At 33.1% G+C, this 57671-nt stretch carries 60 protein-coding genes (1 of these 60 running past the window's edge); 23 read left to right on the top strand and 37 right to left on the bottom strand.

Annotated features, from left to right (window positions below):
• The coding region (locus tag BHU68_RS08080; RefSeq protein WP_141700074.1) for a hypothetical protein at positions 1-820 on the bottom strand (820 nt) is incomplete at its 3' end.
• Positions 821-913: 93 nt separating this feature from the next.
• Here BHU68_RS08080 and BHU68_RS08085 point away from each other — a divergent pair.
• Positions 914-1942 (top strand): formylglycine-generating enzyme family protein, encoded by a 1029-nt coding sequence (locus tag BHU68_RS08085; RefSeq protein ID WP_069470351.1) that lies wholly within the window; start codon positions 914-916, stop codon positions 1940-1942.
• Positions 1943-1972: 30 nt separating this feature from the next.
• A complete protein-coding gene (locus BHU68_RS08090) occupies positions 1973-2944 on the top strand; it encodes a hypothetical protein (protein WP_069470350.1) in 972 nt (323 codons plus the stop codon).
• A gap of 233 nt (positions 2945-3177) precedes the next feature.
• Here the strand turns inward: BHU68_RS08090 and BHU68_RS08095 are convergent, their stop codons facing one another.
• From BHU68_RS08095 to BHU68_RS08120, 6 genes are all read right to left on the bottom strand, one after another.
• Positions 3178-3735, bottom strand: coding sequence for a hypothetical protein (locus BHU68_RS08095; protein ID WP_069470349.1), 558 nt, complete (start codon positions 3733-3735; stop codon positions 3178-3180).
• A 73-nt stretch (positions 3736-3808) separates the two neighbouring features.
• Complete coding sequence (locus tag BHU68_RS08100; RefSeq protein ID WP_069470348.1) at positions 3809-5209, bottom strand: hypothetical protein; 1401 nt, start codon at positions 5207-5209, stop codon at positions 3809-3811.
• Between the two features lie 20 nt (positions 5210-5229).
• Positions 5230-7056 carry a DUF1566 domain-containing protein gene (locus BHU68_RS08105; protein ID WP_069470347.1) on the bottom strand — a complete coding sequence of 609 codons (1827 nt, stop codon included), beginning with the start codon at positions 7054-7056 and terminating at the stop codon, positions 5230-5232.
• A 20-nt stretch (positions 7057-7076) separates the two neighbouring features.
• Positions 7077-9212: a hypothetical protein gene (locus tag BHU68_RS08110; RefSeq protein ID WP_069470346.1), complete on the bottom strand. Its 2136-nt coding sequence runs from the start codon at positions 9210-9212 to the stop codon at positions 7077-7079.
• Positions 9213-9275: 63 nt separating this feature from the next.
• Entirely contained in the window at positions 9276-10250 is a 975-nt protein-coding gene (locus BHU68_RS08115; RefSeq protein WP_069470345.1) for a formylglycine-generating enzyme family protein, read from the bottom strand.
• A gap of 112 nt (positions 10251-10362) precedes the next feature.
• Entirely contained in the window at positions 10363-11196 is an 834-nt protein-coding gene (locus tag BHU68_RS08120; RefSeq protein WP_069470344.1) for a formylglycine-generating enzyme family protein, read from the bottom strand.
• 298 nt (positions 11197-11494) lie between these two features.
• Between BHU68_RS08120 and BHU68_RS08125 the strand changes: the two genes are divergently transcribed.
• Positions 11495-11713, top strand: coding sequence for a hypothetical protein (locus BHU68_RS08125; RefSeq protein ID WP_069470343.1), 219 nt, complete (start codon positions 11495-11497; stop codon positions 11711-11713).
• On the top strand, positions 11710-11976 hold the full coding sequence (locus BHU68_RS18335) for a ParE family toxin-like protein (RefSeq protein WP_083234206.1): 267 nt from the start codon (positions 11710-11712) through the stop codon (positions 11974-11976). The genes BHU68_RS08125 and BHU68_RS18335 overlap by 4 nt, the downstream gene beginning before the upstream one ends.
• Here BHU68_RS18335 and BHU68_RS08130 read toward each other — a convergent pair.
• The 5 genes from BHU68_RS08130 to lpxK all read right to left on the bottom strand — a co-directional run bounded on the left by BHU68_RS08130 (position 11918) and on the right by lpxK (position 16489).
• Positions 11918-12928, bottom strand: coding sequence for a hypothetical protein (locus tag BHU68_RS08130; protein ID WP_069470342.1), 1011 nt, complete (start codon positions 12926-12928; stop codon positions 11918-11920). The genes BHU68_RS18335 and BHU68_RS08130 overlap by 59 nt on opposite strands.
• Positions 12925-14292, bottom strand: a complete 1368-nt coding sequence (locus BHU68_RS08135; protein ID WP_069470341.1) for a hypothetical protein — start codon at positions 14290-14292, stop codon at positions 12925-12927. Before BHU68_RS08135 ends, BHU68_RS08130 begins: the two co-directional genes overlap by 4 nt.
• A gap of 106 nt (positions 14293-14398) precedes the next feature.
• The gene (locus BHU68_RS08140; RefSeq protein ID WP_069470340.1) at positions 14399-15016 is read right to left on the bottom strand and encodes a hypothetical protein; all 618 of its coding nucleotides are present in this window, start codon (positions 15014-15016) and stop codon (positions 14399-14401) included.
• The gene (locus tag BHU68_RS08145; RefSeq protein WP_069470339.1) at positions 14994-15530 is read right to left on the bottom strand and encodes a hypothetical protein; all 537 of its coding nucleotides are present in this window, start codon (positions 15528-15530) and stop codon (positions 14994-14996) included. Before BHU68_RS08145 ends, BHU68_RS08140 begins: the two co-directional genes overlap by 23 nt.
• A 5-nt stretch (positions 15531-15535) precedes the next feature.
• Complete coding sequence (lpxK, locus tag BHU68_RS08150; RefSeq protein ID WP_102135597.1) at positions 15536-16489, bottom strand: tetraacyldisaccharide 4'-kinase; 954 nt, start codon at positions 16487-16489, stop codon at positions 15536-15538.
• A 163-nt stretch (positions 16490-16652) separates the two neighbouring features.
• Between lpxK and BHU68_RS08155 the strand changes: the two genes are divergently transcribed.
• Entirely contained in the window at positions 16653-17573 is a 921-nt protein-coding gene (locus BHU68_RS08155; RefSeq protein ID WP_069470337.1) for an Rpn family recombination-promoting nuclease/putative transposase, read from the top strand.
• Positions 17574-17714: 141 nt separating this feature from the next.
• Here the strand turns inward: BHU68_RS08155 and BHU68_RS18050 are convergent, their stop codons facing one another.
• The 4 genes from BHU68_RS18050 to BHU68_RS08170 all read right to left on the bottom strand — a co-directional run bounded on the left by BHU68_RS18050 (position 17715) and on the right by BHU68_RS08170 (position 19332).
• Complete coding sequence (locus BHU68_RS18050) at positions 17715-17840, bottom strand: hypothetical protein (RefSeq protein WP_256359153.1); 126 nt, start codon at positions 17838-17840, stop codon at positions 17715-17717.
• Positions 17819-18172 carry a hypothetical protein gene (locus tag BHU68_RS08160; protein ID WP_141699465.1) on the bottom strand — a complete coding sequence of 118 codons (354 nt, stop codon included), beginning with the start codon at positions 18170-18172 and terminating at the stop codon, positions 17819-17821. The genes BHU68_RS18050 and BHU68_RS08160 overlap by 22 nt, the downstream gene beginning before the upstream one ends.
• Before the next feature lie 135 nt (positions 18173-18307).
• Positions 18308-18730 carry an ExbD/TolR family protein gene (locus BHU68_RS08165; RefSeq protein ID WP_069470335.1) on the bottom strand — a complete coding sequence of 141 codons (423 nt, stop codon included), beginning with the start codon at positions 18728-18730 and terminating at the stop codon, positions 18308-18310.
• On the bottom strand, positions 18727-19332 hold the full coding sequence (locus BHU68_RS08170; RefSeq protein ID WP_069470334.1) for a MotA/TolQ/ExbB proton channel family protein: 606 nt from the start codon (positions 19330-19332) through the stop codon (positions 18727-18729). The genes BHU68_RS08165 and BHU68_RS08170 overlap by 4 nt, the downstream gene beginning before the upstream one ends.
• 68 nt (positions 19333-19400) lie before the next feature.
• Between BHU68_RS08170 and folP the strand changes: the two genes are divergently transcribed.
• Both folP and glmM read left to right on the top strand, forming a co-directional pair.
• The gene (gene folP / locus BHU68_RS08175; RefSeq protein ID WP_083234242.1) at positions 19401-20177 is read left to right on the top strand and encodes a dihydropteroate synthase; all 777 of its coding nucleotides are present in this window, start codon (positions 19401-19403) and stop codon (positions 20175-20177) included.
• A 56-nt stretch (positions 20178-20233) separates the two neighbouring features.
• Entirely contained in the window at positions 20234-21586 is a 1353-nt protein-coding gene (gene glmM, locus BHU68_RS08180) for a phosphoglucosamine mutase (protein ID WP_069470332.1), read from the top strand.
• Here the strand turns inward: glmM and BHU68_RS08185 are convergent.
• Positions 21573-22121: a hypothetical protein gene (locus BHU68_RS08185; RefSeq protein ID WP_069470331.1), complete on the bottom strand. Its 549-nt coding sequence runs from the start codon at positions 22119-22121 to the stop codon at positions 21573-21575. The genes glmM and BHU68_RS08185 overlap by 14 nt on opposite strands.
• 20 nt (positions 22122-22141) lie before the next feature.
• On the opposite strand from BHU68_RS08185, the gene BHU68_RS08190 reads away from it, so the two are divergent.
• From BHU68_RS08190 to BHU68_RS08205, 4 genes are all read left to right on the top strand, one after another.
• A complete protein-coding gene (locus BHU68_RS08190) occupies positions 22142-22894 on the top strand; it encodes a cytochrome C assembly family protein (protein ID WP_069470330.1) in 753 nt (250 codons plus the stop codon).
• Positions 22895-23125: 231 nt separating this feature from the next.
• Positions 23126-24649, top strand: coding sequence for a threonine ammonia-lyase, biosynthetic (ilvA, locus tag BHU68_RS08195; RefSeq protein ID WP_069470329.1), 1524 nt, complete (start codon positions 23126-23128; stop codon positions 24647-24649).
• Positions 24650-24765: 116 nt separating this feature from the next.
• The gene (locus tag BHU68_RS08200) at positions 24766-25287 is read left to right on the top strand and encodes a Fic family protein (RefSeq protein ID WP_069470328.1); all 522 of its coding nucleotides are present in this window, start codon (positions 24766-24768) and stop codon (positions 25285-25287) included.
• A gap of 1 nt (position 25288) precedes the next feature.
• Positions 25289-25741, top strand: coding sequence for a DUF2919 family protein (locus BHU68_RS08205; RefSeq protein WP_069470327.1), 453 nt, complete (start codon positions 25289-25291; stop codon positions 25739-25741).
• A 2-nt stretch (positions 25742-25743) separates the two neighbouring features.
• Here BHU68_RS08205 and ftsE read toward each other — a convergent pair whose 3' ends face one another.
• The 3 genes from ftsE to BHU68_RS08220 are packed head-to-tail and all read right to left on the bottom strand — an operon-like array spanning position 25744 to position 28376.
• The gene (gene ftsE / locus BHU68_RS08210; RefSeq protein WP_069470326.1) at positions 25744-26415 is read right to left on the bottom strand and encodes a cell division ATP-binding protein FtsE; all 672 of its coding nucleotides are present in this window, start codon (positions 26413-26415) and stop codon (positions 25744-25746) included.
• Entirely contained in the window at positions 26412-27380 is a 969-nt protein-coding gene (gene ftsY, locus BHU68_RS08215) for a signal recognition particle-docking protein FtsY (protein ID WP_069470360.1), read from the bottom strand. The genes ftsE and ftsY overlap by 4 nt, the downstream gene beginning before the upstream one ends.
• Before the next feature lie 33 nt (positions 27381-27413).
• Positions 27414-28376 carry a sigma-54 interaction domain-containing protein gene (locus BHU68_RS08220; RefSeq protein WP_069470325.1) on the bottom strand — a complete coding sequence of 321 codons (963 nt, stop codon included), beginning with the start codon at positions 28374-28376 and terminating at the stop codon, positions 27414-27416.
• A gap of 330 nt (positions 28377-28706) precedes the next feature.
• On the opposite strand from BHU68_RS08220, the gene BHU68_RS08225 reads away from it, so the two are divergent.
• From BHU68_RS08225 to BHU68_RS08235, 3 genes are read left to right on the top strand one after another with little or no spacing between them, the layout of a single operon-like run.
• Positions 28707-30416 (top strand): TonB-dependent receptor domain-containing protein, encoded by a 1710-nt coding sequence (locus BHU68_RS08225; protein ID WP_069470324.1) that lies wholly within the window; start codon positions 28707-28709, stop codon positions 30414-30416.
• Between the two features lie 5 nt (positions 30417-30421).
• A complete protein-coding gene (locus BHU68_RS08230) occupies positions 30422-31108 on the top strand; it encodes a sulfite exporter TauE/SafE family protein (protein WP_069470323.1) in 687 nt (228 codons plus the stop codon).
• A gap of 54 nt (positions 31109-31162) precedes the next feature.
• Positions 31163-31531 carry a VanZ family protein gene (locus BHU68_RS08235; protein WP_141699464.1) on the top strand — a complete coding sequence of 123 codons (369 nt, stop codon included), beginning with the start codon at positions 31163-31165 and terminating at the stop codon, positions 31529-31531.
• A 33-nt stretch (positions 31532-31564) separates the two neighbouring features.
• On the opposite strand, the gene BHU68_RS17635 is transcribed toward BHU68_RS08235, so the two are convergent.
• The 6 genes from BHU68_RS17635 to BHU68_RS08265 all read right to left on the bottom strand — a co-directional run bounded on the left by BHU68_RS17635 (position 31565) and on the right by BHU68_RS08265 (position 39233).
• Positions 31565-31858 carry a hypothetical protein gene (locus BHU68_RS17635; RefSeq protein ID WP_069470321.1) on the bottom strand — a complete coding sequence of 98 codons (294 nt, stop codon included), beginning with the start codon at positions 31856-31858 and terminating at the stop codon, positions 31565-31567.
• Positions 31859-32540: 682 nt separating this feature from the next.
• Complete coding sequence (locus BHU68_RS08245; protein ID WP_069470320.1) at positions 32541-32747, bottom strand: hypothetical protein; 207 nt, start codon at positions 32745-32747, stop codon at positions 32541-32543.
• 108 nt (positions 32748-32855) lie between these two features.
• Positions 32856-33488 carry an HNH endonuclease gene (locus BHU68_RS08250; protein ID WP_069470319.1) on the bottom strand — a complete coding sequence of 211 codons (633 nt, stop codon included), beginning with the start codon at positions 33486-33488 and terminating at the stop codon, positions 32856-32858.
• Positions 33489-34760, bottom strand: coding sequence for an AAA family ATPase (locus tag BHU68_RS08255; protein ID WP_171899555.1), 1272 nt, complete (start codon positions 34758-34760; stop codon positions 33489-33491).
• 181 nt (positions 34761-34941) lie between these two features.
• Positions 34942-35724: an HNH endonuclease gene (locus BHU68_RS08260; protein WP_069470317.1), complete on the bottom strand. Its 783-nt coding sequence runs from the start codon at positions 35722-35724 to the stop codon at positions 34942-34944.
• Positions 35721-39233, bottom strand: a complete 3513-nt coding sequence (locus BHU68_RS08265; RefSeq protein WP_083234208.1) for a YhaN family protein — start codon at positions 39231-39233, stop codon at positions 35721-35723. The genes BHU68_RS08260 and BHU68_RS08265 overlap by 4 nt, the downstream gene beginning before the upstream one ends.
• A 58-nt stretch (positions 39234-39291) precedes the next feature.
• Here BHU68_RS08265 and BHU68_RS08270 point away from each other — a divergent pair, with 58 nt between their 5' ends.
• Both BHU68_RS08270 and BHU68_RS08275 read left to right on the top strand, forming a co-directional pair.
• Entirely contained in the window at positions 39292-39549 is a 258-nt protein-coding gene (locus BHU68_RS08270; RefSeq protein WP_069470315.1) for a hypothetical protein, read from the top strand.
• A complete protein-coding gene (locus BHU68_RS08275; RefSeq protein WP_069470314.1) occupies positions 39546-39968 on the top strand; it encodes a type II toxin-antitoxin system VapC family toxin in 423 nt (140 codons plus the stop codon). Before BHU68_RS08270 ends, BHU68_RS08275 begins: the two co-directional genes overlap by 4 nt.
• Here the strand turns inward: BHU68_RS08275 and BHU68_RS18340 are convergent.
• Together BHU68_RS18340 and BHU68_RS08280 are read right to left on the bottom strand one after the other, a co-directional pair.
• A complete protein-coding gene (locus BHU68_RS18340) occupies positions 39952-40140 on the bottom strand; it encodes an ATP-binding protein (protein WP_083234210.1) in 189 nt (62 codons plus the stop codon). The two genes, BHU68_RS08275 and BHU68_RS18340, sit on opposite strands and share 17 nt — an antisense overlap.
• A 203-nt stretch (positions 40141-40343) precedes the next feature.
• Positions 40344-41291: an esterase-like activity of phytase family protein gene (locus BHU68_RS08280; protein ID WP_069470313.1), complete on the bottom strand. Its 948-nt coding sequence runs from the start codon at positions 41289-41291 to the stop codon at positions 40344-40346.
• A 16-nt stretch (positions 41292-41307) separates the two neighbouring features.
• Between BHU68_RS08280 and BHU68_RS08285 the strand changes: the two genes are divergently transcribed.
• Together BHU68_RS08285 and BHU68_RS08290 are read left to right on the top strand one after the other, a co-directional pair.
• Positions 41308-42006, top strand: coding sequence for an HAD-IIB family hydrolase (locus BHU68_RS08285; RefSeq protein WP_069470312.1), 699 nt, complete (start codon positions 41308-41310; stop codon positions 42004-42006).
• A gap of 63 nt (positions 42007-42069) precedes the next feature.
• Positions 42070-44445, top strand: coding sequence for a sucrose synthase (locus BHU68_RS08290; protein ID WP_069470311.1), 2376 nt, complete (start codon positions 42070-42072; stop codon positions 44443-44445).
• A 14-nt stretch (positions 44446-44459) separates the two neighbouring features.
• On the opposite strand, the gene BHU68_RS08295 is transcribed toward BHU68_RS08290, so the two are convergent.
• Entirely contained in the window at positions 44460-44798 is a 339-nt protein-coding gene (locus BHU68_RS08295) for a HesA/MoeB/ThiF family protein (protein WP_069470310.1), read from the bottom strand.
• Between the two features lie 425 nt (positions 44799-45223).
• Between BHU68_RS08295 and BHU68_RS08300 the strand changes: the two genes are divergently transcribed.
• The 3 genes from BHU68_RS08300 (at position 45224) to BHU68_RS08310 (ending at position 50055) form a co-directional block, all read left to right on the top strand.
• Entirely contained in the window at positions 45224-46477 is a 1254-nt protein-coding gene (locus tag BHU68_RS08300; RefSeq protein WP_069470309.1) for a hypothetical protein, read from the top strand.
• 13 nt (positions 46478-46490) lie between these two features.
• Positions 46491-49565, top strand: coding sequence for a PKD domain-containing protein (locus tag BHU68_RS08305; protein WP_069470308.1), 3075 nt, complete (start codon positions 46491-46493; stop codon positions 49563-49565).
• Positions 49566-49827: 262 nt separating this feature from the next.
• A complete protein-coding gene (locus BHU68_RS08310) occupies positions 49828-50055 on the top strand; it encodes a hypothetical protein (protein ID WP_069470307.1) in 228 nt (75 codons plus the stop codon).
• A gap of 34 nt (positions 50056-50089) precedes the next feature.
• Here BHU68_RS08310 and BHU68_RS08315 read toward each other — a convergent pair whose 3' ends face one another.
• The 8 genes from BHU68_RS08315 to BHU68_RS08350 all read right to left on the bottom strand — a co-directional run bounded on the left by BHU68_RS08315 (position 50090) and on the right by BHU68_RS08350 (position 57312).
• Positions 50090-50626, bottom strand: a complete 537-nt coding sequence (locus tag BHU68_RS08315; RefSeq protein ID WP_069470306.1) for a hypothetical protein — start codon at positions 50624-50626, stop codon at positions 50090-50092.
• Positions 50613-51704 (bottom strand): AAA family ATPase, encoded by a 1092-nt coding sequence (locus BHU68_RS08320; protein ID WP_069470305.1) that lies wholly within the window; start codon positions 51702-51704, stop codon positions 50613-50615. Before BHU68_RS08320 ends, BHU68_RS08315 begins: the two co-directional genes overlap by 14 nt.
• A 15-nt stretch (positions 51705-51719) precedes the next feature.
• Positions 51720-52361: a HesA/MoeB/ThiF family protein gene (locus BHU68_RS08325; protein WP_069470304.1), complete on the bottom strand. Its 642-nt coding sequence runs from the start codon at positions 52359-52361 to the stop codon at positions 51720-51722.
• Entirely contained in the window at positions 52354-52614 is a 261-nt protein-coding gene (locus BHU68_RS08330; RefSeq protein ID WP_069470303.1) for a 6-phosphofructokinase, read from the bottom strand. The genes BHU68_RS08325 and BHU68_RS08330 overlap by 8 nt, the downstream gene beginning before the upstream one ends.
• A complete protein-coding gene (locus BHU68_RS08335) occupies positions 52598-55924 on the bottom strand; it encodes a helicase-related protein (RefSeq protein ID WP_069470302.1) in 3327 nt (1108 codons plus the stop codon). Before BHU68_RS08335 ends, BHU68_RS08330 begins: the two co-directional genes overlap by 17 nt.
• A 75-nt stretch (positions 55925-55999) precedes the next feature.
• Entirely contained in the window at positions 56000-56407 is a 408-nt protein-coding gene (locus tag BHU68_RS08340) for a type II toxin-antitoxin system MqsA family antitoxin (protein ID WP_069470301.1), read from the bottom strand.
• 14 nt (positions 56408-56421) lie between these two features.
• Positions 56422-56736: a type II toxin-antitoxin system MqsR family toxin gene (locus tag BHU68_RS08345; RefSeq protein ID WP_083234932.1), complete on the bottom strand. Its 315-nt coding sequence runs from the start codon at positions 56734-56736 to the stop codon at positions 56422-56424.
• Positions 56737-56868: 132 nt separating this feature from the next.
• The gene (locus BHU68_RS08350) at positions 56869-57312 is read right to left on the bottom strand and encodes a hypothetical protein (RefSeq protein ID WP_141699964.1); all 444 of its coding nucleotides are present in this window, start codon (positions 57310-57312) and stop codon (positions 56869-56871) included.
• Here BHU68_RS08350 and BHU68_RS08355 point away from each other — a divergent pair.
• Together BHU68_RS08355 and BHU68_RS18055 are read left to right on the top strand one after the other, a co-directional pair.
• A complete protein-coding gene (locus tag BHU68_RS08355) occupies positions 57294-57497 on the top strand; it encodes a UPF0175 family protein (RefSeq protein ID WP_069470299.1) in 204 nt (67 codons plus the stop codon). The two genes, BHU68_RS08350 and BHU68_RS08355, sit on opposite strands and share 19 nt — an antisense overlap.
• A gap of 82 nt (positions 57498-57579) precedes the next feature.
• Positions 57580-57671: the 5' portion of a hypothetical protein gene (locus BHU68_RS18055; protein WP_256359154.1), read on the top strand. 34 nt of this gene lie beyond the right edge of the window; only the first 92 of its 126 coding nucleotides appear in the window; it begins with the start codon at positions 57580-57582; its stop codon lies beyond the right edge, outside the window.

Below are 57671 nucleotides of genomic sequence, written 5' to 3' on the forward strand. Positions count from 1 at the left end.
ATTTATTAATCATCAAGGCAGTTTCGTTGGTGATAGGTTCTTGACAATATTCAGCATATTTATAGACTGCTTCTAAAGCATCATCTTCAGCAAGATAGGGAGACATGTACATACGTTTAAGTCGTCCAGCTTCCAAATATTTGCCAATGATTTGAATTAACCAACCGACATAAGAGCCGGTTACTAACATCGGAGCAAGTTTTGACTCTGATAATGAATGAAAACTTCCTGCCAAGGTTTCATCTGGTTTGCCTTCGCACTTTTCATCGCGGTAAATATACTGAGTAATATTCTGAAATTCATCCAATATCACTAAAAAGCGTATGTCAAATAGAGCTGCAAAGCGATGATGGGCAGTAGTCGCTGTTTTCCACATAGCATCATGGAATCCTCTCTCTTTATTTTTGAGAATCGAATCCACATCGCCAACCAATCGTTGGTTTGAGTGAGTTAATCCATATTCCCTGATTTCTTCCAAAGTTAATGGTTGCCTAATTAATTTTTCATCCCTTTCCAGAAAAGAAATATACTGTGAGGCAAAAGAACAATAGTAATCAATAGCAAAATCAGGATACCAAGCTTTGCTTTCCGCAATATCAAAAAAAAATGGTATTACTCCCCGCTTAGGATCACTCCAAAGTTGATTAAATATGCGTTGTATAAATACTGTTTTACCGCTTTTACGACGCGCTAGGATAACCTTAGATTTAGACATTCTATTGGGTATCAGAGATAACCATTTGTTAATTAATTTAAATTCTGATTCACGGCCTACTAGTAAATCAGGATTGCCGATTTTTTCTGCTAAGGGATATTGCATTTTTTTGTGCCTTGAGGTAAAGAATTTTTAATATTATATCATGGCAAAAGGAGAAAGTACAACTAATGACAGGGAATTTATATTTTTTGAACTGTGATTTTCTGGGCGGAACAATCTTATAATCCTCAAGTGGCTAGCACACTAATAGCTTTGGAACACTATGTGCATAAAGCTTGGAGTTCAACAAGCCAACTGTCCATCCATTCACAAAGGCATATTATGAATAAAAAACTTATCTTAGCATCCAGTTTGCTATCTTTAACAATAGCAAATGTCTGGGCAGGAGAACCTTGCAATCCTCAAGTGGCTGGTACTTTAACTGCTTGGGCAAACTGTGTGAGTCAACAACTTCAAGTTCTTACCCAAGAAAACCAAGCCCTCAAAACTCAACTTAATCAATTGTCTCAAAGACTTCCTATGGAGTTATTTCATGATAGTTTAGGCAAATATGGTGATGGACCAAAAATGGTCAATTTACCGGGTGGCACTTTTCGTATGGGAGATATTAATGGTAAAGGGCATAAAGATGAATTGCCAATACATGAAGTTAAAGTTAATAGCTTTGCCATCAGTCGCTATGAAATCACTGTTGATGAATATCAACGTTTTGCGAAAGATTTGCCGGTTAATAAGAATCGAGGCGATTATCCTGTGACTAATGTATCTTGGAAAGATGCCACTGCTTTTGCAGCATGGTTGAGTAAAAAAACTGGCAAATTCTACCGTTTACCCACTGAAGCTGAATGGGAATATGCAGCTCGTGCTGGGACAGATAGCCTATATGGCTTGGTAAACAACATTAACCAGACTTTAGCTAATTACCGTGACAAAAATGAAGCATGGGATAAAAAAAAGAGTCAAGCTGTAGGTTCATATATCCATAACATGTTTCTGGTTTATGACATGGTGGGTAATGTCCTAGAATGGACATGTTCAAAATATGAATCTCGCTATCAGGGAGCAGAACAAAAATGCTTAAAGGGTGGCAAAAGCAGTCAAGTTGTACTTCGCGGAGGCTCTTTTATTCATAATGATATTAGAATTGCTAGACGCTATCGGGCTTGGTCTTCTATTGGTTCTGATACTAATATTGGCTTTCGTGTGGTGCGAGTTAGTCAGTAATAATTTTTTATTAACTTATAGGTATAAATTATGTTTAAAAAACAACAATTCACATTAACTGCGACACTATTGGCAGTATTTTTATCACCACAGATATATGCAATCGAAGATTGTGGTACTTCTGTCACTGAATGTAAAATGTGGCAGACAATTAACGCACAACAAAAACTTATCCAAACTTTAACAGAACAACTTAAAAAGCTAACAAAGTTGACTCATAAGATTCATGTTTCAAATGATGGCAATGTTGGTATTGGTACGACAAATCCAAAGGCGAAATTGGATGTGAATGGAGATGCGAATACTTATTACCCTGTTGCTATTTATACTGTTAGTGGTGGGCGTGTGCTAAATATGCAAATTTGGCGTACTTATTATTGGACAGCACCTGATACGTGGAATACCAAGGCTCACAAAGGTGCTTTGATGGTAGAGCTTGAAATGTTTGGGCATAGTTGGGGAGGAAATGGGAATATGTATCGCATTAAAAATTTTTTCCAACAATATTCACAAGTTATCTCAAAGATCGAACGTCCGGGAGCACCCGGGTATTGGACAATTGTATGGCTGAGAGGCGGGGGAGCAAAATATGTTATAGAAGGTGACTTTGATAATGTACAAAACCCGAAGGTTTACTATAAATCTACCATTATTTATGATCACAAAAATGATGCTTGGGATGTAACAGTTGCTCCAACAACTCAGGTAGAACAAACTTTTGTTAATTATTCGCATAATTTTGCTGGCAATGTTGGTATTGGTACGCAAAATCCAAAGGAAAAGCTTCATGTAAAAGGTACTGTTAAGGCTGATACTTTTGAAGGCAACGTTAAAAGGTTTAAACACTATGGTACAACTCTTGAGCGAGATACTACTGACAAAACCTTTGTCAAAAGCAATTGTCCAATTGGAACACTAACTGCTGCTAAACAAAGCGTTCAAGCAGCCATTTGTGCTTGTGTTGATGCTACACAAGGCAAGGGATGGTATTGTTTTAATTAGCTAACTGATATTACGCTATTTTAGCCCTGAAGGGGCGATATACGTTATCCTAGGGCAACGCCCTAGGATAACGTATATTATATAACCCAGCCCTGAAGGGGCGACATAATATTTCTTATTTCGCCCCTTCAGGGCTAACATATAACATACATCAGACCTAGGGCGTTGCCCTAGGCTATATTATATCGCCCCTTCAGGGCTTTAACATCAAATAGTACTTATTGCGGTAGCCTTTATCTTAACTTAAAAGCTTGAACTTTAAAAGAATCGAGTTTAAATGGTTGTTTAAAGATTACTACTTCTCCTTTTAATTTTTCTAAAGCTTGTTTTAAGTCAACTAATTGTTGTTCTAAATTAGATGATTTATTTTGGTTTTGAAGTACTTGAGTCTTCAGAATAACTATTTCTTGCCTCTGTTTTTGAGTCAAATATGTCACGTGACGCAATTTATCATTCAGAACTTTAATTTCCAAATCATGTTTGCGAGCCAAAGTTGTCAATTGACCTGATTGTTTTGCAATTTCTTTCACCAACTTGTCTGCTAATTGGATCTTGAGTTTAACTAATTTATTGTTCAGAATAACAATTTCTTGGTTCTGTGTTTTAGTCAAAGTTGTCAATTTATCAGTCAGAGCTTTAATTTCCAAGTTATGTTTGCTAGCCTCAACCAGTTTGGTGATGATGTTAGCATGATCAATCCCTTTTTGATCAAGACATAAAATAATGTCCTCTAGTGATCGTGTTCCATTAAAACAATCGGTTTCCGCAGCTGCGACATAAGGAAATGTCATAGCCAGAAACGATAGTATCAGAATATTAGTGTTTTTTAATTTCAGTTAATTTATCACCCTTTTTGGTTTAGCTTTAGTCTTTTACAGGGGCACAATAGTAGAATAATGGTGGAGGCATCAAAGACGTTAGTTGTGCTACCATTCTTTTACATTTAGGAATTTTGCGGTATAATGTATTTGTAAACTTAGGATATAATTCTGTCAAACAACTATCTGCTTCTTTTGAAATTGTCTCCCATTGCTGATATAGAGAAGCTGTTTTGCATGTTTTGGCAGTTACCTTCTTATCAAGAGCAAATTTAGTTTGCTTATTGTCACTCAAACATACTAGGTCCTTATATAGATCTTCCGCTTTTATTGGTTCATCTTTTAAATGATTTTTGAATTGAATATTTTTCCATTTTTCATCTCTACTTAAGATACGCTCCAATTTACTTTGGCAGTTCATTGTTGCAAACTGGTAAGCTTGAAGGGAGCGATATTTATTTTTTAGCATAGAAATAAATTCTCCGTTTTCGGCTACTATCCACTTGCGTTTCAGTGATTCATATTTTTTCTGATCTTGCGATGATCCTGCTTGTTTTAAGATCAAGGGTTTTAGTTCTCGCTGAAATGATAAATTATCCATCCAAGGAATGATTTCAAGTGAGCTTATTCTACCAGTGTGAATGCCACTCATGCTTTTTGAGGCATTATTAATAACTTTTTTAAAGTCTTCCAGACTGGTTGGTGATAGATTTACTACATGTTCTTTAGCTAATCCTGTTCCTATAATCTTTATATAAAGTCGCTTGTTTTTAAAGAAATTTTTACTTTCTGATTCGCCTTTGGCTTTCATGCTTGCCGATCCAACAAATCGTGAACGGATTGAAGCTTCAAGGTGATATTTAAAGCTTTCTTCAGTAACTGTTTCAGTGGATTCTAAAGTCAACCAAGCATAAAGACGCGAGTAGCGATTAATTGTACGTATATAATAAGTTCCGCAAGCATCGAAAAAACCTATAACATCTTCTGATTGGATCAAATCTTTTGCCTGTGAGCTTAAAACAGATTTTGCTTCGTTTAAGGAGGCATAATAACTATTCAAACGAATCACCACAAACATATTCACTCTATTGAGTTTGGATTTCGATTTTTTAGCTTTTCCAACAGAAGCTTTTACCTTACCAGAAGCGTAAAAACTCTTAAAACCATAACTAAAGCCATATTCACTTTTGCTTTTAGATTCGCTTTTACTTTCAGATTCATTGGAATAGAAAGTATAATCATAATCATAAGATGGAATGGTTGTTTCAACATTGTCGAAACATAAAGATTTATAATCTTCAGTAGTTAATGAAAAACCGCCACCTAGAACTGGGGTTCGCCTCAGATCATTTAATAATTCTCCATCAATCACGATAGTTTCCGCCAATACCGAAATTGGTACTAGCAATATTACAGCATAGATGCTTCGTATAAATTTTATATTCATAATAATTTCCATTCTAAAGTTTATGGTGCTGCTTCTCCGAAATTAACCAATTTACCACGAACTAGTAATAAATAAGCTTCATAGGGAATCTTTGTTTGAGCATTTTGTTTTCCTTCTGGAAATGATAAACTGCCCATATAAAACATTTTCTTGTTAGGCCATTGAAACCAATAGTTACCGTCTGCTATGATCTTGTCATATTTTGAACTACGGTTCGCTAGCAAATATAAAGTTTCAGCTTTTGGTAATCGCCAATCTGAATATCCACATTTTTTTTGTTTATTAGCTTTTTTGACAAATTCTGATTTGTCTTTGAACCATTTAGTTGCTATTCCTTGATTTAGCCATGTTAATTTTGTTTGTGTATCCTCAAAACAATTACTGTCTTCAAGTTTTTTAAATGAAAATGGTGATTCGCCCGATACTAAGATTAGTCGTTGCTTTTTATTCTTAGATTGATGATTATCAATTCCATAACGAAAATTTACTGTCCAAACTTTATCTAATTGATTCAGAACTTTGGTGCTTGACCAATAATCCTTGTTATCGAAATAGATGTTTGGAAAAAATTCTTTTTCTATCGCAGGTTTATCAGTTGAGCGTTCTGCAAGCCAATATAATTCCTCAATAGTTGGCAAACGCCAATTTGTTAATTCGCATAAATTAGTTTGTTCTGCTGTTTCCTGAACCTCATCGAATTTGAAACTTGATGAAAAGCTTTTCCAAATTAATCCAGTTTTTCTATCATAGACACAATCATCAATTTTTGCGAATCGACTGTTATCACCTTGTAACCACAGATAGTGTCGCACTAAATCGCTTGGATTATTAATTACACGGATGTCTGCTTCTGTATTGACAACTACTGGTTCTTTAGCTTGATAAAGCTTCACTCCGGTATTATTTGCGATAATACGAGTCTTAATGCCTTTTTTATAGCCAATTTTTTGATCCCAAGCATAAAAGCTAGTATCTTTTTCTGAAATCACTCCATAATCAAATCCTTCAATTGTCGCTCCTTGCAATCTAAGTTCACCAGCTTTGACATGAATACCAATTCCATTGTTACCACTTAAAGTAATTCCTTTAAGGTATAATTTTTTGTTTGCACTTAAAGTAATAGCCGTTTGATTGTTTGTAAGTGTATTGAATTTAATATTTGCTGGACCCTCTAAATACACAGTTTTAACTGGTAAATCATCAGAAAAATTTAACGCATTTTCAGAAACCCTATCATTGAGATTGGTAATATGTACAAGCTTAGCCGAACCACATTTGCTCTTTATATTATTAATTAGTTGATCAAGTGGTAGATCTGTCATATCAATTTGGCAAACTGGAACAGCTTCCGTAATTTTGCATTCACTGTAAAGCCGTTTGTGCTTTAACCAGTCAGGATTTATAGTATTACACCAGCCATAATCATTATTCTCTATTAATTTATAATGAGTTGGCTTGGTAAAGCTAAATTTATCTAAGGCAAATACATAATGTAATTTATCATTAATTCCATGATTAATCGAATTTAATGTTTTAACCAAAGTGCGATAGGAACGGAATTTAAAATAAATACTGGATACATTAATGTATTTGGTATTTGCAGACTTGCGCCCAAAGTATTCAAACAACTCAGCGTTACAATTATCAAAATTCCAGCGATGGCTGGTTGATAATTCGATAACTTCCTTTTGTTGTAACTCTTCAAAAGTTAAATTCTTTTGCAAACGTTTGTTAAACAGATTCACAAATTTTTCTTGTTTTTCAGACTGGCTCATAATAGGGCAAGCTACTACATTTAACCATAATGATGGTAATAAAAATATTGTTATTATTAAATAACGTATCATAATTAATTGATCCTTTTGCTTTATTTAGTTGTTTCAACAGGTATGTATTCAATCCGTGTAATCTCATATCCAAATGGATACTCTAAACGAGAATGTCCCAATAATTCAAAGTCTGCCTTTACTGTGTAGCTTATTTGAATTGGTAATCTTCGTATTGGTATATTTAACCAATAATTTGATTTATTTACAGAATAATTGGTTATACCTTTTTTCTCTTCGATAAATTCTAATAGCTGGGAAGCACTAATAATTTGTTTATTACATTGTAGATTGTTATTACATTCATGAATTTCCAATTTTGTTATTTGACGTTCCAAACCTAAGCGTCTAAAAAATAAACGCAACGCTGCTATTTTTGATGATTTTAGATCTTTTATACAAACACGTTCTATTGTTTCTTGTTCTTCATTTTGACAAAAATCTTGGGCACCAATTTGTAACACTTTCTGATAACCAACATTCGGTGTATGCGAAGTTTCCCAAGCTTGTTTTAATTTGACTGTGATATATGGTTGTTCAATTTTATTGACGCGAACTCGATATTTTTGACCTTCATAATTGATTTTATCCAAATAAACCAAAGAAAATACTTTTGTGTTTTCTGCTTTTTTTAATTGCGTTAGATGAGCATGGGAAAATCCACCTAATTTGTCTTCTTTCGAGGTAATTTTGGTGCCGTTAATAATTACATAATATTGATTTTTATTTTCATTATGGCTTGTTCGTCCTTTATAGACAAAGCCCCATAGCAACTTACTACTATCGCTTGAAAAAAGCAAATCACTACCTGATGACATGCCCTCATATTTAGATAAACCTGCATAGCGGTCATAAATATAATAAGCTTTTTTATCATCATAACTTGATTTATAACTAATTCCCCATGAATGTCCATCTGGTGTGATATATGGTCCTTGTATATCTTTGAATGGTCCTAAAGTTCGGAAATGATTTTTATGTTTATACATTACCAAATATTGTTTTTTGTTTGTATCTATGCCTACGTAGCCCCAAAATTGCTTAGGATCATTACTAATCGTTAATTGTTCAATTGAATCAAAATCACATTCTACTTCTTGACAGGCATTAGCTGTAAAAGAAGGATAAATGTCGATTTTCCAATTTTGTTGCATAGATTCTCGATAAGAAAAAGCGAAAAAATTTCCATTAGGTGCAAAGCTTAGGGATTCAATATTTGTATGAGTTGGGGTTTGCTGAGAGAGCCAGTTTTTGGTATTGATAAATATACTATTCTTATATTCTGAATTATTATATATATAGCCCCAAGCTTTAGATTGGTGTGGACTATGTGCAAATTCAACAATTTCAAATCCATCATTAAATAGCTGCAATGTTTGTTCTTCGTTATCAATTTTAATAAAAATTTGTTCTTTGTAGCCGTTTAAATATATTATCGCCCAAGCACGACGATCAGTGTTTCTCCAACTTCCTAAATAATAAATATTATTTATCGTCTGATATGGTCCTTTAGCGGGATTATTGCCTTTTTCTTGAACATAACATTTATCATCACTAGTACAGGCAGCTAATAACCAATGACTACCATCTGGTGAATATAGCATTTTAGGCAATTTAGAATTGTCAGTTGTAGGAATGAAAGCATGAATTGATTGATTATTTTCATCAATAATATATTGTGTAATTCCCCGTGAGTAAAATTGTTTTTTATCAGAATCTTTTTTGGTGGCGATAAAAGAAAAATTATCAATAGCAGAAAATTTCAGTTTTTCACAGTATTTAAAGGGTCCAAATTTTTCTAAGTTGATCATAATGTAACATTCATTATTCTTTTGATAGATTAAGCCCCAGCGTTTACCATGCGGTGATAATATTGGTCCTTCTAGTTTTTCGTTTTCACCAATTATAAATTCTTCTTTAAGTAAGCGAAAATTTCCTTCAATATAAATCCCAACACGCCAAATTTCTTTCTTATGCTTGATTGTAGCTTGCTTAAATTTTAAACCCCAAGCTGAACCATCTTCAGATAAGGATAATTTTGCTTGTTCAAGCTCACCTAGTTCGCTTTTATCAAAGATAAATTCTAGCATATTGTTCATGGTAATGCCGGCTTGAATCTTTAGCGGAATAATTGCTATTAATAGTAAAATACTTAATTTTATTAGTTTTTGTTGCATAAGTTGTTACTCGTATTTCGACACCGCAGCGCGGTGTTAAAAGGGTAAAAGAAGAACAAAAGGCTAATTTGTCGGCACAGCGCGAACTACACGGAAGCCGGCGCTGTGTATGGGGAGGGTTAGGTAGCCGTAGCTGCGCCTGCTAGTAGTAATATCCCACCGGTTGCCGTTCAACGAGCCACCACGGAACACTAGTTTTTGATTAGTATTTTTTTTACTAAAACACACTTTTTCTTTACCATTATATTTATCTGTAAGTTCTGAACATGCCCGTTCCCATACATTACCTGAAGTATCATATAAACCAAATTTATTAGCAGCAAAAGAACCTACATCTGAAGTATATTCAAAACTATCTCCACAATAAGAACTATGACACACGCCGTTATTTTTACCAATTTCATTACCCCACCAATACTTAGTTTCCGTACCAGCCCTAGCAGCATATTCCCACTCAGCTTCTGTAGGCAAACTATATTGTTTACCGGTTTGATTACTAAGCCATTCTGTATAAGCAGTAGCGTCATTCCAAGTTACACAAACCAGTGGATGATTATCATTTTGAGAAAACTTAGTATTACGCCAATTTGCACCTTTTACATCTTTCCAAGATTTATCATATATCTTACAACGACCTTGTTTTTCAGCATCAGTCTTATAATTTTCAGCATTAACAAACTTCCTAAATTCACCAACAGTTACCTCATATTTTCCCATAGCAAACTGCTTCACATAAACTTCATGCACTGGCTGTTCATCACTACCACCATCACCTTGAATATCACCCATCATAAAAGAACCAGCAGGAATCATAACCATTTCTGGACTAAAATCGCCATTTTTTAACTTATCGCGAAAGAATTTAGGCACAAATATGTTTTCTTTAACTTTGGCTAATTCAGATTTTAATTGTTGAATTTCGTTGTTTAGACATGAAATAATTTCATATAAGCTTTTATTCTTGTCTTGAAGACAATTTGTTTCTGCGGCTAGGGGTGTTGCTAGTGATAGTAGGTATATTGTGTATTTTAATTTCATTTAGTCCTGTACATTGCGAGGCTAAAGCCTCACTTCCTGTAGATTATTATGGTTCAGTACTTATCAAAATATCACAGCGTGGTGTTTTTTTAAAGAGTAAACTATATAAAGTTTAAGGAATTACTAGCCTAACCAGCCGGAAACCAAAACTCTCGTAGCGGTGAGTAGGTGTTAATCCTAGACGGTTAGCCGAGCGTACATACCCCGGTCCGTAGTTCCAAGAACCACCCCGCAGAACAACGCTGCGTGCATTTATAATACATTGTTTTTCTTTACCATTATATTTTTCTTGATATTTAGAACATGTCCATTCCCATAAATTTCCTGCGGTATCATATAAACCAAAGGGATTGGCAGAAAATGAACCTACTGGTGATGTATATTTAAAATTATCACCACAATTTCTACACACGCCGTTATTTTTATCAATATCATTACCCCACCAATACTTAGTCGAAGTACCAGCTCTAACTGCATATTCCCATTCAGCCTCAGTAGGCAAACGATAAGTATAATCAGTTTGATTGCTAAGCCATTTAGCATAAGCAGAAACATTAATCACCGGACGATTACCACGCCCCCAGCCTTGATCACTAGGTTTACTTCTACCAGTAGCTTCAGCAAATTTATCATATTCAGCAAAGGTGACTTCAAATTTTCCCATAGCAAACTGCTCCACAGAAACCGAATGTTCAGCCATTCTAAAAGAACCAGCAGTAATCCTAACCATTTCTGGACCTAAACTACCATCTTTTAACCTATCACGAAATTTAGGCGGAAATATGTTTTCTTTAACTTTGGCTAATTCAGATTTTAATTGTTGATTTTCGTTGTTTAGGCATGAAATAATTTCATATAGGCTTTGGTTGTTGTCTTGAAGACAATTTGTTTCTGCGGCTAGGGGTGTTGCTAGTGATAGTAGGATTATTGTGTATTTTAATTTCATTTTTTTTATTCCTTCATTTCCAAAAACTCTTTTAAAAATTGTTAGCTAACAACGCTGGTGTTGACAAATCAGCAATATGTTTAAGTTCAGTGAATATTAATCAATATTTATGCCATCACAACTATGGTAGATAAAATAGTTGATTTTCCTGTCTGAAAGCTTTAGAATTTTCAATTCCTCTTTGATTTAGGCATGAAATCATTTCATATCAATTACAAATCTTGTAACATAATAAATATTATTTGTATGTTACAATGTTTTGTTATAGCAAATTGATAGTGATACTGGAGGATAAATAATGACTCAACTTTTTGGACAAGCCATAGCGAAAGTATCCGAACTTACATCCGCTGAACAAAATGCCATAGCCACTATGATATTGGATGAGCTGGCTGATGAGGAAAAATGGAAGCTTTCTTTTGCACAATCACAGGATCAACTCGCAAAACTGGCAGATAAAGTGCGTGAAGACATCAAAATGGGTAGAGTGAAGAAAATGGGATTTGATGAACTATGAAATCTTATTTGACTGAAGATTTTATCACCTGTTTTGGCAAGTTACCTGATACAATCAAACAACGGGCAAGAAAGAATTACAAACTTTGGAAAAAAGATAACTCTCACCCAAGCCTTCGTTTCAAACGAGTTCATACAAAAGAAGCAATCTATTCTGTACGTGTGGGAACATGGCGAGCATTAGGCTTGATGGGCGACAATGTTATCACTTGGTTTTGGATTGGTACACATGCTGACTATGACAAGCTTTTGTCACAATTGTAAACATATCATAGTCTTGCATACAATCTGTTTCTTCGGATAATTTTTTATCTGTTTTAAATATTTCAGTACTTAAGCAAGTTTCATCAGCGTTTTTAATTTGTTTTAATGATTGTAGTAATTTTAAGCAATTATAGCTTAGGGAATGTAAACACTCTCGTAGAGAAGCATTATTATGTATTTTAATCAATTCTAAAAGCCGGGATCTATTGCACAATCGCAGTTTTTTATTTTCTCTTTGTTCATGTTCTCTATAAAACTTATTCAGTTCGCATTTTGATTTATTATCTGTACAATAAATAGCTACCGCTGGAAAATGTGATTTCCACAGTACTTGATGTACTTGTTTGATTTTTCCTCCTTTCGGTTGATAAATGCGTAATAGAGCTTGGCTAATCCAAGCTTTTATTATTTTTTTGTTATTTGGAGCTTGCACTTTACCATTGCCCCAAGTTTCCATATAAAGTTTGATTGGAATCTTGCCAATATTTGTTTGTTCCAGTGTATCAAACAAATTTGTCGATAACAGTTTTCGCAATTTTTCTGCCTGTTCGATTGTTTCTGGATGATAACTGATCAATAAACGCATAGAACTTTCCATGATCGAAGATTCAATATAATAAGTTCCGCATTCGCGATAAAATTGCAACATATTACCAGCATTTAGCCATCCTTGAGCATCCGCAGATAATTGTAACAATGGACCATATAAGCGTTTTTCCTTTTCTACCTTGATCGTTAGCACTAAAGAATAATCATCAGTATTCGATTTAACAGCAATTCGTGCGCGTTCAATAAAACTTAAATCATCATGATGCGCCTTATTTTTCAGATAAGTCAACCTAAAACTCAATGCTTTTTGTCTGATTTTTATCGCCTCATCAGGAATGATTAAACATGGTGAGGCTAAAACATCATTAACAATCATTAGTCCCAAACATAGCAATATTTTCATTTTGTAGCACCACAACTAAGCTTTTTAAAATTAACCGGTTCAAGGGGACAATAGCTATCAATAAAAGCAAAGGCAAAATAAGATGGCCAATTTTGAATTAAGGTTTCTGTATCTACACAATCTATAAATTGATGATATGCTTGTTTAGCTTCGCTCAATTTTAGGTTGCGAAAGCAGCCATCGGCATATTGTAATAGTCGTTGATAACGATTTTGAATTTTTTTCAGTTTTGATAGTGTAAGATTTTTGCGAAAGGTTTTTAGATCAATTGTCCGTTGTCGATCAGTCGGTGAGTTATGATTTCTAAAAGCTAAACTTTTAGGTACACAGTCTAATAACTTTATGGGTATATTAAATTCATCTGATAAATAATGTGCTTGTTCTTGAGTCAGATAATCATAAGTCAATTTTCTATGACATGATTTAGCTTGAGCATATTTTTCTTGTAAACGATCAATTTCACTAGATACTTGTGACATAAATTCTAAATTAGCAGTGAAATTTTTCCATTCTCTAAATTTAAATTCAGGTAAATGAATTCTAAAAGCAGTAAAATCACTCCAAGCCATTAATTCTAAATAATTTAGAAATCCAGCCTCTTGTTCTTGCATCAATTCCACTGCTTTTGCCATCGCGGTTTTAAAACTTTCCAAGGAAGTAGGAAAATATTCCGCAGTAAGGGCACCCCAATTACCAAGCCCTTGAGCTTGTATTTGTATTCGCAATTGGCGATTTTTCATTTTACTTTTATTAATTTTGCTAAAGCCTTGTAAATAATTTAGTAATTGTTTGTGAAATTCGGTGTCAGAATTCTTATCTATTTCCTTATAACTGAGTAATGCTAAAAACAATGAAGTTTTGCCCACCGAACGTACAAAATGGCTACCACAAAGACTCATAAATGTAGCAATACCTCCTTTATCTTGGGCTTTGCTGAGTAAAGCTAAAATATCAGGATTAAGTTTTAACTTAGCTTCATCTAATCGAGAACCGTAACTATTCACCTTAACATAAGCCATAATATGCCGTTGCTTTTCTGTAAATTTAGCATTTTTCCGAATAAAATCTCGAAGGTAACGCCCATCAATAGAAGAATCAGTAATCACATATTCTTGTTTAGTTTGATCAATATCAACAAAGCGATATTCATAATCAAAACTTGGCTGAATGATTGGAGTCTTTCCCTGTTTAAATTCAAAACAATTAGCTTTAACCACGTTACCAGCAAGCGAAAAACCATTACCCAAAGCGATAGCTCGCCCTTGCAATTGATCCAAACTCATATTTAACAAGCTTGTAGCCCATAAGCTTGCTGGCAAATAAAATAATATAATAAATATGCTTTGATAGATTTTATTGTTCATAAATTTGTGGGGGGCAATAATCCAACAATGTTTGTGGCATAATTTGAACCAGATCCTTTATCATATCGGCACAATAGTTAATTTTACGATATGATTTTATAGTAATTTATGATTCAAGATCAGCTAAGCATTCATCAGCTCTTTGAGTAAATTTTTGCCACTTATCATAAAGTGGCTGAGGTTTTAATTTTTTAGACAATTCTTCGCCAGTAATCGTTTGTTTTGCGCGATGGTTACGAAATTTAATCTGTTTCCAATTCTTGTGTCGCGAAATCTGCCGATTAAATTTGAGTTGACAATTGAGACTCATAAAGTATTGTTCTTGTAGTTCTCGATAGTTATTTTTAAGCAGTGCGATAAATTCGCTATTTTCAGCAACAATCCATTTACGCGAAAAACGATTTTTACTAGTGTCGTTTTCGACTAAAGGAAGAAGATAAAATTGGAAATTTAAATTATCCATCCAAGGAATTATTTCCAGAGCTTCGACGCGCCCAGTATGAATACCAGCCATAGCTTGCGTAGAATTTTGCAGAATTTTTTTAAAGCTGTCTAAATCAGTAGGCGCAAGACTAACCATATGTTGTTTTCCCAAACCAAAACCTGCTAATCTAATATAGAGGGCTTTGTTTTCAAAAAAACTTTCAGTTTTGCTGTTTTGAATGCTTTGAAAAAGTCGTTCTAAGTGATATTGAAAATCTTTAACAGTAGTTTTTTTTATCAACCAAGCTGAAAAGAGCATAAAGAGTAGAATAGCGACTTATGGTTTTAATATAATAAGTGCCACAAGCATCAAAAAAACCAGTAATATCTTGCTTTTCCAACAATGCCCTAGCGGCTTCACTTAATTGACTTTGGCTTTCATTTAAAGCAGCATAATAACTTTTAAGTTGTATTCGCGCCAAGATACGTAAACTATCTCCAGTTTCTACTGATTGATCAAGAAACCAATAGCTTAAACGTGCAGAACTGTCAGGCTTATGCTGACGATAAAATTGTTCACGCCAATTTGCTTCAATGGATTGAAAGTCATAATATAAATCATACGACGGTTTTGAAACTTCAATTTTTTCAAAACAAACCGACTTATAATCTTCAGTAGTAAGCGAAAAACCACCCCCAACAACAGGAGTGCGACGTAAATCATTCAAAAAGTCGCCACTTATAACGGTGGTTTCTGATTGAGCAGACAAAGATATTAGGCATAAAATAAGAATACCAAAAAGTTGTAATTTCATAGTTATCAGACTTGTGTTATAAATAATTTTTTATTAATTTGCGCTGTAAATGATTCAGGTAATTTAGCTGTTATCGGTAAATACAAATGCTGTTGCTTAGCAAACTTTTTACATTTTACCGCATCTTTTTCTGTCATAATAACAGGTAAATCATCATCAAATAGAATATCATTTTCTGTATAAATATGATGATCTCTAAATTTATGACAATCTAATATTAATCCATATTGACGCAGCAATTGAAAAAACCCAGCAGGATTACCGATAGCTGCAATTGCATGTACTTTTTGATTAGCTAAAGCTGTTACAATCTGATCATCACTGACACGCCGCAATTCTTGAATTTCATATTCAAGTTCTATTCCTTTATGAATAATCCAATCAACTGCTTTTAAACGAGACAATGGTTCACGTAAAGGTCCAGCCGGTAAACAAAGCCCATTACCATAACGACGCTTAGCATCAACCACAGCAATTTCTATATCGCGTTTTAAAGCATAATGTTGCAAACCATCATCGCTAATAATCAGATTACAATTATACTTGTCTAATAAATATTCAACTGCTAAACTACGTTTAGGAGCAACTGCCACTGGACAGCCACTGTTGCGTGCAATTAATACAGGTTCATCACCTACAAGCAGCGGATCACTATCAGGAAAAACCGCTTGCGGCCATGATTTACTGCTTCCACCATAACCTCTACTAATTATACCTACATTAAATCCTTGTTTTTTCAAAAACTTGGCTAGCCATATTACTAATGGTGTTTTTCCTGTACCGCCTACTGTAATATTACCGACTACAATAATAGGTACAGGAAATTTTTTACTGCTGATCCATTGACGCTTATAAGCTTGTTGGCGTATTTTTACAACTAAACAATACAAGCCAGCCAAAGGTAGTAAAGCCAAACTGAAAAAATTTTTGTTACTATACCATAATCTTTCTAAGTTCATTTTAAATCCTGTTATGTTTGTTTGCTACTTTATTGGTATTAGCTTATGTTTAATAAATTTTCTGATGTTAATATTGCAATATGGGGCATTAATTGGAATTCAAGCAATAACTAAAAATGATATAATCATTGAATTTAAGCTAGTTAATTTCAGGAGTAAATACATGAGTAGAAAGCTAATAAGCTTTGATTGGGCAATAAAAAAACTATTAAGAAGCAAAGCGAATTTCGGTATTTTGGAAGGATTTCTTAGTGAATTACTCAAATTTGACATCAAGATATTAGAGATATTAGAAAGCGAAAGTAATCCAGATTATTTGTATGATAAATTCAATCGTGTTGATTTAAAAGTAAAAGATCAACAAGCTAATATTATTATCATTGAAGTGCAGTATAGTTATGAATCAGATTATTTACAAAGAATACTTTTTGGTGTTTCAAAAACGATAACTGAACATTTAAAAGAAGGCGATCCTTATGAAGCAATTACCAAAGTAATTTCAGTAAATCTTCTCTACTTTAATTTAGGAATTGGCAAGGATTATATTTATAAAGGCAGTACTGATTTTATAGGTATTCATAATAATGATCAACTGAAATTAAGTAAAAAACAGAAACAAAAATTTGAACAAAAGACAATTGCTGAATTATATCCTGAATATTATCTTATAAATATAAATCGTTTTAATGATGTTGCAAAAGATACTTTGGATGAATGGATATTCTTTTTAAAAAATGAAGAAATAAAGGAAGATTTTAGTGCTAAAGGATTACTGGAAGCCAAAGAAAAATTAGACTTAATGAAATTACCAGCAGAACAGCGTAAAGCTTACGAAGCTTACCAAGATGATTTACATTATCAAGCTAGCATGTTTGAATCTAGTTATGGTGAAGGTTACTTGGATGGTGTAGATAAAGGGATAGAAAAAGGAATCAAAACAGGAATCGAAAAAGGAATCGATAAAGGAAAACTTGAAAACATACGTCAAACAGTATTACGTATGCATAAAAAAGGATTAGATATTGAAATGATTGCTGAATTTGCTGGGATAACACAGAATTATGTTAAAAATATTTTGAAGTAATTTTACGTGTTTTATCATCGCAACCTTATGTCCAAACTTTAAGATAAATTGTAAAATGTAGGTTGGGCTGACGATAGGAAACCCAACCTACAGAAATTTTAGAATAACTGTGCGTAAATCAGTTACATTATTAAAAATTAGCTACTTAGTTGATGAATTGTTTGAAATTGGAGTGAATAGTTCTAAATCTATTATTTTTAATCCATCACCTACTACAAATGCTCTTTTCCCATCTTGGGATAATGTTATTCTTTCTTCAGGTAACATTCCTCTCCATTTGCGATATAAGCCTTTGTTTCATCATTGGATAAAACTACTTCTACCATGCCACTAATAACATCCGTATAATTTCCAATAGAAGAGGTTGCGATATAATCCCCATAACCAAAATCCCCTTGATAAATATCCGAAACAATTTGTTCCAACTTATCAGTAGAAAATTCGGAACTATTTATATCATTTAAATTAGTTTGATAATCAAACACCAACAAATCATCAACATTAACATTGCCATCCCCACTAATATCACTACTAAGAATAGTCTTAGCCACTTCATTCAAAGATTCCTTTATTATCAGTTTCTTTACCAGTGAAATCATCTATAAAAGGAACCAAAATACCAAAATATTTTGTCATAAAATTTTATAATGTTAATATTGAAAAAAATTTTCATTGAGTTTTAGACCTGACAGGTTTTTAAAACCTGTCAGGTCTGAGGTCTGAATTCTAATTCCTTAGCTTTCTTGCTTAGCTTCAAAACTTAAACGTACAAATCCTAAATCCCTAGCCGCTTCCATTGCTTTCATAACAGCATGATGTGGTGCATTTTTATCAGCACTTATTAATAATTTAGGATTTTTTTCATTAGCCGCAACATCTTTTAAAGCGCGTTTTAAGGTATCTAATTGAGTATTAATTAAGCTATGTTTTCTATCATTAATTGCAAATTCTCCATTTGCATCAATAATAATTCTAATTAACTTTTGTTGATGATTTATCTTCTCTCCACTCGCCACAGGTAAATTAATTTTCAACTGTGACTCTTTATCAAAAGTAGTTGTCATCATGAAAAAAATTAGCAATAAAAATACAGTATCAATTAAAGGGGTTAAAGTCACACCAAAATTATCATGCTTTTTATTCCGAGAAAAATTCATGAGCGGCGTTCAGCGTCTAATAATTCTATTAATCTAACTGCTTCTTGTTCCATAGATAATGTCAAATGATCAACTTTCGCACGAAAATAACGATAAAATATAAAAGCAGGAATCGCAACAATTAAACCAGCAGCAGTTGTAATTAAAGCCTCAGAAATACCAGTTGACAACACAAGGGGATTACCCAAGCCAACTTCTCCAATCGCCGTAAACATTTTAATCATGCCTGAAATTGTACCTAACAAACCTAATAAAGGTGCGATTTCAGCAATGGTACCTAAAATATTTAAATGCTTTTCAAGCTTAGGAACTACTTGACGACCAGCATCTTCCATACTAGATTTCATCTTAGAACGAGTTCTATGTACTAAACCAGAAGCTAAAATATATCCTAAAAGTGAATGCTTACGTAAAAAAACCAGACGCTGATTATCTAACTTACCTTCATCCATCCATTTCCAAACTTGAGCAACCAAAGTTTTAGGAATAATAACATCTTTTCTTAAAGCCCAAAAACGTTCACCTATAATTGCCATTACTATTATAGAACATAGGATAATTGGCCATATCACTATCCCACCAGAACTAATAATTTCAAACACTTACAAATCCTTTCATTATGTTAAAATTTAAATTTTACCATTTAAAAGGAATAAACGTGCAAAAAGTGATGGGTATCGTCAATGTAACTCCCGATTCATTTTCAGATGGCGGACTTTTTTTATCTCAAAATAATGCCTTTAAACAAGCAAAACAATTAATTGCAGAAGGTGCAGATATTATTGATATTGGCGGCGAATCGACACGCCCCGGTGCTGAGCCAGTATCTGTACAAGAAGAATTAGATCGAGTCATTCCACTAGTAGAAAAAATTCGCGCTGAATTCTCAGTTTCAATTTCAGTCGATACTAGTAAATCACTTGTAATGCGCGAGGCTATTGCGGCTGGTGTTGACATTATTAACGACGTAATGGCATTAACTGGAGAAGATAGTATAGCCGCTGTTGCAGCTTCAGATACTGTCAAAGTATGCTTGATGCACATGCAAGGTGAACCAAGAACTATGCAAAAAAATCCAAAATATGATAATGTCATTGAAGACATAAAAGCGTTTTTGCTAATGCGAACTCAAGCATGTATAAATGCTGGTATAACCTCAAATCGAATTATCATTGATCCCGGATTTGGTTTTGGCAAAACCGTGGTGCATAATTTGCTTTTAATGAAAAATTTACAGGTGTTTTCTCAACTGGGTTATCCAGTCTTGGTAGGTATTTCACGCAAGTCATTTATTGGCAATATACTAAATAAGCAAGTGACCGAACGTTTATATGGCAGTTTAGCCTTAGCGGTTTTAGCTATCAGTAAGGGTGCGAGTATTATTCGTACTCATGATGTTGCTGCAACAGTAGATGCACTAAAAATGACAGATGCTGTCTTAAATTAGACTAACCCAAGAATTCAACCTTTTTCCATATTATAATAATCATTAAGGAATTTTTCATGAAACGCAAATTTTTTGGCACTGATGGTATTAGAGGCGAAGTAGGCACTGGAGTCATTACTCCAGAATTTGTTTTAAAATTAGGCTGGGCAGTTGGACGAGTTTTAAGAAATGGTGCTGATGCCAACAAAGTTTTAATAGGTAAAGATACTCGTATTTCTGGTTATATGTTTGAATCAGCTTTACAAGCTGGTTTATCAGCAGCAGGTATGGAAACTCGTTTATTAGGTCCAATGCCTACACCTGCAATTGCTTATTTAACTCGTACATTTCATGCAGTTGCAGGAATTGTGATTAGTGCTTCACATAACCCTTATCAAGATAATGGAATTAAATTCTTTTCTAGTACAGGCAAAAAATTACCAGATGATGTAGAACTGGCAATTGAAGCTGAAATGGATAAACCTATGCAAGTCGTAGGTTCTGATAGACTAGGTAAAGTAAAACGTATAGAAGATGCCGCTGGTCGTTATATTGAATATTGTAAGAGTACTATTCCGTTTAATATTAGTTTAAAAGGCTTAAAAATTGTAGTTGATTGCGCTCATGGTGCAACTTATTATACAGCTCCAAAAGTATTTCATGAATTAGGTGCCGCTATAGAAACTATTGGTGCTCAACCAAATGGTATTAATATTAATGCCGGTTATGGTTCCACTCAACCTCAAGCCTTGCAAACAGCGGTGGTATATCAAAATGCGGATTTAGGAATTGCATTAGATGGTGATGGTGATCGCGTTTTAATGGTAGATGCCCAAGGAAATTTACTAGATGGTGATGATTTATTATATATAATTGCTCAGGCGCGTCATAAAGCAGGTACTTTACGTGGTCCGGTTGTTGGTACGGTTATGAGCAATTTAGGATTAGAGCAAGCCCTTGAAAAACTAGGTATTTCTTTTGCTAGAGCCAAAGTTGGAGATCGCCATGTTTTAGAAATGTTACAAGAAAAAGGTGGAAATATAGGTGGAGAATCATCTGGTCATATTCTGTGTTTAGATCGTACTACTACTGGTGATGGTACTATCATAGCTTTACAAATATTAGCGATTATCCAAGAAACAGGTTTACCTTTACATATATTAAAAAGTGGAATGACAAAATGTCCACAACGTATGATTAATGTAAAAATTAAACCGGGAATGGATGTAACCTCATTACCATCAATAAAAAATGCAGTAGCAGAAGCTGAACAAGAATTAAGTAGTGATGGTAGAGTTTTATTACGCCCCAGCGGCACAGAACCCTTAGTTAGGGTTATGGTTGAAGGCGTGAATAGACAAAAAGTTGATACTATAGTGCATCAATTAGCAGATGTAGTTAAAAATGAAGTTGCTGCTATTGGCAATTAACACGCAACTTAGCTGCTGCTTGATTGGCTAGTTTTAACACTTTGTTATGAAGACTTTGATTATGATTCAGAGTCTTTTCAATGCCTTTTAAGATCCAACTCGGTAAATCTGGGCTTTGAAAATTACTGATATTGGGTTGGAAATCTATAAATTTTAAATCACAAATTTCTTCACCAGTTTTAGTTAAAACTGGATTTACCATCATAGTAGTGTGCAAAATTTGCCCTCCTCCATTCATGATTAAATTCGCTGATACTGGATGTTTTGGCAGACTAATCTTATCTTCTCCTAAAATACTATGTATATCCTGTGGATTTACCTTCAAACGAATATCAGATGATATTTCAACAGTTTCTACTAAACCAAAAGTTTTTCTCAATAAATTATTTGATGATGATGTGCGTAAGTCACATGTTAAGACTTGATTTTTAATCACTGGTTTGCCATCAGGAGAATTAGCGCATATAATATCTTTAGAAAACGCGCTTGAAGAAATTAACAAAATTGAGTAAATTAGTAAATGATTCTTATTCATATTAAATATCCAAGGTTAAAATGAGCTTATTAACGATAATTTTATATTTACTGGTAGTTGTATTTTATAATTATAAATCTATTATACTAATTCTAGGTGGATTTGCAATCAGCTTACATGCTATCTTGTTATATCAAAATATAGTAACACCTGTAGGCTTAAATTTTGGTTTTTTTAACGCTGCATCCATGATGATTTGGATGATTGCAGCATTATTATTAATAACCGCTATAAAGCAAAGAGTAAAAAATTTAATTCTAGTAATATTTCCAATAGCAGCAATAATTATTGGTGTAGAAAGTTATTTTCATACTGAAGATATTTTGGCTGCCGATTTGGGAGTTAGTTTCCATATTTTATCTTCTATTATTGCTTATAGTTTATTGAATATTTCGGCATTACAAGCAATATTTTTAGCTTTTCAAGATTATCAATTACACCATAAACATCCAATATCAGTAATAAAAGCTTTACCACCATTACAAGTAATGGAAAAATTATTATATCAAATAATTGCCTTAGGTTTTATATGGTTAAGTTTAAGTTTGATCACAGGTGTTGTTTTTATAGAAAACTTATTTGCACAACATTTATTGCATAAAACAGTGTTATCTGTGATAGCTTGGAGCGTATTTGCCATATTACTTTGGGGACATTTCAGTTATGGTTGGCGCGGAAAAACCACTATAAGATGGACTTTAACTGGATTTGCAGTATTGATGCTCGGTTATTTTGGCTCTAAATTAGTATTAGAATTGATTTTACATCGTTAGATCGGTGACGTTTAGCTGAAAATTTGACAATTAAATTTTAATTTAAAATCCCCGAAAGGGGATTTACAATGATTATTAAATTGGCATCGCTATTGCTATATACTAGGTACCATGATGATAACTACTCCTACCTAGTTTGCAATGATGGTTAGGTGCAGTGAATGCTGGTCACATTCGACTGTACCACCAATTTTTCCTTTCAGACTGTTCTAATTATGATAGTATTTCATAATGAATGACAACAACTTCTATCTCAAAAAAATTCTTCAAGCCCGTGTTTATGATGTCGCTGAAAAGACGCGATTAGATAAGGCTAATACTCTTTCAAAAAAATTTAATAATCATATTTGGATTAAAAGAGAAGATATGCAATCAGTCTTTTCTTTTAAAATACGTGGTGCGTATAATAAGATTAGTTCTTTGTCAGCAGAAATAGCTGCTAAAGGTGTTGTAGCTGCTTCTGCTGGTAATCATGCTCAGGGTGTCGCATTATCAGCAGCTAAATTAAATATACCAGCTATAATCGTGATGCCTAAAACCACGCCTGATATTAAAGTCGCCGCTGTACGTAGTTATGGTGCTGAGGTAGTCTTGCATGGCACTACTTATGATGATGCTAGTAAGTATGCTAAACAATTAGTTATAGAAAAACAATTAGCTTATATACATCCATATGATGATGCCGACGTGATTGCAGGGCAAGGCACTGTGGGTATGGAAATCTTGCAGCAACACAATAAGCCTTTGGAAGCTATTTTTATTCCTGTTGGTGGCGGAGGTTTAATTGCTGGTATCGCCGCTTATGTGAAATATTTACGACCAGAAATTAAAATCATTGGAGTAGAACCTGATGATGCGCCTTGTTTATATGAAGCTCTAGCGGCTAATGAGCGTGTGATTTTGGATCAAGTAGGTATTTTTGCAGATGGTGTAGCAGTACGGCAAGTCGGAGAATTACCTTTTGAAATTGCACGTAATTATGTTGATGAAGTATTGTTAGTTAGTGCTGATGAAATCTGTGCCGCTATTAAGGATATTTTTGATGAAACACGTAGTATTGTGGAACCAGCAGGAGGTTTAGCTTTAGCTGGTTTGAAGCAATATATTGAGCGAGAACAATGTGAGGATAAACATTTAGTCACTATTGCTAGCGGCGCAAATATGAATTTTGACCGTTTAGGTTATGTAGCTGAACGCACTGAGATTGGTGAACGACGTGAGGCTTTAATGGCAGTTACAATTCCTGAAGAACCGGGTAGTTTCCGTAAATTCTGTCATGCAATTGGACAGCGTGTAATAACAGAATTTAATTATCGTTATGCCGATGATCACAAAGCTCATGTATTTGTTGGTGTACGTTTAGCGGCAGGAATTGAAGAAAAAGAAAAATTAATTAATAGTTTAGAAGAAAAAAACTATTCAATCTTAGATATGACAGACAATGAAATAGCAAAATCTCATATCCGTCATATGGTAGGTGGGCATCCTCCACATTTATTAAATGAACGCCTATATAGATTTGAATTCCCAGAAAGACCGGGAGGATTATTACATTTTCTAACTCGTCTGGGAGAACGTTGGAATATTAGCTTATTCCATTATCGTAATCATGGAGCCGCTTATGGACGAGTATTGGTAGGAATTCAAGTAGCTGATGAACAATTGACAGAATTCCAAGAGTTTTTGGATAATTTAAATTATACCTGCTGGAAAGAAGTTGATAATCCTGCTTATCAGTTGTTTTTGAAGTATTAATTCATATGTTAAAACCAAATAAACCAAAAGCAATAATGCTTGCTAAGCGTCAATTACCTGAGTTTGTATATGATGCAGTAAATTTGGAGGGAATTCATTTTACTCTACCATAAATTATGACTTTATTAGATGGAGTTACAGTTGGTGGACATAAAATTAGTGATCAACAAATTGCATTAAATCAAGCTGATACATGGCGAACATTATTTAAATTAATAGAACATAATAAATTTGAAATCACTGTTGAAACAGTATGCGCTCTTCATTTCATAGCTGCCAAAGAGGAAGCTTTGGAATGGGGTAAATTCCGTTCAGAAGCAGATTTGTTACCAGAATTGTTTGAGAAAATGCTAGATGATGCTGCTAAAATAGAAGATATTTATGATCGAGCCATTCATTTTTTTCTTACAATGGCTCGATGTCAATTTTTTTATGATGTCAATAAGCGCATGGGGCGTTTTATCATGAATGGGCTTTTATTAAGCTTTGGCTATCCTGCTATTAATCTTCCTGCTAGAAGACAATTAGAATTTAATCAATTGATGCTAAGTTTTTATCAAACAGGTGATCAGAAAGCAATGAATAGCTTTTTACGTTCCTGCTTAGATGAAAGAATCATTAAAATTATGAATGAATAACATGAAATACAATTTTGAAGATTACAATGAATACCACGTATTAAAGATACCATCTCTTTTAATAGTTTTAAATATCTATTTATTAAAATATTTTGTCATTTTTCTATTGCCAATGATTTCAGCTATTCCGTTTTTTAAAACATTGGCGCATGATCAATTCCATATCGCTTTATTAACTTGTAGTCTGCCAGCAGTATTTGTTCTCATTAGCATGATCAGACGTGTTCCAAGCACCAAATCAGTTTTATTAATTTGGTTCTGGAAAAATGCTAACAACTTGTTATTATTTAGTTTGATCTCGGAATTAGTCTTATTAAGCTTATTTCTCTGGTTTGAAATACAACAATTAAATGGAATTAATTTAATGTTTATTTATCTTGATGTAATTTTTATAGTTTATCTGATCAGATCAAAGCGGATTATTGATGTTTTTGCAGAATTTCCTCATAAATAAAACTATGATCGTGGGTAAATATCGCCAATTAATTTACCTTCTTGCAAAATTAGAGTACGATGCCCCATCGCTTTAATTAATCCTAGTGCATGTGAGGCAACTAATACTGTTACGCCTACTTGATTGAATTCTTGGTATAAATTCATAATTTCTTTGGCTAAACCGGGATCAAGATTACCTGTTGGCTCATCTGCTAATAAAATCGGTGGCTTATTCACAACTGCGCGAGCTATACCAACTCGCTGTTGTTGCCCGCTTGATAAGGTTATTGGATAGCTTTTTTCTTTATTCAATAATCCTACTTTATCTAAGGCAGCTCGCACTCTACGACGAATATCTTGTGGTTTAAAATTGGAAACTATTAATGGTAAAGCAACATTATCAAATACAGTTCGATCAAACAGTAAACGATGATCTTGATAAGTAAAACCAATTTTACGTCTTAAATAAGGAATACGATGTGCAGCTAAGCGGCTTAGATTTTGCCCACCTACTAAAATTTGCCCTCCAGTATTGCGTTCAATTAGCGCGATTAAACGCAATAAAGTAGTTTTACCAGCTCCAGAATGACCAGTTACAAACGCCATTTCGCCTTTCTTTAAATGGAATTGCACATTTTTAAGTGCTTGAGTTCCATTAGGATAACGTTTACTGACATTAGTAAAAACTATCATTCTTTACTTAATAAGGCATCCACAAAATTAGCAGCTTCAAATTGTCTTAAATCGTCAACTTTTTCACCGATACCGATAAAACGAATTGGTATTGCGCTTTGTTTTGCCATCGCAAATACAATACCGCCTTTGGCTGTGCCGTCTAATTTTGTTAGCGTCAAACCTGTAACTCCAACAGCTTGAGTAAATTCTTTTACTTGTACAAGCGCATTTTGACCAATGCCTGCATCAATTGCTAACATAACTTCATGAGGAGCCTCGGAATCAAATTTTTGAATTACGCGCTTAACTTTTTTCAATTCTTCCATTAAATTAGATTGAGTATGCAAACGCCCTGCGGTATCAGCAATTAATACATTAATACCACGCGCAGTTGCGGCTTGTAAAGCGTCATAAATAACCGAGGCAGAATCAGCGCGATCATGTTGAGCTATTACTGGCACATTATTACGCTCACCCCAAACTTTTAGTTGATCAACAGCGGCAGCTCTAAAAGTATCACCAGCAGCTAACATTACAGAACGCCCTTGGGCTTGAAAACGTTTAGCTAATTTACCAATTGTTGTGGTTTTACCAGCTCCATTAATACCTACCATTAAAATAACAAATGGTTTTTGCTGATTTTCAGGTATAATTAATGGTTTTTCAACTGGTTGTAAAATAGCCTGCATATTCTCATGTAAAACCTGAAATAAGGCATTAGGATCAGTGAGCTGTTTGCGTTCAACTTTTTCAGTTAAATCATTTATAAGCACATTAGTTGCATCCACTCCAACATCAGAAGTCAAAAGTAGAGTTTCAATTTCTTCAAGCAAATCATCATCAATAGACTTTTTACCTAATAATATATTGGCTAAGCCTAGAGTGAAATTTTCACGAGTTCGATTTAATCCCTTTTTCAGACGAGAAAATAAACCTTTTTGTTCTGTCGGTTGTTCAGTTGTTTTTTTCTTGAATCCAAACATTAGTGTTTTTGTAGTTAATCTAAAAAACATTCATTATAACATTGAATAGTCTATCAGATATTTTTTGATTCTATATAAAAAAGCATCTCTAGTTAAACCTAATAATCGCGCCGCTTGAGTGCGGTTGCCATAGGTTTTTTCTAGTGCTTGTTTTATCATTTGAATTTCAAAGTTTTTTAAATTTATCCCTGTTTCTGGTAAGATAAAATCATTAGTTTCAAATTGTTTGTCTTGAAATTCTTTGGGTAAGTGCTGAGATGTAATGGTTTTGCCGCTGAATAAAATTAGCATTCGTTCACAAAAATTACGTAGTTCTCTAATATTGCCTGCCCATTTATATTGACGCAAATATTTTATTGTTTGTTTTGGATAGGTGGGTGCGGCTAAGTTATGATGTTGCGCTAGTTGTTTTGTAAATTTGTGTAGCAACATTTCTAAATCATCTATACGTTTACGTAATGGTGGTAGCTCTAAAGGTACAATATTTAAACGATAATATAAGTCTTGTCGAAATTTTCCTTGTTGTACTTGAGTATATAAATCACGGTTTGTAGCTGCTAAAATACGAGTATTAATCTTTTCTATTTGAGTTTTGCCAATTACTTGACATTCTCCGCTTTCTAAAAAGCGTAATAATTTTGCTTGAATATTTAGCGGTAATTCTCCGATTTCATCTAAAAATAATGTGCCACCATTAGCGGCTTGTATGCGCCCTTGTTGATTAGTAATAGCTCCAGTAAAAGCACCTTTACGATGCCCAAATAGTTCTGATTCTGCTAAATTTTCAGGTAAAGCGGCACAATTAATGGCAATAAATGGTTTATCAGCTCGGCTACTATGTTGATGAATAGCTTGTGCTAATAATTCTTTACCGGTGCCGCTTTCTCCTAAAAGAAGTAGTGTCACATCTGTGATTGCAGCGATACGAGCTGCACGAATTACTGTGCAAAATTCTCCTGAATTGCCTAATAATTGTTTATCAAAAAAGTCTGACATTCTGTACCTTGATTTTTTGGATTTTCTTGATTAGCTTGATTATTTAATAATTTGTAAATTCTAATTCAGACAATTTTAGCATGATTTTTTTAATAAAAAGGTGACAGTAATCAAGAAAATCAAGAAAATCAAGAAAAATCAAGGTACAGACAATTAGTAGCTTGATTTTTTCTCGTTATTTCACACACTATTATGTGAAATAACATATTTACAAACATATAAATAAATTATAAACTAATATAGTTGCTTAATATATATAGTTATTTTATATTTTTAAATACTGGTACAAGCTATGCTAAATAGACTTGTTTTAGAAAATTTTGATAAATAATGACTGTAAGGCATTTTGTTTTTTTCACTGTATTAGCAACTATTCCCTATCATTTGCAAGCTAATGAACCTTATTCGCCAATAAATACTTATTACAATATGAAAATGAAGGGTTCTAAATCTACTTCACGTTTCAAACAAGGAGAATCTATACGCGGTAAAATTAATCCTATTTATAATAGCAATAGCAAACAACTATTAAGTGATATTACGCTTGGTAATACACAAGGTTTTGTGCGCGGCATTATTAAACATTTAAATGTTGATAATTATAAAGATGGTGATGGCAATCAAATCAATTCTGCTTTTACTCATCAAACTGGTAGCTTAATTTTTGGCTATACTCCTACTAAGAAAACTCGTTTTGAACTAAGCCTTGAAGCGGCTGAGACTGATGATGCTGCTTTATATGCTCATGCCTGTATGGATTTACCTCAAAATGATAAAAATAGTATTCGTTTTAAATTTCAAAATGAATTCGGTACTAAAGCCATGTTCTATTATTCTGAAGTTGATAGAGTCATGGATAATTATTCTTTGCGCTCATTAATTAGCCCTATGAAAATGGTAATGCGTGGGCATTTTAATATGCAAGGTGGGCGTATTACTCAGGATTGGTTGACTACTAATAATATTAAATGGACTTTAGGAATTGATCATAAATCTTATAATAAAGATACCAATCGTTTTGCTGGTTCTCCTAATGTCGCAATTCCCACTAAATTGCAATCAATTATGTTGCCAGATATTGATTTGCAACAGACTATGTTGTTTGGTGAAATGTTGATGCCATCTCTAAAAGCGGCTTTACGTTATCGTCATGTATCAACTCAGGCTAATCGAGCTGCTCAGACTGCTATGGGAGGTATCACACCAAATGATTTATATCTAAAATATTATGGTACCACAGCGCAATATAATGAAGAAAATCATATAGATGGATTGATTAATTATAAATATAAATTAAAAAATGGTTTTGTATTTATCAATCTAAGTCGCGCTGTACGTACAGCTACAGCAATGGAACGTTTTATCGCAGTTCGTGGCATCAATCCGATTAGAAATGGAATTGGAAATCCAAATTTAAACCCTGAACAAACTCATCAAGTAAAATTGGGAATTTCTTGGAAATCTAAAGGCTGGCAACAAAAGGCATCAATATTTTATAATGATGCAACTGATTACATATTAAGAGATCGCGCCCATGCTATTGATAATAGCAATATATATCGTAATATAGATGCGCGATTGTATGGTTTTGAATGGAAAAGCAATCTAAAATGGAATCATACTTGGTCTAATTATTTGAATTTAGCTTATATTCACGCGACTAATGTTACTGATGATCGCCCAATTGCTCAAACACCACCTTTAATGGGCAGCTTGGGATTGCATTATAAATATAGTAAAAACTGGTATATAGCTAGTGAATTAGAATTTGCGACTAAACAAACTAGAGTGGATAACAATATAAATACCGGTAGTGGTTTAGATATTGAACAAACATCTGGTTTTAATATTTTAAATATATTTAGTGGCATAAATATAAGCAAACAAATGAATCTACAATTAGGCATAAATAACCTATTTGATAAAACTTATGCCTACCATGTCAATCCTGCTAATATAGTTTATTTTAATCCTGAAGCTATTCAAGTAGTTAATGAACCCGGTAGAATCTTTTGGTTTAATTTAACAACAACTTTTTAAAAATTATGATTACAGAAATTACTTTATTTTCAGCATTTATAGCCGGATTATTAGGTTCCGGGCATTGTATTGGAATGTGTGGCGGTATTGTTGGCGCCTTGACTATGAGTTTGCCAGACAATATACGTCAATCTCATCGCAAGTTAACTCCTTATATATTTACTTATAATTTTGGACGTATTGCTAGTTATACTTTAGCAGGAGTATTAATGGGCTTTTTAGGAGCGCAATTTGCTGGAGTATTACCATTAGATAATCCACGTGTAGTGGCAATGTGGGTTTCAAGTATCTTTATGATATTGCTTGGATTGTATATAGGAGGATGGTGGAAAGTATTAACTTATTTAGAAAAAGCTGGTCAAAAATTATGGCGAAAAATTGAACCTTTAGGGCGACGCTTATTGCCAGTAAAATCACCATTACAAGCATTAGGATTAGGATTATTATGGGGTTGGCTACCTTGTGGCTTAGTTTATAGTATCTTAGCATTTTCACTAACATCAGGCAGTGCTTTACAAGGTGGATTATTAATGCTAGCTTTTGGACTAGGAACATTACCAATGTTATTTGCAATGGGAGCAACAGCCCAATGGCTAACGCGATTTGCTCAAAAACTAATAGTGCGCAGAATCGCAGGAACCATGCTGATTTTATTTGGACTGTTTATTTTATTTGCACCACATCATAATTAAACCATTATAATAATAAACTAATTATTTTAATTATGGTTTAAATAAATTATGAATATGAAGTTAATAACAATATTTTATGTATGTTTTATCTTGTTTGTAATCGCTTTAGCTAATCAAGGCGAATTAGGTATTTTAGCAGTCATAGTATATGAAGTGCCATACACAGATAAACTAGGGCATTTTATTTTAATGGGCTTGCTAGCATTTTTTCTTAATCTCAGTTTAAAATGTTCAACAATTAGTATTTTGAATTCAACTTTCCTCAAAGGCAGTATAATAATTTTGATTTTGGTGACTTTAGAAGAAATTTCTCAATTATTAGTAGAGACTAGAACCTTTGATTTAATGGATTTATTTGCTGATTATCTTGGAATATTTGTATTTGGACGCTTGGCTTTGTATTTTAATGCTCGATTTGCTTAAAACCTAGATATTGGCCTAAAGACCTGACAGGTTTTAAAAACCTGTCAGGTCTGAATATAATTTAGCATCCACAATTCTACCATCAGGATATTCATGTTCATAAGTAGGAAATGTTTTAGGTTCAATTCCTCGGTTATTCCTACGAAGTTCAAAGATGCGTTTGATTCGCTCATAAAAAATCTGACTTTCTGGAGAAAATTCCTCTGGTTTTGTCATTTTATAGTGAGGAAGATTTGTCAATGCTTCTTCATCTTTATCAGATACCTCAGTTGATTTTTCAGAATTATCTTGAATATCAATAAATTCAGTTGCTTTTTTAGCTTGCATTTGAATATAAAGATAAATGATTGCAATTAAAGTGAAAATATATAAGACATAAGCCCAAACAGGTGGAGAAAGATCATTTGGATCTATATTAGGAATATAATGGATAGCAATGAATTTCCATAAAGGTGTGGCATAAAATTATTTACTCTTTTAAACTTAAAATAAACATAGAAAAAAAGCATTCCTAATAGCAAAACAATGAATGAAAATATAGAGAAAGCTAACCAGTACATGATTTTACCTATAATTGTAATTTGTTAATATAGTGAGTTATATATTGTATTATCAGTATAATTAGTCACCTTTAGGTGACTTTAGCTTTGAGCCTTGGAATTTATTCCTAGACGGTGTTTGGTCATGTAAAAAACTATTTATTCAATCATTTACAAATAACGAAATAATAGACTTGTCCCTAAATAATTAAACAGGCTTAAAACTGTTGTACTACAGAGCAGTTTTATTTTGGCAAAGGTATTACTTATTAAGGGATATGTCTAATATAATTAATTTATCCACATAAACGCAGTAACGGAGCGGAGCTAATTCACTATACTTATGATTAATTCGCTAACTTATGTTAAGCCCCAAGCTTTTGTAATAATTCAAACACTGCCTCGGGATAAATATAAATGCCCCAAAGGCAAGTAACTCTAGTTGTAATATGTTCATATTGATGATATTATCATATAATGCATTGACTAGCATTTAATAGACGCTCTTTTACACGTTGCCTATCATTTTCGACTTCATTAAAGCGACGCTCAAAACTATCAATTCTTTCGATTCTTGGTAAAGGAGCTTCTTCTAAAGCTTTTAAACTACTAGACCATCCTAATTGTTGTAATGATAAATTAATTTGATCAGTTAATAACTTAATTATTTTTAACAAAAATATTAGTTCTATCAAGTGCGGGTGGTGGGTCAAAAATATAATTTGGGAATAGAGGATTATCACAAATAAAGTAGCAGTACCCTTTCACTTTGGATCACTCCATTTTTAATTATATTTTTTAGTTCCTGAAAAACTTTTAATTAACGCTTCTTGAACCACTCTATAATCTTGAAATGTAGTCATCCAAATTGACCAAAATCCATGTGCTAAAGCTAAATCCATAATAATCTCAATATCACAACTACACTTTTGATATTTGTTTAAATATCTATTTGCAATTTCCCATACTTTCTTTCTATCTTCCCATCTTTTGTCTTTAAAAGAGTACTTTGAATTTCCAGGAACTCTATCCAATCCAACTAAATCCAAAAGTTTTTGAGCTTTTTCTTTAAGTGGACTTTTTAGAATAGGATTGAGAATAACAAGACCACCCTCTAAATAAGAAAAGACCGAAAATGTATTATTAATATGTGGTAAAAGGCTATCATCTACCGATTTGGTTCCTTTTATTGAATTACAATTTTTACAAGCCAACAGAAAATTATTCCATAAATATTTTTGTTTTGGATGAGTATGTTTATCATTAATATGCTCAACATCCAATGCAGAACTATATCCTTGTCGTTCACAATAACTACAAAAATCACCAATAGCTAAAATTAAATCATCTTTAGCATCTCCATACGGATTATATCTATTTTTATTTCCTTTAAATAGAGATTTATCTACAGGTCTCATTTATCCAAGTTCCGTTTTTCGTTCTGCTTTCATGAGTGCTACAAAAACCGGATCACTATTAAACTCTAATTCCAATTTATCTAACTCTTCTTTAATTTTATTGGTTGTGTAATCATTTTTTGATGTTTTCCCTTCTTGTATCAAAGCAAAATAATCAGAGGCAACTTTTTGCATCTTCAAAAATTTTCTACTTCGTTGAACAGATTCTAAATTCATCTCCTCCTCAGCTATATCAGGGATACTTTTAGTAAATGGATTATCTACAACATCATCACCATCCAATTTTATAAGTTCTTCTGCTCTCAATGATTGTATAATAAATGGAGAGTGCGTTGTTGCAATAAATTGTATCTTGGGAAAAGTATTTTTCAAATCAGAGATAATATTTTTTTGCCATTTTGGATGAAGATGCATATCTATCTCATCAATAAGTACCACCCCTTCGGTCTCTTTGATGGCATTTCCTCCCAAATGGGGATTTAATTTTATAGCTCTATATGCAATATCAGCTGTCAATCTAACAACACTCTGATACCCAGCACTCATCATAGAAAAAGAGACCCAACTTCCATTTTCCAGTTGACCAAGCATATCATCCATCTCCCAAGAAAAATGAATCTTTTTCCAATCTTTTACCATGCTTGTAATGGAGTTAGTAAAGGCATGATATAAAGTTTTATCCTTTCCAAACTTCAACACAGAATCTTCATAAGACTTAAACCATTCCAAAAATTGCCCTTTAAGCGTTCTTGAATCCAACGCACCATAATATCCATCAAGCCTTGAGCCTTGTTTTTGATAAGTTACTTTGTTTTGATGTCTATCATTAACTCTTTCAGTACCATAATAGGCTATTAATGGTAGTTTTACATTATCTCCATTCCTAACTTGATTAGCTAACTCTTTAGCTTTATTAATCATCTCTTTAGCAGATTTATAATTTGTGGCTCCACCAAGATCTTTATCTGTACTCCTATGCCATTTATAGTTTATGTTATCTAAAGTCTGTTGTATATCTATTCTAAATGGTAATTGAATTTCAATATTATCAGGAGATATAATTTCTCTTCTTTTTTCTTCATATCTAAGAGGTATTGATTCTTCCCTCTTTAAACCCATAAGCACTGTTCCCAAAGAGTAAGATAAAGCTTCTAATATAGTTGTTTTACCTGTTGCATTGTTACCAATAATAACATTCATTTGAGGATTGAATGAAAACTCTTCATCTGCAAACAGTTTGAAATTTCTAATCTTTATATATTCTATCTTCATGATTTTAAAATAGCCCGTAGGGTGTATAAGCGAAGGTTTTCCGTGGGAAAACGACATCAAAAAATTATTCTAATCGGTGTATTAGGCTTTGCTTATACACCCTACACTGGCTATAGCTGTATAATTAAGCTAATAATAGCGAGGATCATCGTTTTTTGTATATTTTTAAAACTTTTAACACTTACGAAAAATAATTAATAACTTTATTTAAACACATTGAAAATAAACGTGATTCATCTTCAAATACAATAATACTATTACGTTCAAACAAATTGTTAGCTTTTCGTTTTGAAGTAGTAAGAGTTAGATATTTACTTCCATTAACTGCTAATTTAATATCAAAAAAATATGTCCCTTCATTTACTGATATTGTTTCATAAAATGGTTCTTTGATGTCTTTTTGCAAAGATAGCAAAGCCTTGCTTAAATTTTCAGTAAGTTCATGAAATTTTTCTTCAAAAATTTCTATTTGACGATTTCCTCTTTTACCCGATTCAGTTATTATCAAGCATTTTTTCCCTAAAATTGTATTCACATCAAATAAATATGAACGACTACCTAATATAACTGTTTCTGAAAATGAATTCCCATTATTATTCATATTGTTATCAATATCACGGATTCCATGAAGCTTTGCATGACATTTACCACATACAACCAAAAGATTATCAATATGATCATTTTGATACTTTTTAGGATATTTTACATGATGAACAGCTTTATATGTTGCACCACACAACTCACATTTATAATCGGCTCGTGCTAAAGCTAATTTTTTTAAACTGTCCCATTTTTCGGAATTCAGATAATCTGAATAAAGTTCTTTATAGAATTCTGATAGTTTTTGAACCAATTTTTGTTTATAAAACCATAAAACAGCTAAACCAACAATAAAAATAATGATTTCAATTGAAATAATTATAAAATGAATTTCTAACATTTCGTAGCTCCAAATATTGTTCATAATCTATGTTCCACCAAACAATCCCCCGGCACTGCCCGTTGTGCCAATTCTATCAAATGCGGATGATGAGTCAAAAATATAATTTGTCTATTTTTACTTAGTTCTCCTAATATTGATAGTGTCGCTTGTGAGCGTTCGTCATCGAAGTTTATTAGGATGTCATCTAATATTAATGGTAATCTTGGTTGGGTGTAGCGTTCTATGCTGGCTAGTCTTAGGGATAGGTATAGTTGATCGCGTGTGCCATCGCTCATCGCGTTGGTTGTTAAACCCATATTGTCTTCGCGTATTCCCATTAATATTGGTTGATCGGTGTTGCTGCTATAGTCTGTTTTTATTCCTGCAAATTGATTTAGGGTTAATTTTTGAAAGATTTCGCTGGCGCGTTTGATCACAGGGCCTTGATTTTGTTCACGATAACGTTCAATTGATTTTCTGAGGATTGATGCTGCTAGGTGAATTTGAATATAACGTTCACTTAAATTTTGCATTTCTGCTAGGGCTAATTGGGCTTCGTCAGCAGCTTGAGCAGCGGCTGCATTACCGTCCATTTGTTTTAATAGAGTACGTAATTCTCCAATGGTTTGGTCGATTTTGGAACGTTGTTGTTCTAATTGTTGAATTTGTTCTATCGTTGTTTCTATTTGTACCGCTAATTGTTCAATGTCTATTTCTGCCGCTGCCTCTTCTAAATCAGATAATGACAATCCTTCTCCTTGTTTTAATAATTGTTGTTCTACTGTTATCAATTCTGCTTGTAAAGCTTTTTTATGTAATGAATCTTGTTCGGCTTGTTCTAAATCGGCTAGGTTTTCACAATGTGCTTGTTCTAATAGGGCTTGTAAGCGAGCTTGAGATGCTTCAATTTCTTGTTTGGCATTTATATAATGTTGTTGTTCTTTATCTAAACTGTGTTGCAATTGTTCTAAACGCGCTAAATCTTGTTCAGTTTGGCTCAGGCGATTAGATAATTCTGGAACTATTTGTTCTAGCGGCTCATTAATTAATTCTGTTGCCAGTGTTTCTGCGATTGCTTTCACATCAGCCTTAAATATTTTAGCGTCTTTTTCCATTAATTTAACTCGACGCTTGAGACTATTGGCTTTGTCAATCTTATTTAATATTTGATCTAAAGTATCAAGTACATCACGAGCAGTTTCTGTTGCTGTTTTAGCGGGTAAATTTAAAGGAGCTAGTGCTTGTTTCCATTGCTGTTGCCATTTTTTTAAAGCCGCATCAGCTTGTATTTTTGCAAGTTCAGTATTAGCTTTATCTTTATTTAAATTATTGATTTCTAATTCTAACTTATCAAATTTACGCTGTAACTTAGTAATCAAAGCGACACTATTATGAGCTTGTTCCACTATATTGGCTAATTCGGTAAAAATCTCTCCTTTAACAAAAGCTTTTAAAGGTAATAGTGCATCAGTTAATTCTTCGGATAACTCTTTAACTAATTCTCGCCCTACTTGTAATTTTTGACGACGCTCTCTTAATGAACAACTTTGTTTACGTAAATCTAAGCATTCATTTAACCAACCTCGCATTTCAGCAGGTGCCCAAGGTTTTATCCCTGTAGGCTTCCAACTATTTTCCCATTCATTTTGTAAATTAGCTAATACTGTTTCTAATTGATGCCACTTTTTAGTTTGTTGTTCCTGCTCATGACTCGCACTCTGTTGTTCTGCTAATAACATTGAATATTCTGCAACACGACTAGCTTCACGACGCAGGCGATCAGAAAGTTCATCCGCATGATACATGGCTTCTTCAAATGTTTTATATGCGTCTTGTTGTTTAAAAGGAGAAACTTGTTCTAATAGTGACAGTGTGGAAGCCTTTTTAGATTTTACAACAATTTGTTGCCAATATTGTTGCCTAAGTTTTCTAACATCTTCTAAAGTTTTTTCAGTAGGAATTTCGCCTGCCCAAGATAAGGCATTAATTTTTTGACTAGAATTTTCAGCCCGTTGTCTAGCATTTAATAGACGTTCTTTTACACGTTGCCTATCATTTTCTACTTCATTAAAGCGACGCTCAAAACTATCAATTCTTTCGATTCTTGGCAAAGGAGCTTCTTCTAAAGCTTTTAAACTACTAGACCAACCTAATTGTTGTAATGATAAATTTATTTGGTCAGTTAATAACTTAATTTCAGTTTCATCTTTAGCCAAAGATTCTTCTAAATCACTATATTTACATGCTCGTGCTAAACCAGCTTGTAACAAGGTTAAATCAGGTGGATCAGGTAAAATATCTAATGCTTGGTTTTGCTGAATTAATTGTTGTTCAATTGCTTCTAAACGTAGAATCAGACTATTTTGTTTTTCGCGTAAAGTAGGATAGCTATTCGCTAGATTTTTAATCTCCTTAGCTTGCAAATTAGTAAGGGTATAGTTTGATACATCTGACAAAGTAGTGTTTGGATAAATACGCTGCAATAACAGCTTAGCCTCCTTTTCCACGGTACGCATTTCAGTACGAACCCCGGGTAAATCACGAGCGGCTTTTTGATGACTACCTAAACGCCCTCGCAAATCATTAATAGTAGGCTTTTGAGCTAATAAGGCTTTAGAAATTTGAACTTGTGAAATTTGTTGCTCTAAATCGGCAATAGTTTGTTCAGCCTGTTCAGCTTTAGTTTCAGCAGTACGTAAATCCAGATTATCTTGAAAACGTTTAGAACTAACATCTTCAGGCAATAAAATCACCTTAGCCAGTTTGGCTAATTCAGTTTTAACTTCTTGATGCCTATGTAAAAATGCGCGAGTACGTTGAATAAGTTCTAAACGATTTTTATCAACACGTAAATTTTGTAAATTTTCAGTAAGTGTTTTATGTTGTTGTTGTGCATCATCTAAATTTTGCGCGTGTTCACTCCACTTTTGTGCGGATAAAGAAGCTTCTTCAATACGTTGACAAGCTTCTTTATAAGTTTTAATAGTTTGGTTTAAGAGCGGTTTAGAACCACGAGCTTTAAATAACTCATCTTTTTCTTTATCTAACTGAGTTAAAACCTCATGAACATTGACGCTACCACTACCGGCTTCAAATAAACTTTCACCGACATCACCACCACCTTGCAACAAATTATCTCCACCTTGGCGCAAACAATCATGATCAAAACAAAACAAGGCGATAAACTGAGCCTCATCCATATCACCACCAAGATAATCCAACAAATACTTCTCATTCAAAGGCTTATTATCAACATCAAGTAAAGTATTTTTACGCCCTTTACGCCGATAAAATAACAACTCACCCAAACCATCATTTACGACATTAGCTCCAATACGTAATTGATTATTAGCATGAAGATGAGCATCAGAAGTACGTTCAGGAATCCCAAAAAACAAATTAATCAAAGCACGACGTAGCGTACTTTTACCGGCTTCATTTGCACCATAAATAAGATGAAACCCCGGTTGCTTAGCAGAAAAATCTAAAATTTTATTTGTAAATGCCCCAAAGGCAAGTAACTCTAGTTGTAATATGTTCATATTGTTCATTTTATCATATTATGATAAAATTATAACCTAATTAACATATAAGCATTAAAAAATAATTATGAATACATTACAACAAACAGCAATTGCTACAATTTCAAAGCTACCTCATACAGCAAATTTTGATCATATTATCGCTGCATTATACGAAATCCGAATCAAAACCGAAAACTATAAACTAACTAAAATACAACCAGATGAAGTTAAAAAAATTTCATGTTTGGAATTGGCGCGATCTCATAATTTAGTTGGGTGTATAAAAAATGCACCAGCAGACCTTTCTATTAATAAAGGTTACATGGAAGGATATGGTTTATGAAACAAGTGATAGTTGATACAGGTCCTTTGGTTGCACTCCTAAGTGAAAAAGATGTTCATCATGATTGGGTGACTAAGAAAATGGCTAATATTCACACGCCTTTATTAACTTGTGAAGCAGTTATTTCTGAAACTTGTTTTTTATTAAAGCGACATTCCCATGAAAAAGCAGATGTGGTTCTTGAACTGATAGATATGAATTTTATGAAAGTTCCATTTTTTTTAGGTGATAACGAAAGGAAAGATATTAGGCGTTTAATGGTTAAATATGCAAATGTTCCAATGTCTTTTGCAGATGCTTGTTTGGTAAAAATGAGTGAGCAATATTCTAAAAGCCTTGTTTTAACTTTGGATAGTGATTTTTTGATTTATCGCCGATATGGTAATCAATCTATATCAACTATTATGCCTTATGATTAAATTTACACAGTTCTGCTAATACAAAAATAAATTCCAACACCGTGGTTTTACCGCTACCATTTGCACCACCTAATACAATGACTGATTGTGATTTTCCATTATCGGTAAAATCTATTTTTACGTCTTTTAAGGTACCGCAATTTTTTACTGTGATATTGTAATATATAAATATATATTACGCATTTTTACAAAAAAAAAGGATTGTCCCTACAGTTTATAACAAAAAATGAATATATAGCCAATACATAATTTTTTTCCTATAATTGTAATTTGTTAAAACTTCAATGTAAATAAAGTTCTGTCTAGGTTGGGCTGACGAGAGGAAGCCCAACCTACAGAATATATCAATTTTAGAAGAGCTGTACATAACATCAGTTAATTAACTAATTCCCAATAAGTCAATAAAGTCTTTTGCAATTTACTATCATTATCATCACTGACCATAAAAAAGTAATTGTCTTTATGGTGGGTTAAGCCTTCAAAATTATCGATTTCCCAACCTTTAAAGTTATTAAATACCGCAATCTGTTTAAATTCACTATCATCTCCCTTTGAGCAGCTACACGTAGAAAGCCATACGCGCCTTACACTAATAATGAGAGGCTTTAAAATCGAACTAAAAGCGCGTTCTAAAATTAGAATCGAACCATCTTTTAAAGTTTCTAATGCTACTATCGCACTGTTTGGAGCTGGATAAGCTGGAATTGTCCATTTCCGCTTGGTTTTCAATGAGTAAATTGTATGTTTATTGCCGGTATTTTTTAATGGATATTCTGGTGCGGTTAAAATACCTAAGCGTGGATGTATTGTCACTGCTTCTAATGCTTTGTTTTTGCTATGGTAGTTTTTAATCTTAGCTAATTTTTTTGGTAAACGATATTTAGAGATTAATCTACCTTTTGGAGTAAATTTAGCAATCTTAGGCTTGCGTTCAAAGGATATTATTAGTTGACCATTCAAAATTGCTAATCCTTCAGAATCTCTGGATTTTAATCTTTTGCCATTTTTCTTTGTTAATTTATACGCTGATAATAGGCGAATTCCAACTAGTGTATTATTTACAATTTGTGGCTTTAAATGATATAAATCAGCATTATCTGAGATAGCATATAAAATCTTTTCATCCTTATCCCATGCTAAACCTGATAATTCACTGATTTTAGGTATAGTCAGTTCCAAAGTACCCCTTAAACGAATATTCATATACTGTTCACCAGATTTATATTTGTTTGAAAAAGCAATTGGGTGACTCAATGAAGATGCAACACAAGATACAGTTGCTATAATTAGTAATATTGTAATGATAACGTTTTTAAAATTCATATTTATAGGATGATTTATGGAAGTTTCCCATCGTATCATAATTTCTGATATTGACAATACTTTATTAGGTGACACTAAAGCACTTGGTGAATTTATCAATTATCTAAAAAAAAATCGTGATTCTATCAAATTTGGCATAGCTACAGGGCGACATTTAGAAAGCGCGATAGCTGTGTTAGAACAATGGCAAGTGCCAACACCTGATTTTTTTATCACTGCTGTAGGTAGTCAAATTCACAATGCCACTAAAGAAGCAGATGAAAATTGGTTAAAACATATTGATTACTGTTGGAAACCTGACGAAATACGAGATTATTTATCACAATTTAAAGGTTTAAGTTTACAGCCAGATATTAATCAAGGTGAATTTAAAATCAGTTATTTTGCAGATCAAAATTTTGAGAAATTAGAACTACCATATGCCGCTAATGTTATTTATTCACATGGTGAATTTTTAGATATATTGCCAGTTAGAGCATCTAAAGGTTTAGCAGTTTCTTACCTTGCTAAAAGTCTGAGTTTGCCGATGACACAAGTTATGGTAGCTGGTGATTCTGGTAATGACGCAGAAATGTTGACCAATGATGGGCTTGGAATTGTAGTGGGTAATTATAGTAACGAGTTAGAAAACTTGAAAAATAAAAAGGGTATTTATTTTGCTCAAAATAATTATGCCGCTGGTATTTTAGAAGGGATTAAACATTTTGATTGGTAAGTCAATTTTGGCACAGATTTTTCTTAATTTGTGATTAAGTTTTGATTAAGTTAGGAAAATAAAATGATAGTAGTAAATAACAACAATAATAAAGAACAACAACAAGCCTTATCTTTTATCTTTAGATCCTTTACTTCTGAAAGTAAAAAATTTTTTCTACGCTCAGATATTAGTTATCAATTTGAGCAATTTTGTGAACAATACGATTGCACAAAGCCGGTTGCCAACTTTATTGCTGGAATTCAAGAAGCAGTAGTGGTTGAACCGTGGGTTTATTTATTAATAAGAGTCGGTGCTGGGCGGTGGGAATATTACCGTTATCATACTGAAACCATAGAAGCAGAAACAATTGATGCCAGTAAATTTCTACAAATAAAAGAACGCATGGTAAATCCTGCTTTGCAAGATGATGATTGGGTTTTAGAAGTCGATTTCGCACCATGTCAACGTGACATTCCTAAGTTAAAAGAGCAACATTCTATTGGGCGGGGTGTCGAATTTTTGAATAGACATTTATCAAACCGTCTATTTACTGACGCTAAGCAAAGTGAAATTTTATTGTTTGATTTTTTGCATCAGCATCAATATGAAGGGCAAACCTTAATGCTTAATAATCGCATTAAAGAAGCCAGTCAACTTATAATTGCTTTACGTGAAGCTGAAGATTATTTATCATCACAAGCAGCCGATGCAAGTTGGCAAGATATTGCTGATAAAATGCAAGAAATGGGTTTTGAACCGGGCTGGGGGCGCACCGTTGAACGAGTAAATGACACCATCAATTTATTAATTGACATTTTAGAAGCACCTGATGCAAATAATTTAGAACAATTTTTAGCTCGTATTCCAATGAATTTTAAATTGGCGATTATTTCGCCACATGGTTTCTTTGGACAAGCTAATGTCTTTGGTTTGCCTGATACAGGTGGACAAGTTGTTTATATTTTAGACCAAGTCAAAGCTCTTGAAATAGAAATGTCAGAGCGTCTTTATGAGCAAGGGCTTGATATTGAACCTAAAATTATCGTAATTACTCGTTTAATTCCTGAAGCTGGTAAAACCACTTGCAATCAAAAAGTAGAACCAATTATTGGAACTAAAAATGCCAAAATTTTACGAGTACCATTCCGCGATGCACAAGGTAAAGTAATACCTTATTGGATTTCACGTTTTTGGATTTGGCCATACTTAGAATCTTTTGCCGTCGAAGTAGAAAAAGAATTAGTGGCTGAATTACATGGCTCACCAGATTTTATAATTGGTAATTATTCTGATGGTAATTTAGTTGCCAGTTTACTGTCTCAAAAATTAGGTGTGACACAATGCACAATTGCTCACGCTTTAGAAAAAGCTAAATATTTATATTCTGATTTATATTGGAAAGCTAACGAAGAACAATATCATTTTTCAACACAATTCACCGCTGATTTACTTGCTATGAATTCTGCTGATTTTATTATTAGTAGTAGTTATCAAGAAATTGCTGGTAATGGTAATAGCATTGGTCAATATGAAAGTCATAGTTCATTTACAATGCCCGGACTTTATCGCGTTACTAATGGAATAGATGTTTATGATCCTAAATTTAATATAGTTTCACCGGGTGCTGATGAAAGCATTTATTTTGCTTCTAAAGAAACAGAACGCCGTTTGCCAGAATTGCATCCTGAAATTGAAACTATTATTTATGGTAAACCTTCTGATGAAAGTCGCGGTGAATTTGCCAATCCAGATAAACCGATTATTTTTACAATGGCGCGTTTGGATCGAATCAAGAACTTAACAGGTTTAGTAGAATGGTATGCTCGTAGCCCAGAATTACAAGCAAAAGCTAATCTGTTAGTAATTGCCGGACATATTCATTCAGAATCTACTGATGACGAAGAACGTGAACAAATTGCTAAAATGCACGAGTTAATGTCACAGTACGGTTTAGATGATAAAGTACGTTGGGTAGGTAAACATTTAGACAAACCAGTTGTTGGAGAATTATACAGATATATAGCTGATAAAAAAGGAATTTTTGTTCAACCAGCAGTATTTGAAGCTTTTGGTTTAACAGTAATTGAAGCAATGGCATCAGGTTTACCAACCTTTGCAACATGTTACGGTGGACCATTAGAAATTATTGAAGATGGTATTTCAGGTTTTCATATTAAACCAGATTATGCTGAAGAAACAACAACTAAACTTATAGAATTCTTTGATCGTTGCAAGAATGAACCTGATTATTGGGAAACAATTTCAGACGGCGGAATAGAACGTGTACAAACCAGTTATAATTGGCGTTTATATGCAAAACGCTTAATAACTTTATCACGAGTATATGGCTTTTGGAAATATGCAACCAATTTAGAATCCGCATCTAAACGACGCTATTTAGAAATGTTCTATGGATTAATGTATCGTCCATTGGCGGCAAAAGTGCAGGATAGATAATCTAGGGTGGTAAGTCAAGAACCACAAACAGAGCAACTAGGATCCTTATGTAATTTAAGTTTACGCCACTGCATTTTGTCTGCATCTAGCAGCAATAAGTAGCCAAATTCTCCAAGATTTAAAATTACTTTTATCACCTCTAGTGCTTGAATACTGCCTATTATTCCAACTAGGGGTGCTATAATGCCGCTTTCTATACAAGCTTTATTCACCATAAAACGTGTAGCGAAATTATCGCTACAATCTACATTAAAATGTTCTAAACTCAGTTTTTGATTAATAGTAGTAATTTTTACATTAGGATTCAGTCTCTCTAATTTTTTTTTGGCTGAAATTACTTCTATCCTATACATTCTCCAAGGTTTGGAAAATCGTAAAGCAATTCATATGCTTTTTGCCAAGAAAAACACTTATTTTGGGACACTTAGAAACTGATGATAAGAGCAGCTGTACAAGGTCTAATTGAAGAATTAGGATTGATGAAGTGTGTGTTTACATTGGATGCCATGCATTGTCAAAAAAAACCATTGAAGTTGTAAAAAATACTGGTAACAATTTGATCAACCAAGTCTTTTGGAAGGTATTACATGATATTGAAAATTATAACCAATTCTCTAAGCCTATTTGTCGCTGCCCGTCACATTTACATTTGCAAATAATTAGTTTATTCCGTAAATCCGTTGTACTACTACTAAAATAATATCCCTCTTGTAATCCCTATTTATATAGCTTATAATACATATGTTATATTATATTTTCTTATATGAGGAATTCCAAAATGAAAAAAGTAATAATATTTTTAATGTTATTATTTGCAAGTAGGCAAGTATTAGCAGCTGACATGTATATTAACCCAGCGACTACATACCTTGAGGCAGATAAAAAGACAATGTTAGAAGTAATAGGTGGAACAGAACCATTTAAATGGACTTGGCAAGATAAAGATGGTCTGTTACATGACACTAACTTTGCTAGCGAAGGCAAACGAAGAGTATATTTTTCTGCCCCTAGCGATTCTGGAATATATCAAATATTTGTTAAAGATGCTACTGATATTACAGCAGAATCTTTAATTTTTATCAATACTTCAATAACACTTACAAACATTGAAGGAAAAAATACAGTATATATCAGACCAGAAGAAAGTTTTAATCTAGTTACTGCTGGTGGCAGACCACCTTATACATTAATACAAGAAGCTGGAACTTGTGATAATCAGGGAAATACATTTGTATGTAAATCACCTAATATTATTGGATATTATGATATAACTGTGCGTGACAGTATTGGAAATACAAGCCAAGTTAAAGTTTATATGGTTTCAGAACTAAAAGTAACACCTTATGTACAATATATGGAAAGAGAAGGAAAAGCCATATATGAAGTAAAAGGTGGTATTTCTCCTTATACAGCATCCCCAGAAAAGGGAACTATCAATGCTCGCAGTGAAACTGGTATATTCACTTTTAATAGTAGCCAGATGAATTCAGATGAGGATGTAAGTATTAGATTCCGTGATGATGCAGGACAAACAATTGAAGCTCACGCATGGATACAGATACAGCTTAATGTATCGCAGAAGACTCTGTATGCTGACATCAATTCAACAGCAAAGTTTAAAGTTTCTGGAGGAACCGGTGGCTACACAGCAGTAACAGATGGTGGTATTGTAACAATAGATGATAGAACCGGCATAGGTACATGGCAGGCACCAAGAAAATTTGGTAACTATGAAATAAAAATTTCAGACTCTAGCGGAAATTCAAAAGTTTTAATTGGTAAAGTTGAACCAATTAACCCTGTTATTTCTCCTTCATCAGCTAAAATGAAAGTGGGTGAAACTCGAAAATTTATGGTTACTGCTGGAGTACCACCATATGAATGGGGGTGTGAAGCTTGTCTTGTTGAACCTCAAAATGAGAACAAAAGCGTTAGTGAAATGACAGTTCCTGAAACAGCTGGTACTTATAATTTGTATGTTGAGGATGGTGCAGGTAATAAAACTGAAATTAATATCACTGTCTCACCATAAGGAGAACCATAACATGAAAATTATCAAACCCATTTTATTATTCATAAGCTTAATTATACCCATAGCTTCATCAGCTATCACAATAGAACCAGCTAATATAATCGTCAAATCTGGAGAATCAGTAACTCTTACAGTTAATGGTGCCGATTCAGGAACCTATAAATGGCGAATTCCAGCAGGTCATTTAAGTTCTGTTTTTGGAAAACCCTTATCATTGAATGCTCAAGCTTATACAGAAAAATCGGTGCAATATCATGTTCCTAAAAAAGCAGGTAACTATCAAGTTGAAGTTAGTGTCAATGGCAGTAAAGCGATTGCTAATATAACGGTTTATTTGGATTTAATAGTTTCCCCAACTAAACTACAAATAAAAGCTGGTGAAACTGCATCTTTACAAGCCTATGGAGGAATACCACCATTTAAATGGTCTGCTGAACAAGGAAATATTAACCCAGAAAATACTGCTAAAGTTACTTATCAGGCTCCTTCAGATATTAATAATACTACACTTCAAGTTCAAGATGCAGTAGGTAATGTAATTATTGTAGCTATTAGAATAATTACACCACTATCAGTAAATCCAGAAAGTTTAAGTCTTCAACCGAAAACCAGTAAACTGCTAAAATTATCTGGAGGTTTACCGCCATTTACAAGTATCGTTAATACTGGTAGTGGTAAACTAGAACAAGACGATACAAATTTACTCTTTACTGCTCCTCCAGTATATGGAACATCCATAATTGAAATTACAGACGCTGCTCAACAAAAACTAACTGTACCAATAACAACATTAGGTCCATTTACCGCCAGCCCTTCTCGTATCTCCATAGATAAGCAACAAAATGCAATATTTCAAATCTGGGGAGGCGAAGCTCCTTATCAAGTTGCAGCAAGACTAGGTAGTGCAAGTTGTGATCAAACTGGTGCTTGCACTTATACAGCCCCAGCACAATATGGACCAGACATAATAGAAGTGCAAGATAAGACAGAAAAGAAGCTAGTAATATTTATTACAGTAGAAGGCGGAACTCCTACTATTTTACCTACTAATCCTAGATTAAATCCCGGAGAAACTGGAATATTTACAGTAGAAGGCGGTTGCATATCTTACCAAACGAAAAACTATCCTTATCAATGGGCATGGGAAGCAGATATTATAACTTCCTTATCAGAAAACGGTCAAATGATTCAAGTACCAGCTCCAAAACCAGAAGGATTCTATAAACTCAGCGTACAAGATGCTTGTGAAGTAAAACAAGAAGTTATGGTAAATGTAACAGCGGCAGAAGAACCCTTACCAGTAGCAACTTTTACTATTAAACCTAATGACACACTAGATGTAAACCAAACAATCTTCTTTGACGCTAAAACTGATAAAGATCCAGAAGGTAAAAAATATACTTATGATTGGAATTTTGGAGATAATGTCAGCGACAAAGGTTTTCGTGCTTCTCATACCTATAAAACTTCTGGTAGTTTTAACGTAAAATTAACTGTAACAGACAAAAAAGGCCGACCAACTGAAGCAGTCAGAACTGTAAGAGTATTACCCCAAGTAGCAAAAATGCGTACAGTGCCAGCTCAAGCCGCATTATACCCAAAAGAAAATTTAGAAATAAAAATAGCAGGAGGCATACCGCCTTACACTATAACCGCTGAAAGAGGAAGGCTTACACAAACAACTGGTGAAACAACTACTTACATAGCACCAAATATTACTGGACCTGATCTAATAATTGCAACAGATCAAAATGGCAAAGTCGCAAAAGTAATAATTGAAATCTTACGTGAAATACAAGTAACACCAATTAGACCACTAATTTATCCCGGCGTAAAACAAAGATTTAACGTCATTGGCGGCAAGGGACCATATACATGGTCAACAACAGTAGGTGAAATAGAAATAGTTGATAATATAGAACAATCTGAAATTAATGTTGTAGTGCCTGATGCTTCTATAGTACCAAGAATAAGTGTCACTGATGTTAATAATAAATCATTTAATGTATTTCCGAGGATTTCCACCAAAATAAGAATATCTCCTCAAACAATAGCATTAAAACCCAATAAACTACATAATTTCACTGCAATTAATGGAGTTGGCAGAATAACATGGCATAGCAACGGCGGAGATTTAAGTCGATTTGAAGGCAACTCCACCAACTACCTAGCTCCACATGTTGCAGGTACTTACAAAGTACTAGCCACAGATGCTAAAGGCGACTCAGCTCAAGCAATGGTTTACGTAAACTTATTGCCAGTAATAACACCAGCAATGTCAATCTTACAAACAGGAGAAGAAACGACATTTAGAGTATTAAGAGGCACAGCACCTTATACATGGACGGTAACTGGAGCAGGAAAAATTATATCAACAAATCAAAATGGTGATTTAGCAACATTTCGCGCTCCAACAACAGCAGGGCGTGCAACAATTCTAGCAACAGACAGTGAAGGCAAAATAGTTCAAGCCATAGTGAGCATTCAATTACCAAACAGCTTTGCCATCTCACCTACAGAAATACATTTGGAACCAGAAAAAACTACCACTTTACAAGCAAGAGGAGCAGATACAGTAAAATGGTCAAGCCAACTTGGACAACTAAGCTCCTTAGAAGGCAAAAGAGTAACTTACATCGCCCCAAAAACCAATAGCGTAGATATAATAACAGCGACCAATGACAAAGGAGAATCATCCAACGCGATTATATTTATAGGTGGCAGAGTAACAGGAAATGGAAATTTTTATGCTCACGTTGATGGCAGCGTAGAAAATCCTAATATAATTGGAGTATGGAATATTAGCAACCCAGAAGATAAACCACAAACAAAAACCCTATACGTAGCAATAAACATGGAACAAAAAGGTTTACAGATAGTAACCCCAACAGAATGGCAAATATTTAATGGAACAGATATTCCAAGCTACCAACAAAACATCAAAGCCAACGCGACAAAATTCAACATAATGAAAAACCGAGATGTAACATCATTACCAGCACTTCAAATACTATTAGGTTACGGAGTAGGAGAAAATCCAGTTCAAAATATGTTAGAAAATAATAAATTTGGGGTAATTTATCCATAATTTGATAATCAATGAGTGCCAAAGATATAATTCATGAGGCAGTGAAAACTGCCTTAATTACATAAAATACCATTAATTATTGTCGATTTAGAAGAACAGGAGATAAATCAATGGATAACTTATCCCAATATCGTTCATTAATCATGGATATTTTACAAAAACATGCTATATAATTTTTGAAGTATTTGCAAGCTTACCAGATGCAGTTAATACTCCAGAAATAAAATTAGAATTTAAATAATTTGGACAACATTATGAATTCATGGACAAAATTGCAAACAGCTTCAAATTTGAAGGAGCAAAAGTAACCACTATTGACGGCTTACGAGCAGACTTTGAAGATGCTTGGGGATTAGTACGCCCATCTAATACTACACCATGCTTAGTATTTCGCTTTGAAGCCGATAATGAAGCTGCACTAAGCAGAATACAAAAACAGTTTAGTGGGCAATTATTGGCTATAGATGGTAATTTAGAATTGCCGTTTTAATTTAAGACACTGTTGGTCGGTGATAACCGACCATTTACCTAGGCAAATTTCTTACTTTTACATCTGGCAAAGCTTGTTTCTTAGTGTTGCAAACCAAAACTTTATAGGTTAGCCATGTCAGTTTTTTCTTGAATTTATTTGTATTTATGGAAGCCATAAATTTTTGTGTCATTGATGGATTATTAGGTAAATCTAGTTCTAACCATAAAACCACTTTTATTTGTTTTTTTTGATGACAGAGCAACTTTGCATAAAGATCCCAATTTTCAGGTGTGTTTGATGTACGATAACTGCCAATTATACAGGCTATAGAATCTCGTACTTTTTGAGCTAATTCTATAGCTAATTTGCCTTTTAAAAGTCTATCCTTATTTTCAATAAAAGATCGACGAAAATCTTTGACTTCAATAAAATATAATGTTTGATTATTAAATATAGCTAAAAAATCAACTGCCTTTGTCTTATTAATTTTACTGATCTTATTTCGATAATCAGGATGTTCATCAAGTTTCAAAACACGCCATTTGTCACCAAATTCAAATAGTAAATCACCTTCTTCAATGCGTGTCATTGCTGCTATCCTCGTTAGAAAATAGTTCCACTTCACGATCATAATAATCAGCAAATTCTTCTAAAATAGGATTATGTGAAATATCAGCTAAACTATCTCCTTCTTGAGTCATTACACTTGAATCATGATTAGGTTTATGTAAGGAAAAAAATTTAACTTTAGTTGGATTTTCAGAAGGATATTCGGCTAATAAAGAGAGTTCGTGGCTCAGTAGATAATCATGAGTAGCAATAAAAATTTGCATTCCAGAATCAGCGAGTGCTTGTAATACTTTTGCCACTTTTACAATCAATTTTGGATTTAGATTTGCTTCTGGTTCATCCCAAAATAAAATACTATTTGTAGTTAAAGAACCATTGCGTAATAAATAAAATAAAGTGCCTAATTTACGGTAGCCATCAGCAACTAGATTTACATCTAACTTATTACCATTTAAATTAAAATAAAAATGTTCTGATTCTTTAACAACCACATCTTGTTCTTGAGATTTAGAATCTGTGATTATTTCTTGTAAATGCTTGAGTATTGGCTCAACAGATTGATAATCTGCATGAGTATTTCTTAAAGTAGCTGCATTTAAAGCTAATGCTAAGTCATAACAAGTGCTGTCGTAAGGGATTTCTTTTCTTTCATAAGTAGCAAAAAAGTGATCATAAATTGAAAGCATTTCAACGGTAGGTAGATAGACAAAATTTACAGTTTCAGAATTATTGATATTAACTTCTATATCTATTTCGCTTTTATAGTCTATTGTAGAGTCAGGATTTATGATACCATCAGAAATACCAAGACTAAATTCTAGTCTTCCGTTCTTGTGAGAAAAAAAAGTAGTTGCCTTTCTAGTATTATTATTATTTCTAATTAATTCATTAGAGTTATGAATATTAAATAACTTTTCTAAATCATTGCTTAGCATATTTGCAGTTTTTAGACTATTTAATACTGCATAAATAGCTTTCATTGCATGAGTTTTCCCAGTACCATTTGTACCAATCAATACATTAATTCCATCACAAAAATTAAATTTGGCTTGTTCAAATGCAGTAAAGTTTTTTAGGGATAAATTTTTTATTTTCATCTTTTAATATTATTTTCAAGAACCACAAACACCACAACTAGGATCCTTATGTAATTTAAGTTTACGCCACTGCATTTTGTGTGCATCTAGCAGCAATAGATAACCAAATTCTCCAAGATTTAAAATTACTTTTATCACCTCTAGTGCTTGAATACTTCCTATTATTCCAACTAGGGGTGCTATAATGCCGCTTTCACTACAAGTTTCTGCCTGTTCTTCTATATTGTCATATAAGCATTGATAGCATGGTCCATTTTTGTTATTAAATACTGCTACTTGCCCTCCCCAACGTAATGCCGCACCTGATACTAATGGTATGTCTTTCTCTATACAAACTTTATTCACCATAAAACGTGTAGCGAAATTATCGCTACAATCTACTACTACATCTACATTAAAATGTTCTAAACTCAGTTTTTGATTAATAGTAGTAATTTTTACATTAGGATTCAGTCTCTCTAATTTTTTTTTGGCTGAAATTACTTTGTCTTGCCCCAATTGGGTAGTATCATGTACAATTTGTCGTTGTAAGTTTGATAACTCGACTTGATCAAAATCAACTAATATCAAGTTACCAACACCAGCCGCCGCTAAATACATCGCGACTGGTGAACCTAAACCACCTACACCAACAATCAATACTTTTGAATCAAGCACCTAAACTAATTCCAACATTTTTTGCAGTTTCTACCCAATCATGATCTAATGGAATTATCTTGCGTTTACCAATTACTTCTTCTAATGGCACTGCTTCAACCTTGGTTCCTCTTATAGCCATCATTACACCATAATTTTCATTATTGATCATTTCAACACAAGCCGTGCCTAGTTGAGTTGCTAATAAACGATCTACTGCTGAAGGAGTTCCTCCTCTTTGTATATGCCCTAAAATATTATTTTTTATTTTCAACTGCAATAATTATATCATCATTAATATTTGCTGTTCTTTTTAAAATTATTTCCAAATAATCACTACCAATTTTTCGTCTTAAATTTTCTATATTATTTATTAATTCTTTATAATTATATTTGGATAAAACTAGTTTTCTTAATGTATATTTAGGTAGTGTTTTGTATCGCTTTATATCTTTTAATAGTGTATCAATAAACGATATAAGTGTTTTATTTAATTCTTCTTTATTTTGTTTCAGTAAATATTTTAAACTATTTATTGCTTTTTTCTCTAATGCAATTTCAGAACTTCCAGATTTATATTGAGGTTTATATTGCTTCACTTTTTCATAAGCTTTCCAAAATTGTTTACTCAATGGAAGTCTTTTTTGTTCATAAGAACATTTTACTAAATCAAATAATTCTTGGAATGTTTTTTCTGAAATTTTATTAGTTTCAGAATTGACAATTACAGAAAATAAAGCCATTCCCTTTTTTCTTAATACAACTGTATTATTTTCTCCAAATGCTTTGCTTGTTTTGGTTCGGTTTGGTAATTCTGTTATTCTTTCTACAACTTCTGGATGTTCTGCTTTAATTCTATTAAATTCATTTCTGACAATCGTTACTATATTCAAATCTTCGTTTTCATCCGAACTTGAATTGATTTTTTTGAATAAACCGCTTGCAGTAGGTTCTTCATCGGGATCAAATATTTTTGCATCTTCGCCTAGTGCATTATGAATTAAAAACATTTTTTGTGCTGCAATTTCTCTGATTTTTACTTGATTTGCACCTTGTTCGGTAGGAAAAAAGTTATGAATATACAGTTCATTAAATACTTTTGTTCCAATACGGTTTATACGACCAACCCGTTGAATTACTCTGGTAGGATTCCAAGGAATATCATAATTAATGATTAAACCAGCTCGGTTTAAGTTCACGCCTTCCGAAAGTTTATCGCTTGTAATCAAAACATCATAAGCGTCCATTTGTTGTTTGTATTTTGCATTGAAATTTGCATCTAATTCAACAGCAAATTTTTTGCTAATGTTGCCATCGCAAAATAGAACTCTAGCTGACAATTCTTTATCGAAATAATCTTTTAAATGACGAACAGTATCGGTATATTCAGTAAATAAAATGATTTTTCTTTTGGGATTATTTTCTTTACTTAAAACCTTTTTGACATTTTTTAAGACTGCTTTTCGTTTGGGATCATCATTAACCAAATTTAGTGTTTCAATTTGCCTCTTAATTTCCTCAAACAGAGCAATATCATTATCTATGTCTTTTAAAAAATGTTCTTTAAATGCAAATTTGTCTATTTCGTATATTGTTGTGTGTTTCGACGAGGTTTTAGCTTCGGCATTTTTTTTAAATTCTTCTAATGCTTCTTCAATAGCTTCCAGTGTAAAATCATCTTCATTGTAGATTGAGTCTATAACTTTACGGTCTAAAACATATTTACCTGAAATTTCAATAAAAGATTTAACCATTTTATGCGTTCGTAAAAAGCGTTCAATACTTTTATTAAATGCACCAAAAGAACTTTCAAATCGTTTTACTAACAATCTACGCATAAAATCGAATAAGTTGCGCTGTTGTTGATAGGTTCTGTTTTCTTGTTCGTCTTTTTTCTGTTTTATTTTGGCTTCATATTCAAAAGGTTTGTAAATAGCTCCTTTGAATTGTCCTTCTTCACTAAAATAATCTTTGATTATTCTGTCATAAAACGCCGATTGCTCTTTACTCAAATCATAGAATAATTCTATTGGGTCATTTACTTCTGAAAGGTTTTGTATTTCTTGTTTATATTCAAAATCACTTTTTAGATCTAATCGGTTTCGTCTGATAATAACCGGTGTAATAACATTTCTTATATCATTTGCTATTAAAGCTACATTGTCTTTTACAATAGAAATATCTATTGGTAGCTTAAGACCCAACATTTTAGTGTATAATTTTTCAGATTTTTGTTGTTTATCAGATTTGTGCGAGTTATAATTTTTTAGAATAAAAGCAAGGTTTTGAAATCTAAAATTATATGAATTAAATCTTCCTTCTAAATCTGGTTCAATGGTAATACTTGATTGTCCGGGAACCAGAAATAATTTCAGCAGTGAAAATATATCGGATGGCGAATTATTAAAAGGTGTGGCTGTTAATAAAATTACTTGTTTAGCTCTACAAATATCTGTTAATGCTTCATAGGCGGAAGTGTCTTGATTTCTGAATTTGTGCGCTTCATCTACAATTACCACTTGGTATTCCAAATTATTTTTACGGATTGATTCGGCTACTGCTTCAATGTTGCCTGAACTTTCAATATCCCAATCGTATAATTTGAATTTATTCCAATATTCCCACCAACCAGAATTTTCTTTTTTATCACCGATTAATCCGGGAGGGCAAAGAATTAATCCCCTTTTGCCTAATTGGTTTGCAATGAGTGAGGCGATAACTGATTTACCAAGACCAACCACATCAGCAATAATAACACCATTGTAAGTTTCAATTATGTTTAAGGCTTGATTAACTGCATCTAATTGATAGGTATATTTTTCAAAACAATTTGGTTCCAGAAGACGATCAATAAATGAATTTATTTTTTTATGTTCTTGTAAATCAATATATGTTTTTAAAATATAAGCATAAGCTTCGTAAGGTGTTATTAAGGAAGATTGGGTTTTATTTTTTAAGAAATCTATTATTAGTTTTTTACCGTTTTCGGCTTCGGTTATTGGTATAGCAGATTCCCAAAGTTGGTCAAAATAATTTTCTGCTGTGTCAAAACCGTAATCTCTAATTTCAACATTAAATTCTTCTTGTTTGTGCAAACCTGCTTTGGTTAGATTACTGCTACCAGTGATAATTTGCCCTTTGAGATTAAATAGATTTGGCTGTAATTTGAAGATATAAACTTTTGCGTGATTGGGGTTTAGTGTTTTTTTTATGATCAAACGATCTTCTTGGAGAAGCTTGATAAAAAATTCTATCTGTTTATAAAAATCTTCATTATCCATTTCAGAATTGTTGATAGCATAGCCGAGAGATTTTATAAATTGTGTAAAATGTTCTTGGTTGCTTAAATTATTTTTTTTATTTTCGACTTCAATAATATCTGATAGATATTTATCTATTTGTAAACCAACCAATATTTTTAATATGACATTGCTGTTTTCTTCAAGGCTGTTATAAATTTCCTGCCAACCTGAAAAATAAAAGAAACCCACCAAAAATTTTAGCTCATAGCTACCGCTTATCAGTTTTTGCAAGCGTTCTTTTAATGTGATAGTTTCTTGTGAGTTTGTTATGAAGTTGTTCATTAATTATTACTCTGCAACTAAACCTGACAGGTTTTAAAAACCTGTCAGGTTTAAAAAATTGACAATGTACTAGTTTCAATACTTAACAGTAGTTGAAAGCTCACTAAACACTTTTGGATGGCGCAAACAAACTTTAATTAACTTATCCATTGCAATGCTTTGAGAAACTTCCGCTCTTTCATATTTAGAAAAAGCATTTTTACCACCACCAAATATAATAGATGCTTGCTCTTGGGTTAAACCAAGTTTTACTCTAGCTTCATAAATTTCAGAAGAAGTAAGTAAGCCATCCGCAACTTTTTTTGCATCTCGAACTCTAGCATCATTATTCAAAATTTGCGGCTTGGAAATAAATTCCCGCCCACATTTGCAACAAATAGAAAACTCAACAGAAATATTGAGATCCTTACCTTTATAAGTAATCAACTCTTGTTCTTCTTTGTGTTCTATATTTGTAGATTTACAATATTTACATTTACTCATAAATTTCTCCCCAACTAGAATTGAGGCAAATGAAAAGAAGCTAAATCAATAACCAAACAATCATCAATTAAACAAAACTTCACATAAAGCTCATCAACTTTGTCATCATCAGCCTTAATGTATGAGCATATATATTCATCATCAGGTGGACACTTGTCATAGTGATGAGTTTTTCGGTATTCATTAGGTGTAAGTTTTGATAAACAATCAGCAATATCTTTAAGCTCATATCCTAGATTTGCTATATCTCGGAAAACTTTACGACCTCGATACTCTATGTTAAGTTGTTGAGCCGCAGCTTTTACATCTTTCAGTTTGTACTCAGCCATGCTCACTCCATATAACCATAATGGTTAGTCTAACTAATATTAGCATAAACTGAAAAGCAAAGCTTGATTTTACTTATTTTTACCGCTTCTTGGCTCATTATTTTTTATTGCCGTTAATAATTTGAACTACTTTTATGGTTCTGCGATGCAATAAAGATGAAATATAATTTCATCTTTATTGCAAAAATTGTAAAAATTTTTAATATACTCAGTTTTTGGTTCGTCAGTTTGGTGTGCTTCAAAAGGCTCGATTACTTCAGTTATTCTATCAGTTATATAACAATTGGCTTTTTTCATTTCCTCTTCAAAGTATAAATCGTAAACCAAACCGTCTATTACCGATTCAAACTTATCAGCTTCATTTTCTAAACCGTTTTCTTTGGCAAAAATAATTAAATCAACTAATTCTTCAAAGACTTTTTGTTTAGATAAAGGGATTTTAGGAATAGGTAGGTTCACAAAAAACACCTTTCTTAATTCCCTTGTACCTCCTTGTAACTCTGCAAAATCACGCTTTATAATATAATGATTTAATTTAGAATTAAGATAAGAAATAAATGGCAAATACTTTGTCATATTTGGATAAACAATCTTCTCTAACTGTAAAATTTGACTTGCCTGCTGTTATTGCTTCACAAGCAAGCTTAAACTTCAACAATATAAGTCAAGAAGTAAAAAAAATGTTTGCGTTATTTTTATATGAACATAAACAAATATCATTAAGTAAAGCTTGCGAATTAGGTGAATTTAGTCAATGGTAATTTTTTGATATGAATAAACAATTAGGTATTTCAATACCTTTTTCAAAGGAACAATAGAAACAAGATATGGATAGATTATCTGATGTCTAAACTTGTTATCGCAGATTCATCATGCTTAATTGCTTTAAGTAAAATTGGTCAATTAGATATTTTATGCAAGTTATTTGAACATAT

It is taken from the genome of Candidatus Marithrix sp. Canyon 246 (genome assembly GCF_001723685.1).
Lineage (GTDB): Bacteria > Pseudomonadota > Gammaproteobacteria > Beggiatoales > Beggiatoaceae > Marithrix.

Excerpts from the sequence above, each read along its gene's own strand:
- BHU68_RS08090 (WP_069470350.1), top strand. The coding sequence starts at position 1,973 with ATGTTTAAAAAACAACAATTCACATTAACTGCGACACTATTGGCAGTA.
- BHU68_RS08095 (WP_069470349.1), bottom strand. The coding sequence starts at position 3,735 with ATGACATTTCCTTATGTCGCAGCTGCGGAAACCGATTGTTTTAATGGA.
- BHU68_RS08100 (WP_069470348.1), bottom strand. The coding sequence starts at position 5,209 with ATGAATATAAAATTTATACGAAGCATCTATGCTGTAATATTGCTAGTA.
- BHU68_RS08105 (WP_069470347.1), bottom strand. The coding sequence starts at position 7,056 with ATGATACGTTATTTAATAATAACAATATTTTTATTACCATCATTATGG.
- BHU68_RS08110 (WP_069470346.1), bottom strand. The coding sequence starts at position 9,212 with ATGCAACAAAAACTAATAAAATTAAGTATTTTACTATTAATAGCAATT.
- BHU68_RS08115 (WP_069470345.1), bottom strand. The coding sequence starts at position 10,250 with ATGAAATTAAAATACACAATATACCTACTATCACTAGCAACACCCCTA.
- BHU68_RS08120 (WP_069470344.1), bottom strand. The coding sequence starts at position 11,196 with ATGAAATTAAAATACACAATAATCCTACTATCACTAGCAACACCCCTA.
- BHU68_RS08125 (WP_069470343.1), top strand. The coding sequence starts at position 11,495 with ATGACTCAACTTTTTGGACAAGCCATAGCGAAAGTATCCGAACTTACA.
- BHU68_RS18335 (WP_083234206.1), top strand. The coding sequence starts at position 11,710 with ATGAAATCTTATTTGACTGAAGATTTTATCACCTGTTTTGGCAAGTTA.
- BHU68_RS08130 (WP_069470342.1), bottom strand. The coding sequence starts at position 12,928 with ATGAAAATATTGCTATGTTTGGGACTAATGATTGTTAATGATGTTTTA.
- BHU68_RS08135 (WP_069470341.1), bottom strand. The coding sequence starts at position 14,292 with ATGAACAATAAAATCTATCAAAGCATATTTATTATATTATTTTATTTG.
- BHU68_RS08145 (WP_069470339.1), bottom strand. The coding sequence starts at position 15,530 with ATGAAATTACAACTTTTTGGTATTCTTATTTTATGCCTAATATCTTTG.
- lpxK (WP_102135597.1), bottom strand. The coding sequence starts at position 16,489 with ATGAACTTAGAAAGATTATGGTATAGTAACAAAAATTTTTTCAGTTTG.
- BHU68_RS08155 (WP_069470337.1), top strand. The coding sequence starts at position 16,653 with ATGAGTAGAAAGCTAATAAGCTTTGATTGGGCAATAAAAAAACTATTA.
- BHU68_RS18050 (WP_256359153.1), bottom strand. The coding sequence starts at position 17,840 with ATGTTACCTGAAGAAAGAATAACATTATCCCAAGATGGGAAAAGAGCA.
- BHU68_RS08160 (WP_141699465.1), bottom strand. The coding sequence starts at position 18,172 with ATGATTTCACTGGTAAAGAAACTGATAATAAAGGAATCTTTGAATGAA.
- BHU68_RS08165 (WP_069470335.1), bottom strand. The coding sequence starts at position 18,730 with ATGAATTTTTCTCGGAATAAAAAGCATGATAATTTTGGTGTGACTTTA.
- folP (WP_083234242.1), top strand. The coding sequence starts at position 19,401 with ATGGGTATCGTCAATGTAACTCCCGATTCATTTTCAGATGGCGGACTT.
- glmM (WP_069470332.1), top strand. The coding sequence starts at position 20,234 with ATGAAACGCAAATTTTTTGGCACTGATGGTATTAGAGGCGAAGTAGGC.
- BHU68_RS08185 (WP_069470331.1), bottom strand. The coding sequence starts at position 22,121 with ATGAATAAGAATCATTTACTAATTTACTCAATTTTGTTAATTTCTTCA.
- BHU68_RS08190 (WP_069470330.1), top strand. The coding sequence starts at position 22,142 with ATGAGCTTATTAACGATAATTTTATATTTACTGGTAGTTGTATTTTAT.
- ilvA (WP_069470329.1), top strand. The coding sequence starts at position 23,126 with ATGAATGACAACAACTTCTATCTCAAAAAAATTCTTCAAGCCCGTGTT.
- BHU68_RS08200 (WP_069470328.1), top strand. The coding sequence starts at position 24,766 with ATGACTTTATTAGATGGAGTTACAGTTGGTGGACATAAAATTAGTGAT.
- BHU68_RS08205 (WP_069470327.1), top strand. The coding sequence starts at position 25,289 with ATGAAATACAATTTTGAAGATTACAATGAATACCACGTATTAAAGATA.
- ftsE (WP_069470326.1), bottom strand. The coding sequence starts at position 26,415 with ATGATAGTTTTTACTAATGTCAGTAAACGTTATCCTAATGGAACTCAA.
- ftsY (WP_069470360.1), bottom strand. The coding sequence starts at position 27,380 with ATGTTTGGATTCAAGAAAAAAACAACTGAACAACCGACAGAACAAAAA.
- BHU68_RS08220 (WP_069470325.1), bottom strand. The coding sequence starts at position 28,376 with ATGTCAGACTTTTTTGATAAACAATTATTAGGCAATTCAGGAGAATTT.
- BHU68_RS08225 (WP_069470324.1), top strand. The coding sequence starts at position 28,707 with ATGACTGTAAGGCATTTTGTTTTTTTCACTGTATTAGCAACTATTCCC.
- BHU68_RS08230 (WP_069470323.1), top strand. The coding sequence starts at position 30,422 with ATGATTACAGAAATTACTTTATTTTCAGCATTTATAGCCGGATTATTA.
- BHU68_RS08235 (WP_141699464.1), top strand. The coding sequence starts at position 31,163 with ATGAAGTTAATAACAATATTTTATGTATGTTTTATCTTGTTTGTAATC.
- BHU68_RS17635 (WP_069470321.1), bottom strand. The coding sequence starts at position 31,858 with ATGCAAGCTAAAAAAGCAACTGAATTTATTGATATTCAAGATAATTCT.
- BHU68_RS08250 (WP_069470319.1), bottom strand. The coding sequence starts at position 33,488 with ATGAGACCTGTAGATAAATCTCTATTTAAAGGAAATAAAAATAGATAT.
- BHU68_RS08255 (WP_171899555.1), bottom strand. The coding sequence starts at position 34,760 with ATGAAGATAGAATATATAAAGATTAGAAATTTCAAACTGTTTGCAGAT.
- BHU68_RS08260 (WP_069470317.1), bottom strand. The coding sequence starts at position 35,724 with ATGAACAATATTTGGAGCTACGAAATGTTAGAAATTCATTTTATAATT.
- BHU68_RS08265 (WP_083234208.1), bottom strand. The coding sequence starts at position 39,233 with ATGAACAATATGAACATATTACAACTAGAGTTACTTGCCTTTGGGGCA.
- BHU68_RS08270 (WP_069470315.1), top strand. The coding sequence starts at position 39,292 with ATGAATACATTACAACAAACAGCAATTGCTACAATTTCAAAGCTACCT.
- BHU68_RS08275 (WP_069470314.1), top strand. The coding sequence starts at position 39,546 with ATGAAACAAGTGATAGTTGATACAGGTCCTTTGGTTGCACTCCTAAGT.
- BHU68_RS08280 (WP_069470313.1), bottom strand. The coding sequence starts at position 41,291 with ATGAATTTTAAAAACGTTATCATTACAATATTACTAATTATAGCAACT.
- BHU68_RS08285 (WP_069470312.1), top strand. The coding sequence starts at position 41,308 with ATGGAAGTTTCCCATCGTATCATAATTTCTGATATTGACAATACTTTA.
- BHU68_RS08290 (WP_069470311.1), top strand. The coding sequence starts at position 42,070 with ATGATAGTAGTAAATAACAACAATAATAAAGAACAACAACAAGCCTTA.
- BHU68_RS08295 (WP_069470310.1), bottom strand. The coding sequence starts at position 44,798 with ATGTATAGGATAGAAGTAATTTCAGCCAAAAAAAAATTAGAGAGACTG.
- BHU68_RS08300 (WP_069470309.1), top strand. The coding sequence starts at position 45,224 with ATGAAAAAAGTAATAATATTTTTAATGTTATTATTTGCAAGTAGGCAA.
- BHU68_RS08305 (WP_069470308.1), top strand. The coding sequence starts at position 46,491 with ATGAAAATTATCAAACCCATTTTATTATTCATAAGCTTAATTATACCC.
- BHU68_RS08310 (WP_069470307.1), top strand. The coding sequence starts at position 49,828 with ATGGACAAAATTGCAAACAGCTTCAAATTTGAAGGAGCAAAAGTAACC.
- BHU68_RS08315 (WP_069470306.1), bottom strand. The coding sequence starts at position 50,626 with ATGACACGCATTGAAGAAGGTGATTTACTATTTGAATTTGGTGACAAA.
- BHU68_RS08320 (WP_069470305.1), bottom strand. The coding sequence starts at position 51,704 with ATGAAAATAAAAAATTTATCCCTAAAAAACTTTACTGCATTTGAACAA.
- BHU68_RS08335 (WP_069470302.1), bottom strand. The coding sequence starts at position 55,924 with ATGAACAACTTCATAACAAACTCACAAGAAACTATCACATTAAAAGAA.
- BHU68_RS08340 (WP_069470301.1), bottom strand. The coding sequence starts at position 56,407 with ATGAGTAAATGTAAATATTGTAAATCTACAAATATAGAACACAAAGAA.
- BHU68_RS08345 (WP_083234932.1), bottom strand. The coding sequence starts at position 56,736 with ATGGCTGAGTACAAACTGAAAGATGTAAAAGCTGCGGCTCAACAACTT.
- BHU68_RS08355 (WP_069470299.1), top strand. The coding sequence starts at position 57,294 with ATGGCAAATACTTTGTCATATTTGGATAAACAATCTTCTCTAACTGTA.
- BHU68_RS08350 (WP_141699964.1), bottom strand. The coding sequence starts at position 57,312 with ATGACAAAGTATTTGCCATTTATTTCTTATCTTAATTCTAAATTAAAT.